Below are 51,916 nucleotides of genomic sequence, written 5' to 3'. Positions count from 1 at the left end.
TGCGGGTACGAGAGGGATTCGTCAAAGCGGCTCCTGCGAGGAACGGTTCAGGAATGGGTGGGCTGCACAGGTTGTCCAGGCCTGGCGTGTGATCAGGAGGTCAGGCCGAGGGCGCTACTGAGTTGCCGTCGGCGAAGCGGCCCTTGTGGTCAGCAACTACTGCCGGCCGACCAGCACCCCGGAGCGGGCCCACTGGGTTTCGCCGACCTGGATCCATGTAGTGGCGGCATAGGGGGCGTCGGTGGCCTTCTCGCCGCCGGCCGTGCGGACGGAGGCGGAGGGCATGGCGAAATCGTCCTTCAACGAAATGGGGACAGCGGCCTGGTGAAGGAGAGAACGTGCGCCTGAGCCTGTGTGTGGCCCGTGCGGCCTACTTGCTGGTGCGGATTTCGACGAGGGTGTGATCACGGTCCTCGGGGTCAGTGGTCTCCCCGATGCCCTGCCATTCGTTCTTGCCTACGTCGTAGGACTTGGTCTTGCCGTCGACGGTCATGTCGATGTGAGCCTTGTGGTCGGTGGTCTGCACTCCGGTGACGGCGGGGACTTCCAGGCTGAGATAGCCCGTGTCGCCGATGGTGCGGAAGCAGAAGTCGCCCAAGTCGCCCCTGTCGCGGCCGATGAACCTCATCAGCTTCGGGTCGCTGTCGCATTCGGCGAGGACGATATGCCCGTCGCCGCGCTTGAGTTTGAGGTTCTTCTCCTCGAGGATCTTCGCCGCGTCCGGGTAGTCGAAGGTCTCCACCGCCGAGGGCATCACCGCATCGGCAGTCTTGCCGGAACCATTGGGCCCGGCGTTTTCACCGGGGCCGGCCGCGACGGCTATCCCTGTGGCCAGCAGGCTGCAACTCGCCACGGCCAGAATCAGCCACCGCCACCGCATGCGCATCACGAAGAGTCCCTCTCTGGGGTTGTTGGGAATTCAGGAAAGGAACGGCGCCGGCCAGGCGGAGGTGTAGAGCGATGCTTGGCTGTGGCAGCGTCAATTTCTAGAAGTAGCACAGGTGTTGGCAGTCACCTTGTGAGCTCACTGTGATCAAGATCAATCTGTGCTGGCCTGCCCGTTACGTCGGCTGCCCCCACGGGACTATTGGCCCTGTGGTAAAGCTGCACGTCAGGACGGAACCTGGGCACTATTTTCCACTCAGGATGACCGCGGCGCGGGTCTTTGGTCCTTGATTTGCCTGAGACCTAGGTGTGATGGGGTTTCGATGTCGATCTTCAGGCTGATCCGCCTGAGGCTCCCTCCCAGTCCATCTCTCTGAGGATGGTGCACCCCATCATGAAATGGTCCAAGTGGCCCCGCCGTACGTTGTTGTCCGGTGTGCGGGCCAAGAGCGCGGCGGTGGTCGCGCTCGGTATGTCGATGTTGGTGTTCGGAACCACCGTGGCGCAGGCACTGCCCGCCACTCCAGCCGGCGAGCCGTTGCCGCCCAACAGCCGCGCGCAGGCGGTGGACGAATGGCTCGCGGGCGGGAAGGGGGTGAAGCGCGAAGCCGCCAAGGCCCTCCTGGGTGATGACGAGGATCTGCGGAAGTTCTTCACCAGCGGCCTGCACAAGGCGAGCGTGGAAGACGCTCGGGTCGCCATCCTGAAAACTCTGCCCCTGGCCGACAAGGGCGTCCTAGCCGCGGCGAACAAGGCTCTGTCCGGCACCGACCAGGACGTGCTGGACTTCGTGAAGTCCGGCTTCGAGAAGCCGCTGCAGGACGACCGCCGGGTGGCGGTGCTGCGCGCGATGAACGGCGCCGGGCGCGCGGTCAACCGCGAAGGCCAGAAAGCCCTGAACGACGGCAGCGCGAAGGCGCTGGACGACTTCCTCGACAAGGGCCTTGCCAAGGCCACGTTCGAGGACAACCGGGTCACCGTCCTCAGGTTGATGAACTCCGCCGGCCCTGCGATGAAGGAAGCCGGGAAGCGGGCCATGAACGGCAGCCCGCAGGACCTGCAGGAGTTCATCGACTCCGGCCAGTACCTGGCGCAGGCCCGCGATCAGGAGCTGATGACCGTCAGCCAGCTCGCGCAGGTCGCTATGGATGCGAGTATGCGGGCCAAGACGGAGACGGAGGCGGCAGAGGCGGCCGCTGACCGAGCCGACAAGGCCGCCGCCCTGGCCAAGCAGGCTGCCCAGAAGGCCGCCAAGGAGACCGAGGCCGCCGAGGGAGACGCCGGCAAGGCCGGTGCCGCAGCCGACCGCGCTGCTGCCGCTGCCGAGGGTGCGGCCGCCGCTGCCCGCACGGCGGTGTCCGCCTCCAACACCGCCGTGACCGCGGCCCGTACCGCGGCCACAGCCGCGTCGAACGCGGCGGCCGCTTCGGCTGCTGCGGGGCGGGCCGCCGCGGCGGCGTACCGGTCGGCGAACGCGGCGATCGCAGACCGCGGCAAGGCGGGGGACGCGCGCAAGGCCGCCCAGGCCGCACGTGATGCCGCCGCCGGCGCCAAGGACGCCGCAGAGGCCGCCTCCCACGCCGCTGACGCCAGCGACGCCGCAGGCAACTCCGCCTCCGCGGCGGCCCGCGCGGGGCAGAACGCCGCCGCGGCAGCCGACGCGGCCGCCACTGCCGGCGAGCAGTCCGGCGTCGCCGCCTCCGAGGCCAGGCGCGCTCGCGAGGCCGCGGCCACCGCCCGGGCCGCCGCCTCCCAGGCCACCCGTGCGGCCGGCCGCGCCCAGAGCCTGGCCTCTCAGGCAGCCACTGCGGCCCGTCAGGCACGGACCTTCGCCAACTCGGCGGCCGAGCACGCGGAAGCGGCCGCTCAGGCCGCCGACGATGCGGCAGAGCACGCCGGGGAGGCCGACAGGGAGGCCAAGAAGGCCACCGCCCACGCCAAGGCCGCCCTCAAGGCAGCCGAGGATGCGGCCAAGGCGACCCAGCAGGCTGAGAACGTCGACAAGACGGCCCGGGACGCTGAGCGGTACCAGCTCGAACAGGACGAGGCCACCGCCATCGAGCAGGCCAAACTCCTCAAGGACATGCCGCAGGCCGCGCTGCCTGACACCGAGGTCCGCACCCAGTACCAGCAGCTGGACGCCGATACCAAAAAGCTCCTGGCGGACGCGGCCGAAGCGGCCAAGAGCGACGGAGCCAAGGGCGCGGAGATCGCCCGCAAGGCCGCTCTCAACCTGCTGGAAGCCAAGGCGTCGTGGACACTCCACGCGGCCAAGGACGCCCTGTCCGGCGACGACACCGACGCGTTGAACTGGCTGAAGACCAAGCGCGAGGCGGCTGCCCTGGAGGACGACCGCGAAACCGCGGTCGTCCTGTCCACCGTGGGCAACGAGAAGGCCGCCCAGGCTGCCGAGCAGGCCCTGGCCTCCACCCCCGAAGCGGTCGAGAAGTTCCTCACCCACGACGCCTACGAGGCGCAGAAGGACGACTACCGCATCCAGACCCTCCGTGCGAAGGAGGGAGCGGGTAAGGGCGTCGTCGAGGCCGCCGCCAAGGCCCTCGACGACGGCTCCGCCAAGGCCCTGCAACAGTTCCTCGTCGTTACCTACCCCAAGGTGCGCGCCGACGACAACAAGGTCGAAACGCTGCGGATCATGGAAAGGGGCGGACCGAACGTGAAGTCGGCCGCCCGAGTCGCGCTGGCCGGGCCCGACTGGATGCGCGAGGCATTCGTCACCCGCGTCCAGTACAAGGCCGCCGCCGCCGACCAGGCCACCAACGCCCACGTCGAAGCGGTCCGTACCCAGATCAGCGTCGCCGCCAAGGCCACCGCCCAGGCGTACGAGGACGCCAGCACGGCCCTCGAAGCCGCCGAACGCGCCCGCGGCGCAGCCGCTGAAGCGGCCAAGGCCGCAGAGAACGCCCGCAAGTCCGCCCAGGAGGCGGCGGGACACGCACAGCGCGCCAAGAACAGCGCTGACGCGGCCGACAAGTCCGCCGCCCAGGCCGCCGAATCAGCGAAGCAGGCCAAGAACGCCGCCGCCACCGCGAACAAGGCAGCCCGGCAGGCGACCTACTCGGCCAACAAGGCCACCGCTTCCGCCCAGCAGGCCGCCAGCCACGCCGCCAGCGCCGCATCATCCGCGGCGACCGCCCGACAGGCAGCCATCGACGCCGGCAAGGACGCCACCGCCGCACGCCAGGCCGCCGACGAGGCACACAGCATCGCGGTCGAGAAGCGCCAACAGGAACAACGGGCCGCCGCCGAAGCTGCCCGCAAGCAGGCCGAGGAGGACGCCAAAAACAACTACAAACCTCAGGACGACCCCAAGAACGACAAGGTCAACGAGCCCGACAAAGGTGGTAGTTCCGGGAAGGAGACCGCCAAGGACTGGGCCGACGAACTCGACAACTTGAGCGCATGGGTCGGAGTGTTCGCAGCGGTTTCCGTTTTCGTTCCGGTACCGGGAGTTACCCTCGGCCTTTCCGCAATTTCCTGGGGACTTAGTATCGGAAGTACAGTTGCCACCGGGATCGGTCATGGCTGGCAGAGCCAGGAGTTCCGCGAATCCGTGGGGGGCCTCGCCATGGGCGTCGCCACCGGAGCCACCGGTTCCCTGGGAGCGGCCATCGTCAGGAACGGGAAGAAGGCAGTCGAAGCCGCGTGGGGCGTCATCCCGTCCCTCATCACCTGGTTCTCTGGTTAGATCGCACGCATCTGGCTGCGGGGCGGTTTGCCCCGCAGCCAGGCAGGAGGAATGTTCATGGACACATGGTTCATCCCGCTGGCCGTATGGTGGCCGCTCGCCATTATCGGCACCCTCACTTTTCTGCTGACCTTCATCCCGATCATGCCAACACGGCAGCAACAGCGGAATATCTGCTTCTCCCCGGTCCTCGGCGCTGGAGCAGCAGTGGCCTGGGGACTGTTCAACGACAAGTCCCTGGACGTCCTGCTCCCCATGTACACGGGTGCTGTGTTTGGGCTCCCCGCAGGGGTCATCGGTCATCGGGCCACGATGAAGGCCAAGCTGCTCGACCAGGAGGAGAACGGCCCCAGCCCGCAGAACGCCATCTCCTACGTCGTCACGGCGCAATGCTTCGCGGCACTCATCGTCATCGGAATACCGCTGATGATCTACATCGGCCAATTCTAGAATCCGAGACCGTCCGCGCTCTGCCGGTGACGTCGGCGTTCGCTTTCTGCACGGAGCCTAGTCGGGGGCCGGGGCCGGGTCCGCCGGGAGTTCCGCTGTCACGCGGAAGCCGCCGCGTGGGCCCGGGCCCGATTCCAGGGTGCCGCCCGCTGCGGCCACCCGCTCGCGCAGGCCCTTCAGGCCGCTGCCCGGGGTGCCTTCGGCCGGGCCGCGCCCGTCGTCCGTGACGGTCAGGCGGACCCGCTCCCCGCCGCCCGCCACGTCGATCTCGCAGCGGCGCGCCCCGCTGTGCCGGACCGCGTTGGTCACCGACTCGCGGACCACCCAGCTCAGCAGCGCCTCCGCCGTCGGCTCCAGCGGCGGGCCCGAGCGGCGCACCACCGCTTCGACCCCGGCGGCGGCGAGGACGTCCCGGGCGCGGTCCAGCTCCGCCGCCAGGGTGGTCTCCCGGTAGCCGGTGACCGCCTCGCGGATCTCGGTCAGGGCCTGCCGACCCACCGACTCGATGTCCGCGATCTGCGTCAGCGCCGCGTCCAGGTCGCGCGGCGCCAGCCGCCGGGCCGCCTCCGACTTGACCACGATCACCGACAGGGTGTGTCCCAGCAGGTCGTGCAGGTCGCGGGAGAACCGCAGCCGCTCCTTCTCGACGGCCGCGCGGGCCAGTCGCTCGCGGGTGGCGCGCAGCTCCTTCACCGTCTCGGAGAGGGTGAGCACGGCCGCCGTCACCATGGCCGAGATGAACGTCCCGTACGCCACGTTGATCGCGCCCCACCCGTCCCGGAACCCGGCCACCGTGCCCGCCACCACGCAGAGCGGGAAGACGGTCCGGGCCAGCATCCGGCCCCGGACCACCGAGCCCACGGCCAGGCCGAGCAGCGGGAAGAAGAGCAGGTAGGGCCCGCCGTAGGCGAGGGCGAGGGCCAGGGTGACCGCCGTGATCGCGCCCAGCAGCCACCAGGTCGCGGGCGCCTCCCGCTTCGCGCGGTCGAAGGCGCGGAAGACGACGGAGATGTAGAGGCTGTTGAAGGCCAGGAGGCCGAAGGCGCCGACCCAGGGGTTGGGGGTCTCGCCCTGGAGGAGGTTCGAGACCGCGCCCATGCCCATCAGCAGCCACGGCAGCATGGCGAAGCCGTTGGGCGGGCCCATGCTCTCCGGGGCCCGGTCGTCGTCGCGTCGCTTCCGCATGATCGTCCAGCCTTTCCTTGGTTCGCGTCCGCCGGTGCGGGGTCAGACCGTACGGGCCGAACGACGGTACGAGACCGCCGCGTACGCCCCGAACAGCACCGCCCACGCCAGCAGGATCGTCAGGGTCGCCGCCCCCGGGGCCGCGCCCCGGGTCAGCTCGCGGCCGAGCTCGGCGAAGCGGTTGGTCGGGGTGTACGAGGAGATCGCGCGCAGCCAGCCCGGGAACAGGTCCACCGGGAACCACAGGCCGCCGACCACCGCGAGCCCCAGGTTGCAGGCCACGTTGACCACGCCGGTGGTCTGGGCGGACAGCCGGTAGCCGTTGCCGAGGCCCAGCAGGGTGAAGGGGAGCGAGCCGGCCCACAGGGCGAGCGCGACCGCCGTCCACTGCCAGGGCTCCAGCCGTACGCCGTTGACGAGGGCGCCCGCGAGCAGCACGGCGGCGATCGCGGGCAGTACCACGACCGTGCCGGTCAGGGCGCGGCCGGTGACCACCTGGCGCGGGGTCATCGGGGTGATCCGGAGCTGCCGCAGCCAGCCCGAGGACTTGTCCTCGGCGACGCCGGTGCCCAGCGACAGGGCGGCGCCCAGCGCGCCGTACGCGGCCATGCCGACCATGGCGGCGGCCTTGACCGAGGGGTCGTTCTGGCCGCCGAGGTTGGTGAAGAGCAGGTACATGAGCACGGGCAGCGCGACCGAGGAGATCGCGAAGCCGATGTCCCGCAGGGTGCGGCGGACTTCGAGGCGGACATAGGCGGTGATCATCGGGCCGTCTCCATGGTCGTGGCGGGGGGCGTGTTCTTCGTGGTGCCGGTGGTGCCCGTGCCCGTGCCCGTGCCCGTGCCCGTGCCCGTGCCCGCACCCGCGTCCCCGCCGGTCAGGGCGAGGAAGGCGTCGTCGAGGGAGACCGGGGCGACCTGGAGGCCCCGGATCGCGTCCAGCGCGGCCAGCGCGCGGACGGTGGCGTCGGAGTCGTCGCTGCGCAGGTGCGCGCGGTCGCCGCGGATCTCGGTCGCGGTGACTCCGGGCAGCAGGTCCAGCCCCTCGGCCGGGCGGCCGGCCAGGTCGAAGGAGACGAGCGCCCCGCCGACCCGCCGCTTCAGTGCCTCCGCCGTGCCGTCGGCGACCACCCGGCCCGCGTCGACCACGACGATCCGGTCGGCGCTGCTGTCGGCCTCCTCCAGGTAGTGGGTGGAGAAGAGCACGGTGTTGCCGCGCCCGGCGTAGGCCCGCATCGCGTCCCAGAACACCTGCCGGGCCTCCACGTCCAGGGCGGCGGTCGGCTCGTCCAGGACGATCAGCTCGGGGTTGCCGGCCAGGGCGACGGCGAAGCGGACCCGCTGGGCCTGGCCGCCGGAGAGCCGGTCGACGCGCCGGTCGGCGAAGGCGGTCAGGCCCGCCAGCTCCAGGGCCTCGGCGACCGGCAGGGGGGCCGGGTAGGTGCGGGCGACGAAGGCGACCAGCTCGCGGACGGTGACCCGGGGGACCGGGCGGGCGTCCTGGAGCATCGCGCCGACCCGGCCGGCCGCGACCGCGCGGGCGGGCGGGCCGCCGAAGAGGCGGACCCGGCCGCTGTCGGGGGCGTCGAGGCCGAGCAGCAGGTTGAGGGTGGTCGACTTCCCGGCGCCGTTGCGGCCGAGCAGGGCGACCGTCTCGCCACGGCGGATGGTGAGGTCGACGCCGTCGACGGCGCGGACCGGACCGTACGTCTTGGTGGCCGCCTCGAAGGCGACGGCGGGCTCGTTCGTCATGGGAACGACGCTACGGAGGGGAGGGCGGGGCCGGGCAGGAGCAGGTGTACGGACTCGGCGGTGACAAATGTCCCGGGTGCCCCTGTCCCGGATGCCTCGCGCCCCGGCGTCAAGGTGATCTGACAAGCCGTCAGGAGGGTTCCCAACGGCACACCCCTCCGCTATACATGGGGGTCACCGAACTGGAACAGGTTCTAGCTCTGGGGGAATCCGTTCCGGACTCGGTCCCCGCACGGCCTCGGTGCGGTCGACGGTGCGGACGACCGCACCGAGGTCTTCCACCTCCAAGGTTCACCAAGGTCACCAAGGTTCACCATGGATCCCAAGGAGCAGCAAGCCGATGCCCATTGACGCCGCCAAGGCCGTCGCCGCCGAGCCCCGCAGCGCGGAGATCGCCTGGGACCACAAGGACGTCCAGCTCTACCACCTCGGCCTCGGCGCGGGCGTCCCCGCGACCGACCCGGACGAGCTGCGCTACACCCTCGAATCCCGGCTGCACGTGCTGCCCAGCTTCGCGACCGTCGCCGGAGCCGGCATGGGCGTCGTCGGCGGGCTCTCCGCCCCCGGCATCGACATCGACCTCGCCGCCGTCCTGCACGGCGGCCAGTCGGTCACCCTGCACCGCCCGCTGCCCGTCTCCGGCCGCGCCATCTCCACCTCCCGCGTCGCCGCCGTCCACGACAAGGGCAAGGCCGCCGTCCTGGTGCTCCGCTCCGAGGCCGCCGACGCGGACGGCCCGCTGTGGACCAGCGACGCCCAGATCTTCGTACGCGGCGAGGGCGGCTGGGGCGGCGACCGAGGGCCCTCCGAGCGCCTGGAGCTCCCCGGCCGCGAGCCCGACGCCACCGTCGAGCGGCCCATCCGCGAGGAGCAGGCCCTGCTCTACCGCCTCTCCGGCGACTGGAACCCGCTGCACGCCGACCCCGAGTTCGCCAAGCTCGCGGGCTTCGACCGGCCGATCCTGCACGGCCTCTGCTCGTACGGCATGACCCTCAAGGCGGCCGTCGACACCCTCCTCGGCGGCGACGTCACCCGCGTCCGCGCCTACCGCACCCGCTTCACCGGGGTCGTCTTCCCGGGCGAGACCCTGCGGATCCGGATGTGGCGCCTGGCCGAGGGGGACGGGGACGGCCGGATCCAGATCACGGTCAGCGCCGTCGAGCGGGACGACGCTCCCGTACTCGCCGACACCGTCGTGGACCACGCCTGAGCACGCCTGACCGGGCCTGAGCACGTCTGGCCACACCTGACTCCGCCTGACTCCGCCCGACCTCCTCACCTCCTGACACAGCCCGAGGGAGCCGCACCATGCGCGCAGCCGTACTGCACGAGATCGGCCAGGACAAACTCGAAGTGCTCGACGACGTCGAGGCGGTGGGCTTCGGCCCCGGCCGGGTGAAGATCCGGGTGCGGGCCACCGGCCTGTGCCACTCCGACGTCTCCGCGATGAGCGGCGTGCTCCCGCAGCCCGCCCCCTTCATCCCCGGCCACGAGGGCGCCGGCGAGATCGTCGACATCGGCGACGGGGTCACCGGGCTCAGCGAGGGGCAGCGGGTGCTGCTCTGCTGGCTGCCCGCCTGCGGCAGCTGTCCCGCGTGCAAGCGCGGCCAGACCCAGCTCTGCCTGGCCGGCTTCATGAACGCCGGGGTCCCCAACTTCAAGCGCCCCGGCGGCGACGTCTTCGGCTTCGCCGGCACCGGCACCTTCGCCGAGGAGGTCGTCGTCGACGCGGGCTGCGCCGTCCCGATCCCCGACGACGTGCCCTTCGACATCGCCGCCCTCATCGGCTGCGGCGTGACCACCGGACTCGGCGCGGCCATCAACACGGCCAAGGTGGAGGCCGGTTCCTCGGTCGCCGTGATCGGCTGCGGCGGCGTCGGCATCTCGGCGATCCAGGGCGCCAAGCTCCAGGGCGCCGCCGAGATCGTCGCCGTCGACCCCGTGGAGTCCCGGCGTGAGGCCGCCCTCCGCTTCGGCGCCACCGAGGCCGTCGCCCCCGACGGCCTCGCCGACGCCAAGCAGCGGATCACCGGCGGCGAGGGCTTCGACTACGTCTTCGAGGTCGTCGGCAAGTCCGCCACCGCCCGCACCGCCTACGAGACCACCCGGCGCGGCGGCACCCTCTGCGTCGTCGGCGCGGGCGCGCTCGACGACCACCTCCAGCTCAACATGTTCGAGCTGTTCTTCGACGAGAAGCGGATCCTGCCCTCCATGTACGGCGGCGGGGACGTGCTCCGCTCGTACGAACGGGCCATCGCGCTCTGGCGGGCCGGCCGCATCGACCTGGAGTCCCTGATCACGCACCGGGTGCCGCTGGCGGGGATCAACGAGGCGCTGGAGCAGATGCGGACGGGCGTCGCGCTGCGCACCTGCATCGAGATCTGACCGGCACCCGACGAACCGGGCCCGTAGACCCGGACCCCGGCGACCCGGACCCGTAGACCCGGACCCCGGCGATCCGGACCCGGCATCCACACCTGAGAGGACCTGATCCCATGTCACTCCCTCTTGAGGGACTGAGCGCGATCGTCACCGGCGCCGGGCGCGGGCTCGGCCGGGCCGAGGCGCTCGAACTGGCCCGGCTCGGCGCGGCCGTCGTCGTCAACGACTTCGGCCAGCCCGGCCGGGACGGCTCCGGCGAGGCCTCGGCGGCCCCCGCCGAGGAGGTCGCCGCCGAGATCCGCGCGGCGGGCGGCCGGGCCGTCGCCCACCTCGGCGACGTCGCCGACTTCGAGACCGCCCGAGGCCTGGTCGACCTGGCCGTGGGCGAGTTCGGGAAGCTGGACGTCCTCGTCAACAACGCGGGCATCCTGCGCGACCGGATGGTCTTCTCGATGAGCGAGGAGGAGTGGGACTCGGTGATCCGGGTCCACCTCAAGGGCCACTTCAACACCACCCACCACGCTGCCGTGCACTGGCGGGGCCGGGCCAAGGCGGGTGAGAGCGGCGTCTACGGACGGATCGTCAACACCTCGTCCGAGGCGTTCCTGGCCGGTTCCGCCGGGCAGCCCAACTACGCGGCGGCCAAGGGCGGCATCGTCGGCCTCACCACCTCCACCGCGCTCGCCCTCGCCAAGTACGGCGTCACGGCCAACGCGATCTGCCCCCGGGCGCGCACCCGGATGACCGAGGACGTCTTCGCGGGCTTCGCCGAGCCGACGGCGGACGACGCGCTGGACCCGCTGTCGCCGGAGCACGTGGCCCCGCTCGTCGGCTATCTGGCCTCGCCCGCCGCGGCCGGGGTCAACGGGCAGCTGCTCGTCGTGCACGGCGGGATGGTGGCGATCGTGGACCGGCCCAAGGTGGCCGCGAAGTTCGACACGGCGAAGGACGCCTTCACCTACGAGGAGCTCGACGGGCTGCTCACGCCGCACTACGCGGCCCGCCCCGCCGGGGAGACCTTCGCGGCGGCGGAGGTGCTGGGGCTGAAGAAGGGCTGACCGCGCGGAGGTGCGGCGGGGAACGCGTACGGCCCCCGGGGTTCCGAGAACCCCGGGGGCCGTACGCGTGCTCTCCGCCGTGGCGGTCCGCCGGACGCCTTACCGCGCGTCCGGCTCACGGCGGTGCCGGCCGTGCGGCGCCGCGGTCGACGACGCCGGGTCCTCGGCGCCCGCCGCGTCGCCCCGGTGCTTGCCCGAGCCGTTCGGCTCCTGCGGGTCCCTGTCGCTCATGGTGGAACTCACCCCGTTGTTCTCGCTGCTTGCCTTGCGGCCCGTGAGTCTAACGAGCGGGCCGGCGGTCCGTCAGTGGAGCCTGCTGAAGGGGCACCGGGCGGCAGACCTTGAAGGCGCCCGTCCCCGTGGCCCCCGTCCCCGTGGCCCCCGTCCCCGTGGGCCCCGCCCCCGCCGCCGCCGGATCAGGCGCGGGCGGCGGCCCCTCGGGCTCCGGCGGCTCCTCGGGCTCCGCCAGGGCCGTGAGCCCGCAGGGCGTGCCGGGAGTCGCGTACGGGAGGCGGAGCAGCCCCTGGGGCGTCCACAGGCCCGTGCCGGCCAGCCAGCCGGGGGGCGCGGCCAGGTGGGCCATCCGGCGCGCGGAGGGCCGCCACACGCCCACCCAGCTCCCCGTGGCCGTGTCGATCCGCAGCGCCACCCCGCAGCCCTCCGGCAGCAGCACCTGCCCCGGCTGTGTGGCGAACGGCGTCACGGCCGCGTCGTCGATCCGCAGGCAGTCGGGGAAGCGCACGGGCAGCAGGCTGCCCAGCACCCCCCAGCCGAGCCGGTCGTGGCCCGGGGAGGGCGCGTCGGAGCGGATCAGCAGCAGCCCGCTGTCGGGGTCCGCGAGGAGCAGCCGGTCGTGGCTGTCCTCGGTGATCTGGAGCAACGGGGTCACCTCGCCGCCGCGCTCCAGGTCCACCGCGACGGCCTTCACCGGGCCGTCGTCCAGGCGCCGGTCGAGGGCGAGCATCCGGCCCGTACGGTCCAGCCAGACACCGCCCGAGCAGCGGCCCTTCACCTCGGCGACCTGCTCGGGCCCGAAGGCGCCGCCCGCCACCAGCCACAGCGTCGTGGTGTCCTGGCCGACGCACATCGCGTACGCGCAGATGCCGTCCGGCGACGGCGGCAGCAGCACCAGACCGCAGGGGCCCGAGCCGGGGCCGAAGCCGGGACCCGGACCGGGGCCGAATCCCGGGCCGGGCGCCTCGACGGCGCCGAGCAGCAGCTCGCCCGTCCCGGGCCCGGTCGGGTACAGCAGCGAGAACGTGTGCCGCCGCCCGTCCACCCGGCGGGCGACCAGCACCCGCCCGTCGGCCAGCGGCAGCACGGGCGTGCCGCGCTCCTCGGGCTGGGCGAGCGGCAGCGGCACGGCGTACGGCTCGGGGCCGTCGAGCGTCCAGCGCTCGGCGTACAGCGCGTCCCCGGTCCCCGCGATCCGGGCCGCGTAGGCGCCGTTCGCGGTGATCGTGAAAGACCCCCGGCCCGCGGGTGCGGGCCGGGTGGCTCCGCCGTTCCCGGCCGCCGTCTCGATGGCACAGGCTGTCATCGACTCGTCACCTCCGGCCAAGAAGCTAGTTTTCGCACTTCCAGCCGAACAGCGCGTGTCGCCCCACTTCACCCCAAAGGGTGGCCCTCCGGCGGTTCCGTCCGCCGGAGGGGGCCGGTTGTGCTGAAGGGGCCGGGGGTAGGTAAGGTAAGGCGACCCTAAGTGGAAGATCACGCTCCGCTACGGGGTCGGTGGCCGTCCCCGCAAGCCATCCCGCAAGCCGTCCCCGTACGCGTACAGGAGAGCCCTCATGTCCTTCCGCCGCCGCGGCACCGCAGCCGCCGCCCTCAGCCTCGCCGCCGCGCTCACCCTCGCGGCCTGCGGAGGCGGTGACGGCTCCGCGGGCGGGGCCGCGAAGGACGAGGGCGGCAAGAAGAAGGACGTGGCCGTCGGCGGCAAGAACTTCGGCGACGCCGCCGCCAAGACCGCCGCCCTGGGCACCGACGCGAAGCCGGGCCAGTTCCCGCGCACCCTCACCCACGCCCTCGGCAAGACCGAGATCCCCGCCGCGCCCAAGCGGGTCGTCGTCCTCGACGTCGGCGAGTTCGACAACGTCGTCTCCCTGGGCGTCAAGCCCGTCGGCTACGCCCCCTCCGAGGGCGACGACGGCATCCCCGGCTACCTGAAGAAGGACGCCGGGCAGCCCAAGTCCGTCGGCACCATCAACAACCTCAACCTGGAGGCCATCGCCGAGCTCCAGCCCGACCTCATCCTGGGCAGCCAGCTCCGCGCGGCCGACAAGTACGACCAGCTGTCGAAGATCGCGCCCACCGTCTTCTCCATCCGTCCGGGCTTCACCTGGAAGGAGAACTACCTGCTCAACGCCGCCGCGCTGGACAAGAGCGCGGAGGCGAAGGAGAAGCTGGCGGCCTACGAGACCAAGGCGAGGCAGCTCGGCACGGACATCGGCCCGAACAAGCCGACCGTCTCCATGGTCCGCTACCTCCCGGGCAAGATCCGGCTGTACGCGAAGGCCTCCTTCATCGGCACCATCCTGGAGGACGTCGGCCTGCCCCGGCCCGCCGGCCAGCAGGTGAACGACCTCGCCGTCGAGGTCAGCCCCGAGAAGATCGACCAGGCCGACGGCGACTGGATCTTCACCGGCGTCTACGGCGACCCCAAGGCCACCAAGCGCGACACCGCGCAGGCGAACCCGCTCTGGAAGAACCTGAAGGCCGTCAAGGCGGGCCAGGCCAAGGACGTCCCGGACGAGACCTGGTACCTGGGCCTCGGCGTCACGGCCGCGAACAGCGTCCTGGACGACCTGCGCGCGGACCTCGTGAAGAAGTAGGGCCCGGCGGCACCGGCGCGCCGGTGCACCGGCACGGCGGACCACGGCGGCACCGGACCACGGCAGCACACCGGACCACGGCAGCACACCGGACCACGGCGGCACCGGACCACGGCGGCACCGGAGCGTCGGCGCGGCGGGGCCCGGCGGCCGGAGCGGCTTGTCCACAGGCCAGGACGGCGGGGCACGGAGGGCAGGTAGCCTTTCCTCCGTGCCCCGTCTGTCTGAAGTCATCGCCGAGCTCGACGCCCTCTGGCCCCCCGAGCGGGCCGAGCGGTGGGACGCCGTCGGCACCGTCTGCGGCGACCCCGACGCCGAGGTCTCCCGCGTGCTCTTCGCCGTCGACCCCGTCCAGGAGATCGCCGACGAGGCCATCGCCCTCGGGGCCGACCTGGTCGTCACCCACCACCCGCTCTACCTGCGCGGGACGACGACCGTCGCCGCCTCGCACTTCAAGGGCCGGGTCGTGCACACCCTGATCAAGCACGACATCGCCCTGCACGTGGCCCACACCAACGCCGACACCGCCGACCCGGGCGTCTCCGACGCGCTCGCCGGCGCCCTCGGCCTGCGGGTCACCGGCCCGCTCGTCGCCGAGAACGGCCTCGGCCGGATCTGCGAGCTGGACCACCCCGAGACCCTCGCCGAGTTCGCCGCCCGCGCGGCCCGGCGGCTGCCCGCCACCGCCCAGGGCATCCGGTACGCGGGCGACCCCGGCATGGTCCTGCGCCGGGTCGCCGTCAGCGGCGGCTCCGGCGACAGCCTCTTCGACGAGGTGCGCGCCGCGGGCGTGGACGCCTTCCTCACCGCGGACCTGCGCCACCACCCCGTCTCCGAGGCCACCCAGCACTCTCCGCTCGGACTGGTCGACGCCGCCCACTGGGCCACCGAGTGGCCCTGGTGCGAGCAGGCCGCCGCCCAGCTCGACACGATCTCCGACCGCCACGGCTGGGACCTGCGCGTGCACGTCTCCAAGACGGTCACGGACCCCTGGTCGGCCCATGTCGGCCCGGCCGACGCCTTCCCCGGGAGCGCCCCGAGCGCCCCTTCCGCACCCACCTCTCCTGGAGCCCCCAACTGAACGCCGCGCCCGCCGACCAGATCCGACTCCTCGACGTCCAGGCCCTGGACGTGCGCCTCCAGCAGCTCGCGCACAAGCGCCGCTCGCTGCCCGAGCACGCCGAGATCGAGTCGCTGAACAAGGACCTCATCCAGCTGCGCGACCTCCTCGTCGCCGCGCAGACCGAGGAGAGCGACTGCGCCCGCGAGCAGACCAAGGCGGAGCAGGACGTCGACCAGGTGCGCCAGCGCTCCGCGCGCGACCAGCAGCGGCTCGACTCCGGCGCGGTCTCCTCGCCGAAGGACCTGGAGAACCTCCAGCGCGAGATCACCTCGCTCGCCAAGCGCCAGGGCGACCTGGAGGAGATCGTCCTGGAGGTCATGGAGCGCCGCGAGTCCGCCCAGGAGCGGGTCGCCGAGCTGACCGAGCGGGTCGACGCGGTGCAGGCCAAGACCGACGACGCCCTCGCCCGCCGGGACTCCGCGCAGGCGGAGCTGGACGCGGAGAGCGCCTCGGTCGCCAAGGAGCGCGAGCTGGTGGCGGGCTCCGTCCCGGCCGACCTGATGAAGCTCTACGAGAAGCTGCGCGAGCAGCAGGGCGGCGTGGGCGCGGCCCGGCTGTACCAGCGCAAGTGCGAGGGCTGCCACATCGAGCTGAACATCACCGAGCTCAACGAGGTCCGCGCCGCCGCCACCGACACCGTGCTGCGCTGCGAGAACTGCCGCCGGATCCTGGTCCGCACCTCCGAGTCCGGCCTGTAGGGACCGCGCGCGATGACGCAGTCGAGGGAGCTGATCGTCGAGGCCGACGGGGGTTCCCGGGGCAACCCGGGACCCGCCGGCTACGGGGCGGTGGTCCTGGACCCGGTGACGGGGGAGACCCTGGCGGAGCGGGCCGAGTTCATCGGCGTCGCGACGAACAACGTCGCCGAGTACAAGGGCCTGGTAGCGGGCCTGAAGGCCGCCCGGGAGCTGTTCCCCGACTGCGTGGTCCATGTGCGCATGGACTCCAAGCTGGTGGTCGAGCAGATGTCCGGCCGCTGGAAGATCAAGCACCCCGACATGAAGCCGCTGGCGGCCGAGGCCGCCCGTGTCTTCCCGCCGGGCCGGGTCCGCTACGAGTGGATGCCCCGCGAGCGCAACAAGCACGCGGACCGGCTGGCGAACGAGGCGATGGACGCGGGCCGCCGGGGCGAGCAGTGGAGCCCCGCCGCGTCGACCGCCGCCCTGGCCCCGGCCGCCGACCCGACGGCCGACCTGGCCGCCGCCCGTGCGGCGGCGGGTGACCAGACGGCGGGCGCGGCGAAGGCCCGCGCGGCGCTGACGGGCGGACGCGGGGGCGGTGGCGCGGGCGCGTCGGCGCCCGCCGTGCCCGCCGTGCCCGACGAGGGCCTGTTCGCCGCCGTCGAGCCCGGCGCCCCCGCCATCGGGGCCGTCACCCCGGACGAGGGCCTGTTCGCGGCCGACCCGTCCGTGGCCGCGCGGGCGCGCGCCTCGCTGGCGGCGGCCGCCACGGCGGACCGGGAGTCGGGGACGGGGACGGCGACAGGTACGGGGACGGCGACGGGCGACTTCGAGGCGGAGGCGGCGCACGGCACCGGGGCGGCCCCCGCCACGCCCTCGGCTCCCGGCTGGTCGGCGCCCGACATGGGCGCGCCCGCCACCTTCGTCCTGCTGCGGCACGGCGAGACCGCCCTCACGCCCGAGAAGCGCTTCTCCGGCAGCGGCGGCGGCGACCCCGAGCTCTCCCCGGCCGGCCGCCGCCAGGCCGAGTCCGTGGCCGCGGCGCTCGCCGCGCGCGGCACGATCCAGGAGATCGTCAGCTCCCCGCTCACCCGCTGCCGCCAGACCGCCGAGGCCGTCGCCGCCCGCCTCGGCCTCGACGTGCGGATCGAGAACGGGCTGCGCGAGACCGACTTCGGCGCCTGGGAGGGCCTGACCTTCGGCGAGGTCCGCGAGCGGTACGGGGACGACCTCGACGCCTGGCTCGCCTCCCCGAAGGCGGCCCCGACCGGCGGCGGCGAGAGCTTCGCGACGGTCGCCCGCCGGGTCGCCGCCACCCGCGACCGGCTGACCGCCGCCTACGCGGGCCGCACGGTTCTGCTGGTCACCCATGTGACCCCGATCAAGACCCTGGTGCGGCTGGCGCTGGGCGCGCCGCCGGAGTCCCTGTTCCGCATGGAGCTCTCGGCGGCGTCGGTCTCGGCGGTGGCGTACTACGCGGACGGCAACGCCTCGGTCCGCCTCCTCAACGACACCTCACACCTGAGGTAGCGGGGAGACCCCTACGGGCGGGCCAGCCCCGCCGCCTCGCGCGCCAGCGTCTCGACGCGGGCCCAGTCGCGGGCGGCGAGGGCGTCGGCCGGGAGCATCCACGTACCGCCGACGCAGCCGACGTTCGGCAGGGCCAGATAGGCCGGGGCGGAGGCCAGCGAGACACCGCCCGTGGGGCAGAAGCGGGCCTGGGGGAGCGGACCCGCCAGGGACTTCAGATACGGCACGCCGCCGGCCGCCTCCGCCGGGAAGAACTTCATCTCCGTCACGCCCCGCTCCAGCAGCGCCACGACCTCCGAGGTCGTCGACACCCCCGGCAGGAACGGGACGCCCGAGCCCCGCATCGCCACCAGCAGCGCGTCCGTCCAGCCGGGGCTCACCAGGAAGCGGGCCCCGGCACCGACCGCGTCCGCGACGTGGCCGGGGGACAGGACCGTGCCCGCGCCGACCACCGCCTCCGGGACCTCGGCCGCGATCGCCCGGATCGCGTCGAGGGCGGCCGGGGTGCGCAGGGTCACCTCGATCGCGGGCAGACCGCCGGCCACCAGGGCACGGGCCAGCGGTACGGCGTCGGCTGCGTCCTCGATCACGACGACCGGGACGACGGGGGCAAGTTCAAGCACGCTCGTCATGACCCCCATCCTGCCGATGACAAGCGAGGAGTGCAACGAGCGTTGCGCATGATGCAATAGCGAGCGGTGGAGGGGTCAGTGGATCTCGTCGACCAGCACGTCGAGCACGCCCGCCTTGCCGCCCTCCTCCACCACGTACCCCAGGTCCCGCAGCGCCTCCGTCAGCTCCGCGCGGCCCGCCGGCGCGGCCCCCGCCTCCAGCAGGCTCCGCACGATCCGCCCCTTGGTCGCCTTGTTGAAGTGGCTGACCACCTTCCGCGTCGGCGCGTGCAGCACCCGCACCGTCGCCGTACGCTCCGCCACCTTGCCCTTCGGCTTCCACGCCGACGCGTACGCCGAGGAGCGCAGGTCCAGCACGAGCCCGTCCCCTGCCTCCGCCGGCAGGACCGAGGCCATCGCCCCGCGCCAGTGCGCCCCCAGCGCGCCGAGCCCCGGCAGCTTCACGCCCATGGAGCAGCGGTACGAGGGGATCCGGTCGCCGACCCGCACGGCGCCCCACAGCCCCGAGAACACCAGCAGCGAGCGCTCCGCCCGCTCCCGGGCGACCGCGTCCAGCGTCGCCAGGCCCAGCGCGTCGTACAGCACGCCGGTGTAGACCTCCCCGGCGGGGCGCGCCCCGGCGGTCCGCAGCGCGGTGTTCTTCGCGACCTCGCCTCGCAGGCCCTCGCTCAGCCCGAGCACCTCCCGCGCCTTCTCCTCGTCGGCGGCGCACAGCTCGACGAGCTCGTCGAGCACCGCCGCCCGCGCCTCCGCGAGCCCCGGCAGCGACAGCGACTCCGGCTTGAGCGGCGCCCCACGCCCCGAGGAGGCCTTGCCTTCGGAGGGCGGCAACAGGACGAGCACGGCGGTTCTCCTTCGTACGTACGGGGGTGGGGGTGCGGCCCCGGTGCCCAGCGTACGAGGTCCCGGAACGCCGAACGGCGCGCGATGCCGCCCCCGCCGCTCCGGAAGGACATGCCGCCCCCCGCCCCCCGTCCTACGCTCGGTCCATGCCCCGCCGACACCTCCACGTGACCGCCGCAGCGGACGCCCCGCTGTCGGCCGCGCTCCGCGCCCTGCGCACCGAGCTGGCGATCCCCGACGCCTTCCCGCCCGCCGTCCTCGCCGAGGCGGAGGCCGCCGCCGGGGCGCCCCGGCTCCCGGACCTGGACGCCACCGACCTCCCCCTCTTCACCATCGACCCGCCGGCCTCCCGGGACCTGGACCAGGCCGTGCACCTGGCCCGCCGCCCCGGCGGCGGCTACCGCGTCCACTACGCCATCGCCGACGTCGCCGCCTTCGTCACCCCCGGCGGAGCCCTCGACACCGAGGCGCACCGGCGGGCCACCACCCTCTACCTCCCCGACGGCAAGGTGCCGCTGCACCCCGCCGTGCTCTCCGAGGGCGCCGCCAGCCTGCTCCCCGGCACCACCGCGCCCGCCCTGCTCTGGCGGATCGACCTGGACGACGACGGGCGGCAGGCCGCCGTGGACGTGCGCCGGGCCCTCGTCCGCAGCCGGGCCAAGCTCGACTACGCGGGTGCCCAGGCGCGGATCGACGCGGGCACCGCCGAGGAACCGCTCGCCCTCCTCGCGCGCGTCGGGCCGCTCCGCGAGCGCCTGGAAGCCGAGCGGGGCGGGATCTCCCTCGACGTACCGGAGCAGGAGGTCGTCGAGACCGACGGCCGCTTCGCCCTGCACTACCGCGCCCCGCTGCCCGTGGACGGCTGGAACGCCCAGATCTCGCTCCTCACCGGCATGGCTGCCGCCAGCCTGATGATCGAGGCGGGCACCGGCGTGCTGCGCACCCTGCCGCCCGCCCCCGACGGGGCCGTCGCCCGGCTGCGGCTCTCGGCCAGGGCGCTCGGCATCGACTGGCCGCACCACGTCTCGTACGCGGAGCTCATCCGCACCCTCGACCCGGCGAAGAGCCGGCACGCCGCCTTCCTCCAGGAGGCCACCGGGCTGCTGCGCGGCTCCGGCTACACGCCGTTCACCGGCGGGCACGTGCCCACGCCCTCGGCGCACGCGGCGGTCGCCGCCCCGTACACCCACTGCACGGCCCCGCTGCGCCGGCTCGTGGACCGGTACGCGGGCGAGCTGAGCCTGGCCGCGTCCCAGGGCACCCCGCCGCCCGGGTGGGTGCTCGCGGCGCTGGACGCGCTGCCGCAGGACATGGCGAAGGGGACGCGGCTGGCCAACCGGGCCGAGCGGGAGAGCGTCGACCTCGTCGAGGCGGCGCTGATGAGCCACCGGATCGGCGAGACGTTCGACGCGATCGTCATCGACGTGCGGGAACACGCGCCCGACGTCGGCACCGTGCACCTGCCGGACCCGGCCGTGGTCGGCCGGGTCGAGGCCGCCGGTGCCCCGCTGCCGCTCGGCGACCCGCTGCGGGTCAGGCTGACGCAGGCGGATCCGGGACGGGCGAAGGTGCTGTTCGCGCCGGCGTAGCGGACCGGTCGAGGGCCTCGCGCAGCGCGCGGACGAGGGCGCGGGCGTCGTCCGCGTGGAGGCGGACCGTGCGCACCGGGCGGGGCGGGCCGAGCAGCCGGGGCGCGGGCACGGGCTCGGTGAGCTCCAGGGTGACGGAGGTCTGGGAGCCGACCGGCAGGTCGAGCACGCCGTCGGCCTTCTCGTGCGAGAACAGCGACTCGTGGCGGACGGCGGCGATCAGCTCCAGCGGGACGCGGACGTCGACGTGGGCGGCCTGCCGCACCCGCAGCGCGTCCGGGGTCAGCAGGTGCGGGCGGGTGGCGGAGGCGGCGTGCAGGCCGAGCACGAACAGCACGGTGTACACGTCGAGGACGAGGACGACGGCGTGCGCGACGGGCCAGTCGGCGAGCAGATAGGACATGCCGACGGTCTCGACGACGCAGACGAAGACGAAGCCGTACATGAGCGCGGCCTGGTCGCGCGCGTGCGGGAAGGCCGTGACCCCCGGCCGCCCGACCCCGTGGGGCCGCCGCCCCGCCCAGCGCGCCAGGCCGGCCATCAGCCGCAGCTCGTGCCCGGCCAGCCGGAGCACCGGCTCGGGGACGAGCCGGCCGACGGCGGCGCGGCGGGACAGCCCGCGGCGCCGCAGCCGCAGGTAGGCGAGGAGCTCGGCGGCGAGGAGCGCGGCGACGGCGGCCTCGGCGAGGAGGAGGACGGCGCCGGGTATCGCGACCCCGGCGGCGAGGCAGACGGCGAGCGCGAGCTCGGCGGGCAGCACGGCGTAGACGGCGTATCTCATCGCGCCCGCTCCCAGACCAGCCGCAGCGCCTCCCGTACGGTGGCGGCCTGGGCGGGGGCGAGGTCGCCGAAGAGGACGTCGGCCGGCCCGCTCTCGGGCGGGCCCGTCATCATGCCGTCCGGCAGACAGGCGGCGAGCTCGGCGGCGGTCGCGGCGACGCGCGGGTCGTCGGGCGCCGCGTCCGCGAGCTCGTCGAGGCGCGCGTACACCGGGCCGGCCTTCCCGGCGGCCTCCCGCATCAGCTCCATGAGGCGGGCCCGCTCGTCGGCCGGGACGACGGTGTCGAGGAGGGTGAGCAGCTCCCGGTCCTTGGCGGCCATGGGGGACGCGGCCAGCACCGGGTCCTCGCCCAGCTCGGCGAGGAGCGCGGCCAGCTCGGAGGAGAGCGGCCCGTCCGCCGCGAGCCGCCCCTCCCGGGCGTCGGCGAGCAGCTCGGCGAGCCGGGCCCGCCGCTCCCGGATCACGCCCTCCTGGCGGGCCAGGTCCCCGTCCAGCTCCTCCAGGACCTCCACCAGCTCCCGCCCGGCGTCGTCCGCGAGCACGTCCCGCACCTCGTCGAGCCCGACCCCCAGCTCGGTCAGCCGCCGGATCCGCGCGAGCACGACGGCGTCCCGCACCCCGTACTCCCGATAGCCGTTCGCCCGCCGCCCGGGCTCGGGCAGCAGCCCGAGGTGGTGGTAGTGCCGCACCGCCCGCGGGGTGACCCCGACGAGCGCGGCGATCTCGCCGATCCGCATCCCTCTGCCCCTGTCCATGCCCTCAGTAGAAACCTTGACGCGGCGACAAGGTCAAGGCGGCGGCGGGCGGGCGTGGCGCCCGGGAATCGCCGGGTAGCATGGTCGGCACGGCAGACGAGCCGGGCGGGCGGCCGCGTGGAGACCTCCGGGTCTTCCCGAGGAACGTCCGGGCTCCACAGGGCAAGGTGGTGGCTAACGGCCACCCGGGGTGACCCGCGGGACAGTGCCACAGAAAACAGACCGCCGGGGACCTCGGTCCTCGGTAAGGGTGAAACGGTGGTGTAAGAGACCACCAGCGCCTGAGGTGACTCAGGCGGCTAGGTAAACCCCACCAGGAGCAAGGTCAAAAGGGAACACCCCGGTGTTCCTGCGCGGACGTTCGAGGGCTGCCCGCCCGAGTCCGCGGGTAGACCGCACGAGGCCGGCGGCAACGCCGGTCCTAGATGGATGGCCGTCACCCCGACGACCGCGAGGTCCCGGGGTACAGAACCCGGCGTACAGCCCGACTCGTCTGCCCCTCATCCCCCCGCCGGACCCCTCGTCGCGGGACCCGCTCGCCCGGCCGGGCGAGCCAGTCGCGTCGCTCCCCGCCGTCGGCCCCCTTCCGGTGTACCCGTGGGGCATGACCATTGCCGTGGAGCAGCTCAGTGAGCCCACCGTGCGGGCCTTCGTCGCCGCGCTCAACGCCAACGACCGGGCCGCCTTCGCCGCCGTGCTCGCGCCCGGGGCGACCATGTCCGACGACGGGTCGGAGCGGGACGTCGCCGACTGGACCGAGCGGGAGGTCTTCTCCTCCCGGGGCCACATGGACGTCGAGGCGGAGGCGGAGGGCGGGCTCGCGCTCGTCGCCGACTACCGCAACGACACCTGGGGCGCCATGCGGACCGCCTGGCGGTTCACCGTGGACGGCGGGAAGGTCACCCGGTTCGAGACGGGGCAGGCCTGACAGGTCCCGCCCGCCCCGGGGCCGGACGGGCCGGACGGGCCTGACGGGTCCTGCCGGGCCTAACGTCCCGCCGGGCCCCCGGCGCCGGACGGTCCCGCCGGGCCCGCCGGTGCCGCCGGGTCAGCCGCGGCCGATGTACGGCATCGTCGTCGCCATCACCGTCGCGAACTGCACGTTCGCCTCCAGTGGCAGGGCCGCCATGTGGACCACCGTCGCCGCCACGTCCGCCGCGTCCATCACCGGCTCCGGGGCGAGTTCGCCGTTGGCCTGGAGGATGCCGGACTGCATACGGGCCGTCATGTCCGTGGCGGCGTTGCCGATGTCGAGCTGGCCGCACGCGATCCGGTACGGGCGGCCGTCGAGGGAGAGGGACTTGGTCAGACCCGTCATCGCGTGCTTCGTCGCCGTGTACGCGATCGAGTGCGGACGCGGCACATGCGCCGAAATCGAGCCGTTGTTGATGATCCGGCCGCCTTGTGGCGACTGGTCCTTCATCGCCCGGAACGCGGCCTGTGCGCACAGGAACGCGCCCGTCAGATTGACGTCCACCACCGCGCGCCAGGTCTCCGGGTCCAGGTCCTCCACCGGAACCCCGCCGCCCGCGAACGTGCCCGCGTTGTTGAACAGCAGGTCGACCCGGCCGAAGTGGTCCCGTACGGCCGTGAAAAGGGCCGCCACCTGGGCGGGTGAGGTCACGTCCGTGGGGACGCAGAGGGTGTCCGACGGGGGGAGCGGCGCCGCCGTCTCCTGGAGGGGCTCCAGGCGGCGGCCCGCCAGGGCCACCCGCCAGCCGGCCGCCGACAGCGCCCGCGCGACACTTCGGCCGATTCCCGATCCCGCTCCCGTGACCACTGCGATGCTCATGGCCGCGCAGCGTACGGCAGACCCGCGTGCCACGAACTCATCCGTCCGACACGTGGACGTTCGGTAACCGACAACGTGAGGTCGTCCCGCCCCCCTGCAATACCTGCGGACACCATTTGTCAGGGGAGGGTTACATGACCGCCGACCAGACCCACACCGATGAAATCCGAGCCGTCGCGCGCCACTTGGCGCGCCGGCGCTTCCTCACCGCCACCGGCGCCGCCACCGCGCTCGCCTTCGCCGTGAACCTGCCCGCCACGGGCACGGCCGCCGCCGCCGAGCTCGCCCCCCGCCTCGTCTCCGAGAACCCCTTCACCCTGGGGGTGGCCTCCGGCGACCCCCAGCCCGGCTCCGTCCTGCTGTGGACCCGGCTCGCCCCCCGCCCGTACGAGCCCGGCGGCGGGCTGCCCGCCCGCAGCCGGATCGACGTCCAGTGGGAGCTCGCCCAGGACGCCCGCTTCACGCGCGACGTCCGCCGAGGCAGCGCCCCCGCGCACCCCGAGTTCGACCACTCCGTGCACATCGAGGTGCTCGGACTCGCCCCCGGCCGCGTCTACTACTACCGCTTCCGCCTCGGCAGCTGGCTCAGCCCCGTCGGCCGCACCCGCACCGCGCCCGCGCCCGGCGCCGCCGTCTCCCGGCTCCGGCTCGCCGCCGTCTCCTGCCAGGCGTACCCCGACGGCTACTTCACCGCCCACCGGCACCTCTCCCGCGAGGACGTCGACGTCGTCTTCCACCTCGGCGACTACATCTACGAGTACCCCATCGACTCCACCGCGGCCGACCGCCACTACAAGCCCGGCACCATCCCCGCCGTCTACGACCACGAGACCGTCACCCTCGACGACTACCGGCTGCGCTACGCCCTCTACAAGTCGGACCCCGACCTGATCGCCGCGCACGCCGCCCACCCCTTCGTCGTCACCTGGGACGACCACGAGACCGAGGACAACTACGCCGGCGCCGTCTCCCAGGACCAGGTGCCGCCGGAGGAGTTCCTCATCCGCCGCGCCGCCGCCTACCGCGCCTACTGGGAGAACCAGCCGCTGCGCCCGCCCCAGCGGCCGGCCGGGCCCGACGCCCGCCTCTACCGGCGCCTGAGCTACGGCCGGCTCGCCCAGTTCGACATCCTGGACACCCGCCAGTACCGCTCCGACCAGGCCTACGGCGACGGCTGGCAGAACCCCGGACCGGTCATCGACGACCCGGCCCGCACCCTCACCGGCGCCACCCAGGAACGCTGGCTCACCGACGGCTGGCGGGCCTCCAAGGCCCTGTGGAACGTCGTCCCGCAGCAGGTCATGTTCTCCGAGCGGCGCAACGTCCCGACCGCCGCGTACAAGCTCTCCATGGACGCCTGGGACGGCTACCGGGCCTCCCGGCAGCGGGTCCTCGCCGGCGCCGCCGCCGCCGGCGTCGGCAACCTGCTGGTGCTCACCGGCGACGTCCACGTCGCCTTCGCCTGCGACATCAAGGCCGACTTCCGCGACCCGGCGTCCCGGACCGTCGGCACCGAGATCGTCACCACCTCCATCGCCAGCGGACGCGACGGCGCCGACAAGCCCGGCAACCACGCCGCCCTGCTCCAGGCCAACCCGCACATGAAGTTCTACAACGGGCGCCGCGGCTACGCGCTCGTCACCCTCGACCAGAAGAGCGCCCGCGCCGACTTCCGCACCGTGTCGGCCGTGACGAGCCCCGGCGCGCCCGTGACCACGGCCGCGTCCTTCGTCACCGAGGCGGGCCGGCCCGGCCTCACACCCGCCTAACATAGGAGGGATTCAACGAAACGGAGCAGCGATGCCGGAGAGCGGCCGGACCACCACCAAAACCCATATAGCCGGCATACCGGCCGCCACCGCCGCCCGCAGGGCCGGGCTGCTCGTGACGCTGGTGCTCGGCGGTCTGACCGCCCTCCCCCCGCTCTCCATGGACATGTACCTCCCGGCCCTGCCGGAGGTCACCCAGGCGCTCCGCGCACCCGCCGCCACCGTCCAGCTCACCCTCACCGCCTGCCTCGTCGGCATGGCCCTCGGCCAGCTCGTCGTCGGCCCCATGAGCGACCGATGGGGCCGCCGGCGCCCGCTCCTCATCGGCATGGCCGTATACGTCTTCGCCACCGCCGTCTGCGCCCTCGCCCCCTCCGCCGGGCTCCTCATCGGCTTCCGGCTGCTCCAGGGACTCGCGGGCGCGGCCGGCATCGTGATCGCCCGCGCGGCCGTCCGCGACCTGTACGACGGCGTCGAGATGGCCCGGTTCTTCTCCACCCTGATGCTGATCTCCGGCGTCGCCCCGGTCGTCGCCCCGCTGATCGGCGGCCAGATCCTGCGGATCACCGACTGGCGGGGCGTCTTCTACGTCCTCACCTGTGTCGGACTCCTCCTCACCCTGGTCGTCTGGCGCTTCCTGCCCGAGAGCCTGCCGCCCGAGCGGCGGCACGCGGGCGGCGTCGGCGAGGCGCTGGGCACCATGCGCGGACTCCTCGCCGACCGGGTCTTCACCGGCTACACGCTGACCGGCGGCCTCGCCTTCGCCGTCCTCTTCGCGTACATCTCCGCCTCCCCGTTCGTCATCCAGGAGATCTACGGGGCCTCCCCGCAGACCTTCAGCCTGCTCTTCGGGCTGAACTCCATCGGCCTCGTCATCGTGGGCCAGATCAACGGGCGGCTGCTCGTCGGCCGGGTCAGCCTCGACAAGGTCCTCGGCTGGGGCCTCGGCGTCATCCTGCTCGCCGCCGTCGCCCTGCTCCTGATGACCACCGGCGTCTTCGGCGAGCCCGGCCTGCCGGCCGTCGCCGCCGGGCTGTTCGTCCTGATGTCCGCGATGGGCCTGGCCATGCCCAACACCCAGGCCCAGGCCCTGATGCGGACCCCGCACGCGGCCGGCTCCGCCTCCGCCCTGCTCGGCACCTCCTCCTTCCTCATCGGCGCGATCGCCTCCCCGCTGGTCGGCATCGCGGGCGAGGGCACCGCCGTCCCCATGGCGGTCGTCCAGACCGGCTGCGCGGTCGCCGCCATCGCCTGCTTCCTGCTGCTGTGCCGCCCCTGGCGGCGGGCCGCCGGGACGCCCGCCGCGCCCGCCTAAAATGGGCCGGTGAACGCCTCCCACCCCTCCGCCGACTCCCTGCGCGCCGCGCTCGCCGCCGTCCTCGACGGGCTGCCGCCGCGCCAGGCCGCCCAGGCCGTCGAGCGGCTGATCGCCAACTACCGGGGGGACACCCCGACCGACGCGCCCGTGCTGCGTGACCGGTCCGACGTCGCCGCCTACGCCGCCTACCGGATGCCCGCCACCTTCGAGGCGGTGCGCGCCGCCCTGTACGGGCTCGTGGACGCCGCCCCCGACTGGACGCCCGCCACCCACACCGACGTCGGCGGCGGCACCGGCGCGGCGGGCTGGGCCGTCGCCGAGGCGTGGGAGGGCGCCGCCCGCACCACCGTCCTGGACTGGGCCGAGCCCGCCCTCACGCTGGGCCGGGAGCTCGCCGACGGCGCCTTCGAGGCCGACTGGCGCCGGGAGCGGATCGGCGGGGCGCTGCGGCTCGCCGACACGGACCTGGTGACCGTCTCGTACGTCCTGAACGAGCTCACCGAGGCGGACCGCACCGCGCTCGTCACCGAGGCCGCGCGCGCCGCGCGGGCCGTCGTCATCGTCGAGCCGGGCACCCCCGACGGCTACGGGCGGATCATCGCCGCCCGCACCCTGCTCGTCGAGGCGGGCTTCACCGTCGCCGCGCCCTGCCCGCACAGCGGCGCCTGCCCGATCGCGCCGGGCACCGACTGGTGCCACTTCTCGGCCCGGGTCAGCCGCTCCTCGCTGCACCGCAAGGTGAAGGGCGGTTCGCTGCCCTACGAGGACGAGAAGTACGCCTACGTCGCCGCCACGCGCTTTCCGGTGACCCCGGCCGCCGCCCGGGTGGTGCGCCGCCCGCAGATCCGCAAGGGGCTGGTGCAGCTGGAGCTGTGCGGGCCGGACGGGCTCGGCCGCGACACGGTCACCAAGCGCCACGGGCCCCTGTACAAGCAGGCCCGGGACGCCGAGTGGGGCGACGCCTGGCCGCCGGAGGAGACCGCCTAGGGCCGGTCGGGGCTCCTAGGGCCGCAGCTCCTGGGTGCAGCACTTCACGCTGCCGCCGCCCTTGAGCAGCTCGCCCAGGTCCATGCCGAGGGGCTCGAAGCCGCGCTCCCGCAGCGGGGCGAAGAGGCCCACCGCCGCCTGCGGGAGCAGCACGTGCCGGCCGTCGCTCACCGCGTTCAGGCCGAGCGCGGCGGCGTCCTCGGCGCTCGCGATCAGGGCGTCGGGGAAGAGCCGCTCCAGGACCGAGCGGCTGCCGGGGGAGAAGGCGCCCGGGTAGTACATGACCTCGTCGCGCGTGTCGTCCAGCACGCACAGCGCCGTGTCCAGGTGGTAGTAGCGCGGGTCCACCAGCTCCAGGCCGATCACCGGGCGCCCGAAGAACTCCTGGGCCTCGTCGTGGGAGAGCGGGCTGGAGCGGAAGCCCCGGCCGGCCAGGATCCAGGAGGCGGTGACGGCGAAGTCGCCCTCGCCCTCGTTCACGTGCTCCGGGACGCGCACGTCCGCGTCCGCGTAACCGTTCCCCCGGAACCAGTCGAGGTGCGCGGCGGCCTCGTCGGAGCGCTCCGGGTAGGCGAACCTCGCCCCCAGGACGCGCCCGTCCACCACGGTGGCGCCGTTCGCGGCGAAGACCATGTCCGGCAGGCCCGGACGCGGGTCGAGCAGCTCCACGGTGTGGCCGAGCGCGCGGTAGCGGTCGCGCAGGTCCTCCCACTGCGCGAGGGCCAGCGGCAGGTCGACCGGCTTGGTGGGGTCCATCCAGGGGTTGATGGAGTACGTCACCTTGAAGTGCGCGGGTGGGCACATCAGATAACGGCGGGGCGAGGCCTCGCGCGGTGTGGGGCGCAAAGAGGGCTCCTCTACGGTCGCTGTGCGTTGAGCCCATGGTCCGCTTTCCGGGGGCCGCGCGCTGTGGACCGTTCGGGTGGTTCGGACGCCCTCCCGCGACGTCCGCCGACGCCCCCGGGCCGGCCCTCCCGCGACGTCCGCCGACGCCCCCGGGCAAGCGAGACGGGGCGTCTCGCTGCTGCTAGGTTTGCGTCATGACGGACACCAAGGCACCCGACTCCTCCCGCCGCAGCGAACGCTCCCGCCGCGCCATCTACGCCGCCGCCCTCGACCTGGTCTCCGAGGTGGGCTACGCGAAGACCACCGTCGAGGGGATCGCCTCCCGCGCGGGCGTCGGAAAGCAGACCATCTACCGCTGGTGGCCGGAGAACTCCAAGCCCGCCGTCCTCATGGAGGCCTTCCTGGACCTCGCCGAGCGGGCGGGCGAGGCGGCCGGGGCCGAGGGCGGGAGTGAGATCCCCGACACCGGCGACCTCGCCGCCGACCTCCGGCAGGTCCTGCGCGCCACCGTCGACGAGCTCAACGACCCCGTCTACGACCGCCCCACCCGCGCGCTCGCCGCCGAGGGCATCGTCGACCCCGAGCTCGGCGCCCGGTTCACCGCGAAGCTCCTCGAACCCTCGCTCCAGCTGTACGTACGCCGCATCGAGGCCGCCCAGGCGGCCGGTGACGTCGATCCCGCGATCGACCCCCGGATCGCCCTCGAACTCCTCGTCGGCCCCCTCCACCACCGCTGGCTGCACCGCACCCTGCCGCTCACCCACGCCTACGCCGACACCCTCGTCGACTACGCCCTGCGCGGCCTCGGCGCCCGTCGGTGAGAACCGGCCCACCCCCCGGTTCCCGACTCCGGTCACCCGAGGCGCAGGATGGTGGGACGATGGAGAGCCCGTGGGACCGAACGGGCGAGCATGAGGTGTGAGGGGATAGATGGGCGACGGCATCGGCCGCTACCGCGGCACGGAGAGCAAACTCGCACAGTGGCTGCGCAGGCGCCCCAAGCGGAGCGCGGCCGACGTCGAGAACGACCGTGAGAACGCGCTCCTGGCCGTCGCCGCCGCCGGGATGCCGCTGGCCCCCGCCGCGTACCCCCTCGGCTACCGCTGTTCCTGTGAGCGGATCGGCTGTCCCACCCCCGCCCGGCACCCCGTCTCCTTCGCCTGGCAGACCCAGTCGACCACCGACCGGGCCCAGATCGAGCGCTGGGCGCGCAACCAGCCCGAGGCGAACTTCGTCACCGCCACCGGCATGGTCCACGACGTCCTGGACGTCCCCTACGCCGCCGGCCGGGCCGCCCTGGACCGGCTGCTCGCCGAGGGTGTCGACGTCGGCCCCGTGGCCGTCTCCGACGCCGCCGAGGACCGTGCCGACGACGGGCGCATGTTCTTCTTCACCGCCACCCGCGGCACCCCCGAGGACGAGGACGAGTGGTGGCCCTGCGAGCTGGACTGCCATCCCGAGACCATGGACGAGCACCCGGGGCTGCGCTGGCACTGCCGCGGCAGCTACGTGCTCGTACCGCCGTCCCGGCTCCCCGGTGACGAGGGCAGCCAGCCCGCCCTGTCCTGGGTCCGCGGCCCCGAGCACCCGCTGCCCGACCCGCTGAACCTCCTGGAGACCCTCACCGACGCCTGCGCCCGGCACGCCGCCGCACAGGCCGAGCAGGGGGAGAGCGCCGAGCACGAGATCGCCTGGCCGATCGGGCGCTGACCGGAGCCCGGAGCGGGGCCCGGAGCGGGGCCCGGACCGGCGGTGGAGCTCCTACGAGCCCTCCGCCGCCGTCACGCCCTGGAGCCGGCCCACGACCGCGACCGCGTCGCGCTCCGCGCCCGCCGGCTTCACCAGCGCCGTCTGGCTCGACACCCACCGCTTGGTGACCGTGTTCCGCACCTCGCCGGTCAGCAGCGCCTTCACGTCCTTGCCGACCTTCGGCCGGTAGCCCTTCGCCGCCGTCTCGCGCTCGAAGTAGCGGGTGGCGAAGAAGACCAGCGCCCCGCCGTCCTCGGTGACGAGCCCCAGCGGCGCGAAGTCCCCGCCGCTCTCCGCCCGGTCCACGTACTGCGTCACCAGCCCCGGCCGCCTGGCCTCCTTCTCCCGCGCGGCCCGCCACGCGGTGGTGTGCGGGCCCGGTGCGAACGGCCCGGCCGCCCCGCTCCTGAGGAACGCCACGTACCGCTCGCCCAGCTCCCCGGGCGGGACCGCCGGCCCCCCGGGACCGGCGCCGGCCGGCACCGCGTAGCCCGCCTCGGTCCTGAACGCGGGGACGTCGCCGGGGCTCAGGATCGACAGATAGGCGACCTCCCAGAGCTGCTGGGCGCCGCCGCGCACGAAGACCAGGAGCCAGCGGTTGTCGCCGGGCCCCTGGTCGGTGTCCCGGTTGGAGTCGGTGTCCGCGACGAAGAAGCGCGGCCAGCCGGCCTTCCGGGGGATGAGGAACTTCGCGTCCGTCAGCTCCAGCGGCCGGTGGTCCGGATTGCCGCCGGGCGAGGACTTCTGGCGGGAGCGGAGGCCCGCCTGGTTGATCTCGCCCATCGGACCGGTGACCCGGCCCGCGTCGAGGGCCGGGTCGTACGCCTTGTCGGCCTTGTTGTAGGCCTCGGTGAAGTCCTTCAGGGCCTGCGCGGCCTCGTCCTTCGTGGCGGCCGGGACGAGCTCCCGCTCGCCGTGCACGGTCACGCAGCCGCTCGCGGTCAGCGCCAGGACGGACGCCGCCGCCGCCGCGAGGAGCGTGTCAGCCGGCCGCCTCCACGCCGGTCGCCCCAGCCTTCTCATCGCTCTCGGCCGCCTTCTGCTCCGCCACCCGCTTGGACGGACCCGACCCTACCGGGGCCAGGAACACCGCGAGCGTCGGGATCAGATATGCGGCCCACACCGTGACCTGAAGGACCGTCGGGTCGGGCTGGAAGTTGAACACGCCCTTGAGCAGCGTGCCGTACCAGCTGTCCGGCGGGATCGTCGCCGAGATGTCGAACGCCTTGTCCGCCAGGCCGCCGAGGAAGGCCGCCTCCTGCAGGTCGTGCACGCCGTACGCCAGCACACCGGCGGCGACCACGACCAGCATCCCGCCGGTCCAGGTGAAGAACTTCGCCAGGTTGATCCTCAGCGCGCCCCGGTAGAACAGCCAGCCCAGGAACACGGCCGTCAGCAGGCCCAGGATCACGCCGACCAGCGGCGCGTGGGTGCCGTCGGACGAGGCCCGCACCGACGCCCACACGAACAGCGCCGTCTCCAGGCCCTCCCGGCCGACCGCCAGGAACGCGGTCGCCACCAGCGCGCCCGTGCCCATCTGGAGCGCCGCGTCCAGCTTTCCGTGCAGCTCCGTCTTCAGGTGCCGCGCGGTGCGCCGCATCCAGAAGACCATCCACGTCACCAGCACCACGGCGAGGATCGACAGCGAGCCGCCGAGCAGTTCCTGCGCCTCGAAGGTCAGCTCCTGCGAGCCGAAGGTCAGGCCGGCGCCGAAGGCCAGCGCGACGGCGACGGCGACGCCGATGCCGATCCAGATCGGCCGCAGGGCGTCCCGGCGGCCGGTCTTCACCAGATAGGCGATGAGGATGCAGACGACCAGGCTGGCTTCAAGACCCTCGCGCAGGCCGATCAGATAGTTGCCGAACACGGCGGTCCCTCCTTGGACGTCGTTCGGTGACGGGGGTGGCGGCGGCTCAGGCGAACAGCGCCCGGCCCCACCAGTCGTCCTTGTCGCGGACACCGGGCGGGATCGCGAACAGCGCCGAACCCACGTGCTGGATGTACTCGTTGAGCGCGTCCGAGCGGGACAGCGAGGTCTGCACCGGGACGAAGCCGGTCCGCACGTCCTTCTGGTACGCGAGGAAGAACAGGCCCGCGTCCAGCCGGCCCAGCCCGTCCGTGCCGTCCGTGAAGGAGTAGCCGCGCCGCAGGATCGTCGCGCCCGCGTTGGAGTCGGGGTGCGCCAGGCGCACGTGCGAGTCCGGCTTCATCGCCTTCAGGAACGGCTCGTCGTGCTCCTTGGGCTTCCCGGCGGGCGCGCCCTCCTTCTTGTCGCGGCCGAAGACGTCCTCCTGCTCGGCGAGCGAGGTGCGGTCCCAGGTCTCGACGTTCATCCGGATCCGGCGGGCGACCAGGTAGGAGCCGCCGTCCAGCCAGGCGGCCGGGCCCTCGGCGCCCTTGCCCGACACCCACACGTGCCGCGCGAGGCGGTCGGTCTCGGTGCCCGCGATGTTCCGGGTGCCGTCCTTGAAGCCGAAGAGGTTGCGCGGGGTCTGGGCGTCCGGGGTCGTCGAGGACGTCTTGCCGAAGCCGAGCTGCGACCAGCGGACCGCGACCTTGCCGAAGCCGATGCGGGCCAGGTTGCGGATGGCGTGCACGGCGACCTGCGGGTCGTCCGCGCAGGCCTGGACGCACAGGTCGCCGCCGCTGCGGGCCGGGTCCAGGTTGTCGCCGGGGAACTTGGGCAGGTCGACCAGGGCCGCGGGGCGCTTGCCGGCCAGCCCGAAGCGCCCGTCGAAGAGCGAGGGGCCGAAGCCGATGGTGAGGGTGAGCCGGGAGGGCCTGAGGCCCAGCGCCTCGCCGGTGTCGTCCGGCGGGGCCTCCGGCAGGCCGCCGTAGGCGCCCTCGCCGACCTCGTGGCCGGCCGTCATGCGCTCGGCGGCCCGGGTCCAGTCCTTGAGGAGCTGGACCAGCTCGGCGCGGTCGGTCGTCTTCACGTCGAAGGACGCGAAGTGCAGCCGGTCCTGGACGGCGGTGGCGATGCCGGCCTGGTGCGGACCGTGGAAGGGGACGGCTCCGCCGCTGTCGGCGACGGTCTCGGTGGCCCCGTCGCCGCCCCGGGTGAGGGCGACGGTGGTGCCGGCGGCGACGGCGCCGAGCGCGAGCCCGGCCCCGCCCCAGCCGATGACGCTGCGGCGGGAGGGGGCGGGGCCGCCCCGCTCCTCGGGGTCCGGGAGGTTCTCGGTCATCGTGGGTCCCCCTCCGTTACTTGACGACGGCGGCGGCGAGCTTGGAGAGCGGCTCGGCGAGCGCGTTCACGCCGTCCGAGAGCTCCTTGCGCTGCTCCTTGCCGACCTTCTCGTACGAGGTGAAGGCGTAGCCCGTCTTGTCCGCGCGGTACTTGTCGAGGAGCGTGTTCAGGGCGGCGAACTGCCTGTCGAGCTCGGCGACCAGCTTGGGGTCGTTCTTGGACGCGACCGGCTTCAGCAGCTCGAAGGACTTCTGGGCGCCCTCGACGTTGGCCTTGAAGTCGACCAGGTCGGTGTGCGAGTAGCGCTCCTCCTCGCCGGTGACCTTGCCGGTGGCGACCTCGTCGAGGAGCTCCTTGGCGCCGTTGGCCATGGAGGTGGGCGTGATGTCGGCCTTGCCGACCCGCTTCACCCAGTCGGCGAGGTCCTTGTCGAGGAGGTCGGCGAGCTGCTTCTCGCGGTCGCCGATCTTCTTGTCCTGCCACAGCGCCTTCTCCAGGCGGTGCCAGCCGGTCCAGTCCTTCGCCGGGTCCTGGCCGGCCTCCAGGCCGTCCTCGCGGACGTCGACCTTGGGGTCGATGTCGCCGAAGGACTCGGCGACCGGCTCGGTGCGCTCCCAGCCGATGCGGGACTCGGCGTACGCCTTCTTGGCGGCCTCGACGTCACCGGCGCGGACGGCGTCGGTGAAGACCTTGACCTTCGGCAGGGTCGCCTCGGCCTGCGCCTGCACGTACTGGCGGTAGGCGGCGACGGCGGCGTCCATCTCGGGCGAGCGCTTCACGGCGCCGGTGCCGGCGCCGGTCGCGGTGACCTTCTGGCGGATGCCGTCGCCCTTCATGCCGGGCTTGCAGGCGATCTCGTAGTCGCCGGCCTTGATCTCGGCGGTGACGGACGCCTTGGTGCCGGGGCCGATGTTCTCGCGCTCGGCGACGATCCGGTCGTCCGGGTAGAGGACGTAGACCTCGGTGACCTTGCTGCCGCGGTTCTCCACGTTCAGCTTGAGGTGGCCGGCCGGGAAGTCCTTCTTGGAGACCTCGCAGGAGTCGTCCTTCGCGATCACCTGGACCGCGCCGTCCTCCGACTTGGCGTCGCTCTTCTGCGTGCAGCCCGTGGCGGCGGCCAGGACCGCCGCCGTGGCGGCGGCGGTGAGGACGGTGAGACGGACGGCTCGCATGAGGGCTCCACTCGGGGACACGGCGCTGGGACAGGGTGCGGGGGACGGGGTGAGGCGGACCTAACTTAACCGAGGCTTACCTGAGCGATACCCACCCGTCCAGTGATTCAGCTCTCAGGTCCGGGGCCCCGGACACAGCCCGGTCACGGCTGTCCCACGGAGCCTTCAGGGCTTGGTCAAGGGCTGGTCAAGCAGGGCGGATTGTCCTGATTCGGGCTACGTGCGGGTAGCACCACGGGCGCGCCCGTCCGGGGGTGCGGGAACACCTCCACCGGCTGCCGGTAGACCCGGCTCAGCAGCTCCCCGCCGAGCACCTCCGCGGGCGGCCCGGCCGCCTCGATCCGGCCCCCGTGCAGCACCGCCACCCGGTCCGCGTACGCGGCGGCGAGCCCCAGGTCGTGCAGGACCGCGACCACCGCGACCCCCGCCGCCGCCCGCGCCCGGCACACCCCGAGCACCAGCTCCTGGTGGCGCAGGTCGAGCGCGGCGGTCGGCTCGTCGAGCAGCAGCAGTCCGGTCCGCTGGGCGAGCACCCGGGCCAGCGCGACCCGGGCCCGCTCGCCGCCGGACAGCGCGGGGAAGGGGCGCGCGGCGAACCCCTCGGTCTCCGTCAGCGCCAGCGCCTCGGCGACCGCCGCCCCGTCCTCCGCCTCCCGGGCGGTCCCGGCCCAGGGCGCCCGGCCCATCCGGACCACCTCGGCGACCGGGAAGGGGAAGGAGAGCGCCGCGTCCTGCGGCAGCACCGCCCGGCGCAGGGCCAGTTCGGCGGCGCTCCAGGCGGCCGCGGGGCGGCCCGCGATCCGCACCGCCCCGGCGTCCGGCGCCAGGTCCCCGGCGAGCGCCGCGAGCAGCGTGGACTTCCCGGCCCCGTTGGGCCCCACCAGGGCCAGCACCTCTCCGGCCCGTACGGTCACGTCGACGCCGTCCAGGACCGGGCGCCGCCCCAGCGCGAGCCGGAGCCCGGCCGCCTCGGCGACGGTCCCGCCGGGCGGGACGGGGGAGGGGAGGGCGCGGGTGCGGCGCCGGGGGAACGCCCGGACGCCAGGAATGCCGCGATGGCCCTGGAAGCTCGGCTTCATGCTCGGCTTCATGCTCGGTCTCATGCCCAACCACCTTGCCTGCGACGGGTCCTGCGCAGCAGCCAGAAGAAGAACGGGCTGCCGATGAGGGCGGTGAGGACGCCCAGGGGGAGTTCGGCCGGGGCCGCGAGGGTACGGGCCGCGAGGTCGCCGGCCATCAGGACGACCGCCCCGCCGAGCGCGCTGCCCGGGACGAGGAAGCGGTGCCCGGGGCCGTGCGCCATGCGCAGCAGGTGCGGCACGAGCAGGCCCACGAAGGTGATGATCCCGGCCACCGCGACCGCCGCCGCCGTGAGCAGCGCCACCACCAGGACCAGCGCGACCCGCAGCCGTTCGACGTCCACGCCCAGGTGCCGGGCGGGCCGCTCGCCGAGCGCGAGCAGGTCGAGCCGGCGGGCGTACAGCGGGGCCACGGCGAGGCCGAGCAGCGCGCACGGCAGGACGGCGAGCACCTTCGGCCAGGTCGCCTGCGCCAGCGAACCGAGCTGCCAGAAGGTGATCTGGGTGAGCTGGGCGTTGTCGGCGAAGAAGACGAAGAGGCCGATGAGGGCGCCCGCGAAGGCGTTGACCGCGATGCCGGTGAGGATCAGGGTCACCACCTCCGTACGCCCGCCGGACCGCGACAGCGCGTACACCAGGCCCACCGTCAGGAGTCCCGCCCCGAAGGCGCAGGCGGTGACGGTCCAGCCGCCGAGGAACGACAGCCCGAGCGCGATGGCGCCGACCGCGCCGACGGCCGCGCCCGCCGAGATGCCGATCACGCCGGGTTCGGCGAGCGGATTGCCGAACACGCCCTGGGTCAGGGCGCCCGCGCAGCCCAGCGAGGCGCCGACCAGGAGGGCGAGGACGACCCGGGGGAGGCGGATGTTCCACAGCACGCTCTCCGCCGACCGGTCCAGGGCGTGGCCGCCGAGGCCGGTCCGGTGCAGGACGGAGGCGAGGACGTCGCCGAGCGGGATCTCGTACGCCCCGATCCCGGCCGACAGCAGCGCGAGCAGCAGCAGGGCGCCGAGCAGGGCGCCGGTCAGCACGGTGGTCCGGCCCGCGCGGGGGCGGGCGGCCCCGGACGCGGCGGCGGTCTCCGCGGCGGCGGACTCCGGGGCCGTCTCCGTGGTGGCGGCGGTCACTTGGGCTCCCCGTACAGCTGGTCGACCAGCGTCTTCAGGACCCGGTCGGTGCGCGGGCCGTAGGTGAGGAGCACGCCGTCGTCGACGGAGACGATCCGGCGGTCCTGCCCGGCCGGGGTCTCGGCGACGCCGGGCAGCCGGACCAGTCCGTCGACGCCGCCGACCGAGTCGAGTCCCTTGCGCATCACGAGGATCGCGTCCGGCGCGGCGGCGGCCAGCGCCTCGCTGGTGAGCGGGGTGAAGTCCTTGGTGAGCCCGGACTCCTTGCCCGCGTCGACGGCGCCGGCCGCCTCCAGGAGCGAGCTCGCCCCGGAGTCGGCGCCGCCGAGGAGGTAGACGGCGGCCGAACCGCGCACGTACAGGAAGGCGACCCGGGGCTTCCCGGAGCGGGCGGGGACCGTCCGGCGCACCGCGTCGAGCCGGGCCTCGGTGCGCCGGGCGAGCGCGTCGCCCGGGCCGGGCACGCCGAGCGCGGCGGAGACGGCGCCGATCCGCGCGGGCACGTCGGCGAGGCCCTTGGCGGGCGCGACGACCAGCAGCGGGACACCCGCCTCGCGGATGCGGGCGACGGCCTCGGCGGGCCCGGTGGTGCTCTCGGCGAGGACGAGGGTGGGCCGCAGCGACAGCACGCTCTCGGCGGAGACGTCGTGGGCCCGGGTCACCACCGGGAGCCGCGCGGCCTGTTCGAAGGTGGCGGTGACGTCGCGGGCGACCACCTGCCCGCCGAGCCCGAGGCTGAAGACGAGCTCGGAGAGGGAGCCGCTGAGCGGGACGATCCGCTCGGTGGAGGTCACGGTCACCCGGCGCCCGTCGGCCGAGGCGACGGTGACGGGGAGTCGGGGCCGGGCCTGCTCGCGGGCGGCGAGGGGCTCGATCCGGTCGGGCCCGGTGGTGGCCCCGGCGGGCGCGGGCGCGGCCTCGGGGGCCGCCGGGCCGCAGCCGCCCGTGGTGAGGGCGAGGGCGAGCGCGAGCGGGGCGAGGAGCGCGATCGCCTTGCTGCGGGGGCGAGTCGGGGGTGTGCGATGGGGTGTGCGATGGGGTGTGCGGGGGGCGGTGCGCACCGGCGGGCTTCCTGTCTCTCGGTGGCGGCGGACGTCTTGACCGGGTCGTATCTTAGGTTAGCCTTACCTAAGCTTCCTCGAACCGGAGGGTTCCATGCCGCCGTTCCCCAGACCCGGGCGCGCATCCGCCGTGACACTCGTCGCGGCCCTGCTCGCCGTCCTCCTCCCGGCCGCCGCCGCCCGCGCGGACAGCCGGACCGTGCAGGGCGGACGGCTCGACTGGGGGATCAAGACCTCCTTCCAGAGCTACGTCACCGGGCCCGTCGCCCAGGGAAGTTGGGGGCTCACCGGCGGCGCCGCCACGGTCGGCAGCGGGCAGTTCCGCTTCCACTCCGCGCGCGGCTCGTACGACCCCGCCACCGGCGCCTTCGACGCCGCCTTCAGCGGCGGAGTGCGCTTCCTCGGGCACCGCGAGGCCGACGGCGGCCACGCGCTCGACCTCACCGTCAGCCGCCCCCGGATCCGCGTCCAGGACGGCCGGGGCACGCTGTACGCCGACATGGCGAGCAAGGCCAAGGGCAGCGGCACGCTCACCCGCCGCGCCGGGGTCCCGCTCGCCGCGCTCGACCTCTCCGGGATCGACATGCGCGGCGGCACCGGCCCGCTCGTCCTCACCGGCGTGCCCGCGACCCTCACCGCGCAGGGCGCGGCCGCCTTCGCCGGCTACTACACGGCCGGCACCCCGCTGGACCCGGTCGCCCTCTCCGTCGACCTCGTCGGCGCGGCGGGCACGAAGCCGCCGGCCTCGCCGACGCCGGACGCGTCCGCCCCGGCGAACGGGAAGGCCACCACCGGATTCCGGGACGCCGCCGTCGACTGGGGCGTGCGCCGCACCTTCCGCGAGTACGTCACCGGGGCCGTCGCCCAGGGCCGCTGGACGCTGAGCGGCGGCGCCCAGGACGGCGGCGCGCTCTTCCGCTTCCCGGCGGGCAAGGGCGCGTACGACCCCGAACGCGGCACCCTCGACGCCGCCTTCACGGGAGCCGTCCGCTTCACCGGCGCCCACCTCGACCTCACCCTCGGCGCCGTCACCGTGAAGGTCGCCGACGGGCGCGGCACGCTCAGCGCCGACGTCACCGCCGCCGGGAGCCCGCCCGGGAAGGCGGTCCCGCTCGTCACCTTCGCCGCCGGGAAGCTGCGCGCCGAGGACGGTCTGGTCAGCGTCGCCGAGGCCCCGGCCACCCTCACCGAGGGCGGCGCCAGGGCGTTCGGCGGGATGTACCGGGCCGGCACCGCGATGGACCCGGTCTCCCTCGCCGTCGCCGTCGGCGCCACGGCGCAACTGCCGCCGCTGCCGGACCTGGGGACGGACGCGAGCACGCCGGAACCGGCGCCCTCCTCGGCCCCCGCGCCCGGGCCGGCCCCGGCGAAGGCCGCCGACAGCGCCCCGGCGCCCACGGTCTGGATCGCCCTCGGCGCGGGAGCGGCGCTGGCCGGGGCCGTGGCCCTCGGAGCGGTCCTGCGCAAGCGCCGCACCCGCGCGGCCGGCTGACCGGACGTCATACCGCCGCGACGACACGTCCCCCCGGCGGCACGTCCCCCGCCCGTTCGGGCATCACCCCCGAACCCTCGCCCCCTCCTCTCCCGACCTCCTCGCTCCATCGCACCGGCCGCCGGCACACAGGCGCGCCGTCACCCCGTCCTGCCCGCACCCTCACCAGGAGAGCACCCACCCATGGCCACCCCCCTGAGCCACCGCGCCCTCGTCCGGGCCGCCGCCCTCGCCACCGTCGTGGCGCTCGGCACCGGCGCCCTCGCCCTGCCCGCCGTCGCCGCCGACGCCGCGCCCCCGATCCCGCTGCGGAACGGCACCCTCGACTGGGGCATCAAGGAGTCCTTCCGCTCCTACCTCGCCAAGCCCTTCGCCAAGGGCCGGACCACCCTCGAAGGCGGTGCCCGCCAGGCCGCCGGCCACGGCGTCTTCACGTTCGTCGACGGCACCGGCAGCTACGACCGGGGCACCCACGCCACCGCCAACTCCTTCAAGGGCGGCGTCCGCTTCGAGGCCCACGACGGGGCCCTGGACATCCGGATCTCCGACGTCCGCCTGTCGACGAAGGGCACCGCCGCGCCGACCGGCGAGATCACCGCCGACGTGGTCACCAAGGAGAAGGACGGCAGCTACACCACCCGCGACGACATCCCCTTCGCGGCGCTCGACATGAGTGCGGTCCGGCCCGGCTCGGGCGCGGGCGGCGCGATGGTCTTCGCGGGCATACCCGCCACGCTCACCCCTCAGGGCGCCGACGCCTTCGCGGGCTTCTACAAGGCGGGCGAGGCCCTCGACCCGGCCACTCTCACCGTGACCCCGGGCGGCGCCGAGCCCACCGCCCCGACCACGCCGCCGACCCAGCCGCCGACCACGCCGCCGACGGTGCGGCCCACGCCCACGCCGACCTCGACCACGACCCCGCCGAAGCCGACGCCCACCCCCACCGCGACGGCGAAGCCCACCGCCACCGGCACCCCCACCACCGCCCCGGACTCCGGCGCGGTCAAGAGCGGACGCCTGAGCTGGGGCGTGAAGCAGTCCTGGCGGTCGTACGTCACCGGCACCTGCGGCGGTACGGTCACCCCGGCCGGCGGCGCCCGGACCAACGGCTCCGGCTACGACCTCGCCCTCACCCGGGCGAGCCTCGACAGCACGGCCCGGACCGCCGACGCGGGCTTCGGCGGCAGCCTCCGCTTCGCCTGCGCGGCGCACGGCATCGACTGGACCATCGGTGACGTCACGGTGAAGGCCGACGGCACCAGGGGCACCCTCGTCGCCGACGTGACCACCGCCAAGGGCACCAAGCGCGACGTCGCCTTCGCCGACCTCGACCTCACCAAGGCGGACTGGAAGCCCAAGAACGGCGTCGTCACCCTCGCCGCGCTCCCCGCCAAGCTGACGAAGGACGGCGCCGCCACCTTCGCCGGCCCGAGCGGCGAGGCCTTCTACGCCGCGGGCACCGCCATCGACCCGGTCACCGTCAGCCTCGCCACCACCGGGGACGCCACCCTCCCGAGCGGGCCGGGCGCGGCGGGCGGCTCCGCGGGCGGCTCCGCGGGCGGCGGCACGGGCGGCAGCGTGGGCGGCTCCGCCGCGCTCGCCGCGACCGGCTCCGACACCGCCACCGGCCCCCTGCTGGCCGCCGCCGGAGTCGCCGCCGCGGCCGGAGCGGGGATCGTCATCGCCGTCCGCCGCCGGGCGGCCGGCGTCTGATCCCCGGCCCGGGACCGAGGCCGCGCCCCTCCGGGGGCGCGGCCTCTTCGCGGTGCCCCGGCACGACCGGACGTCCGGATGCTTCAATGCCGCCATGAACACGACGGTCACTGACATCGACGTCCTGCGGGTCTTCTGCGCGGGGGACGGGCGGTACGGCAACGCGCTCGGCGTCGTACGGGACGGGCACGGTCACCCCGACGAGGCCTCCCGGCAGGCGCTCGCCAAGGAACTCGGCTTCAGCGAGACCGTGTTCGTCGACGACCCGGAGCGCGGCGTCGTCGACATCTACACCCCGGGGCTGCGGCTGCCCTTCGCCGGGCACCCGCTCGTCGGCGCGGCCTGGCTGCTCGACCTGGAGGTCGTCCACCCGCCGGCCGGGGAGGTCTGGGTGCGCGGCGACGGCGAGTTCACCTGGATCGAGGCCCGCGCCGAGTGGGCCCCGCCGCGCACCCTGCGGCGCTACGCGACGGCCGCCGAGGTCGACGCCCTGGAGGTGCCGGAGCCGGGGGAGTGGATCTACGCCTGGGCCTGGGAGGACGAGGCCGCCGGGCGGATCCGCGCGCGGGCCTTCCCCGGGCGCGGGGACGGCATCGACGAGGACGAGGCGACGGGCGCGGCGGCGCTGCTGCTGACGGCGGAGCTCGGCCGGGCGCTGAACATCACGCAGGGCCGGGGCTCGCAGCTGCTCACCGCGCCGGGCCCGGACGGCATCGTGGAGCTGGGCGGACGCGTCCGTCTGGAGCGGACCCTCACCGTCTGAGGCCCCGGGGAACGCGCGGACCCCGGGGCCTCGGAGGGCCCCGGGGTCTCCGCCGGGCGAGTGCGCGCGCACGGGCCGCGCCGGGCATGACGCGGACGGCGCGACGCGGACGGCGCGACGCGGACGGCGCGACGCGGACGGCGCGGGTCAGGCGGCGCGGGTCAGGCGGCGCTGAGCGGGAACTCGGTCGCGAGCTCCCGGAAGACCGCCCCGTTGAAGTCGAAGGCGCGCTTGCACTCGTCGACGATCCGCTGCTTCTCCAGGTCGTCCGCGTTCACCCCGTCGAGCAGCTCCCGGTAGGCCCGCTTGAAGGCGGCCGGGTTGCCGATGGCGTCGAACACGTAGAACCGCACGCCGTCGCCCTTGCGGGCGAAGCCCCAGGTCCGCTCGGCCTTGTCGCGGATGATCTGGCCGCCCGAGAGGTCGCCCAGGTAGCGGGTGTAGTGGTGCGCCACATAGCCGGCCGGCCAGTCGCGGGCGCACTCGGCGACCCGCGCCGCGTACGCCTCGGTGGCGGGCAGGGCGGTGAGCCCGGCGCGCCAGTCGGGGCCCCGCAGATGGGCGAGGTCCTGCTCCAGGGCGGCCGTGCGGAACAGCTCGGGCTGTATGAAGGGCCCGGCGACCGGGTCGGCCCGCAGGGCCTCCGCGCCGTCCTCCAGGGCCCGGTACACGAACCACAGCTGCTCCGTGTAGCGCGCGTACGCGTCCACGGCCAGGTGTCCGCCGAGGAGGTCGCTCATGAACGTCGACGACTCGGCCTCCGTGTGCTGCTCGTGCGACGCGGTGCGGATGAGTGTCGAGAAGGGCGTGTCCAAGGCGTGCCTCCGGGACCGTCGGGGGTCGGGAACCATCATGACCAGGATGATCCTGCCAAGTTAGGCTTGCCTAAGTCAACTGGTTCCCGACGTCCTGTCGGTAAAAAGCTACCCCTCTACCGGGTCAGGGCAACGTAAGAATCTCGGCCCCGGTCTCCGTGACCACCAGCGTGTGCTCGAACTGCGCCGTCCGCTTGCGGTCCTTGGTCACCACGGTCCAGCCGTCGTCCCACATGTCGTAGTCGTGGGTGCCCAGCGTCAGCATCGGCTCGATCGTGAAGGTCATGCCCGGCTGGATGAGGGTCGTGTGGTGCGGCGAGTCGTAGTGCGGAATGATCAGCCCGGAATGGAACGACGAGTTGATGCCGTGCCCCGTGAAGTCGCGCACCACGCCGTAGCCGAAGCGCTTGGCGTACGACTCGATGACCCGGCCGATGATGTTGACCTGGCGGCCGGGCCTGACCGCCTTGATGGCCCGGTTCAGGGACTCGCGGGTCCGCTCGACGAGCAGCCGCGACTCCTCGTCGACGTCGCCGCACAGGTAGGTGGCGTTGTTGTCGCCGTGGACGCCGTTGATGTAGGCCGTCACGTCCAGGTTCACGATGTCGCCGTCCTTGAGGACGGTCGAGTCGGGGATGCCGTGGCAGATGACCTCGTTGACCGACGAGCACAGCGACTTGGGGAAGCCGCGGTAGCCCAGCGTCGACGGGTAGGCGCCGTGGTCGCACATGTACTCGTGCGCGACCCGGTCCAGCTCGTCCGTGGTCACCCCCGGCGCGATGTGCCGGGCGGCCTCCTCCATCGCCCGCGCGGCGATGCGGCCGGCGATCCGCATCCGCTCGATCGTGTCGGAGTCCTGCACCTCGGGCCCGGAATACGGGGTCGGGGCGGGCTTTCCGACGTACTCGGGGCGGCGGATGGACCCCGGGACGGAACGGTGGGGGGAGAGCTCCCCCGGTACGAGAAGCGACTGGCCAGACATGTCAGCGAGTCTAACGACCGCGTCTGGGGCAGCATGGCGACAGAGGAAGGAGCCGACGATGGCCCTGTTCAAGAAGCGCACGGTGGGCAAGCCGGGCGAGTGGTACTACTGCCTGGAGCACAAGAAGGTCGAGGAGGGCCCCGAGTGCCCGGCCAAGAACCGCTTCGGCCCGTACGGCACCCCCGAGGAGGCCGCCCACGCCATGGAGACGGCGAAGGAGCGCGACCTGGAGTGGGAGACCGACCCGCGCTGGCACGACAAGCCCTCCGGCGAGGACCCCTCGGGCTCGGGGCAGGACCGGGACGGCTGAGCCCCCGGGGCCGGGTCGGCGGGGCCGCGGGGGCCACCGGGCTCGCCCGCGGGCTCAGGCCGTGGACGTGACCGTCGGCGCCGGGAGGGCCGCCGTCGCGAGGACCGTGCCGTCCGGGGCGAGCAGGCGGACCCCGGACGGCCTCCCCGCGCCCGCCGGGGCCGGGACCGGGGCCGCCCAGTACCCGTAGCCGTCCTTCAGGGCGAACGAGCCGAGCGCCGCCGTACCGCCGTCGGCCGTGTCCACCACGCACCGCACCGGCCCCGCCGCGCCGGCCGCGCCCTCCAGGTCCACCGCCATCGACAGCCACCCCGGCCGCCCCGGCCCCGCCGCGTGCGCGAAGACCCGGCCCACCTCCCGCCCGCCCGGCGACAGCAGCGCCGCCTCGGAAAGCCCCGCGCGCACCGGCGCCGTGGACACCGCCGGAGCGCCCGCCACCACCGCCGTGCCGACCGCCCAGCCGCCGAACCCGCAGGCCAGCGCCGCCGCCCCGGCCACCGCCGCACGCCGCAGCCGGTGCCGCCGCGCCCACCGGCCCCGCCGCGCCGCCGGGACCGCCGGGGCCGGGGCGGGGGCCAGCGCCGCCACCACCCGGCTCTCGAAGCCGACCGGCGGCTCCACCTCCGGCAGCAGCCCCAGCAGCCCGTCACCGGCCGCCGTCAGCCGCTCCACGTACTCCCGGCAGTCCGGGCAGCCGTCCAGGTGTGCCACCGCCTCCGCCCGCTCCCGGGCCGGCAGCACCCCCAGCGCGAGCTCCGCACCGAGCTCCCGCAGCCGCTCGCACGCCACGCCGTTCACGGCCGGTCCTCCTCCCGCCGCTCCCGTTCCTCGCGTTCCAGGGCCGCCCGCAGCTTCGCTGTGCCCGCCCTGATCCGGGTCTTCGCCGTGCCCAGCGGCACGGACTCGGCCGCCGCGACCTCCCGCGCGGTCATCCCGTAGATCCCCGCCATCACCAGCGCCCGCGCCTGCTCGCGCGGCAGCGCCCCCACCGCCCGCCGCACCCGCGCCGAGCCCTCCTCCGCCACCGCGTGCCGCTCCGGCGTGTCCGTCACCGCGCCCAGCAGCGCGTCCAGCTCCTCCGGGGCCACCGGGCTGGCCCGCCGGGCCCGTACCGCGTCGACCGCCAGGTTGTGCGCGATCGTCGTCAGCCAGGTCCGCACCGAGCCCCGCCGGGGGTCGTACACCTGCGCGTGCCGCCAGGCCCGCTCGAAGGTCTGCTGCGCGATGTCCTCCGCGAGCTGCGGATCACCGACGACGGTGACCGCCACCCCGAACACGGCCCCCTGGAAACGGCGCACGAAAGCCACCGCGATCTCCTGGTCGCCCGTGGTCAGACCGGAGAGCAGTGCCTCGTCGGGTACGCGCCCGAAGGAAGCGCCCATGTGCCGCACACCGTGGATACGTCCGGCGGCCCCGAAGGGATTGCCTGCCGTCCATTGTCCGCGCAATCCCTCCGCGCGGCCCGCCCGTATTCCCTCCGGAGGACCGAATCATGAACGGAACCACGCACCAGCACCGAACCCGCACCGGCGGCCGGATCGCCCTCGGCCTGACCAGCGCCGCCATGGTGGGCCTCCTGGCCGCCTGCGGAGGCGGCGGGAGCGGCAGCGGCAGCGGTACGCCGACCCCGGCACCGTCCGCGCCGTCCACCACGGCACCGGCGCCCGCCGGGACCACCCAGGTGAGGACGGACCTGACCGACTTCCACATCGCGCTCTCCCCGCAACCCACCCAGCCGGGGCGCTACACCTTCGTCGAGAAGAACGACGGACAGCACGACCACGCCCTGGAGATCCAGGGCAACGGCACGGAGAACCGCAGCGACACGGTCGCCCCGGGCCAGTCGACCACCCTCACCGTCGACCTCAAGCCCGGCACCTACCAGGTCTACTGCCCCATCGACGGACACAAGGACCTCGGCATGAAGACCCAGCTCACCATCGGCGGCGCGACGAACCCCGCCACGACCACTCCCGGGAACGGAAACGGCGATGGCAACGGCACCGGCTACTAGAAGCCCCGGACACCTCGGCGCGAGCTCCGCCGTCACGCCCGCGCTGCGCCTCACCGGCGCCGCCCTGACCGTCGCGATGGCCGTGATCCACCTCTCCCTCTGGGGAGACGGCTACCGGGACCTCGCCACCATCGGCGTCCTGTTCCTCCTCAACGGCGTCATCGGCCTCGCCCTCGCCGCCGCCCTGCTCGGCGCGCCCCGCCGCTTCCTCGCCGGGGCCGCCGCCGTCACCGGGCTCTTCACCGCGGGCACCCTCGGCGCGCTCGTCCTCAGCCTCACCACGGGCCTCTTCGGCTTCCGGGAGACCCTCGACGCGCGCCTCGTCGTCCCTGCCCTCGTCGTCGAGTCGGCGGGCGTCCTCGTGCTCGCCGCCCTCACCCAGCGGGCCCGGCCCCGTCCCCGGCGAGGGCCCTGCGACAGGTCCTAGACGACCGCCGCCGCCTTGCGGGCCAGCGCGTCCTCGTCCGTCTCCGCGTCGTACGAGAGCAGCTTCGGCAGCGCCAGGCACAGCAGGCCCACCGACGCCACGCACGCCACCCCGCCCGACCAGACCGCCGCCCGGGTGCCCGTCCAGCCGGCCATCGCGCCCGACCGGACCTGCCCGAGCTGCGGTCCCACGCTGTACGAGAGGACCTCGATGCCCGCCAGCCGGCCGCGCAGCTCCTCCGGGATCGTCTGGTTCCAGATCGTGGACCGGCCGAGCCCGCTCAGCATGTCGCCCGCGCCCGCGAACGCCAGGCACAGCAGCACCAGCCAGATGTTCCCGAACCAGCCCGCCGCCGCGATCGCCAGGCCCCAGCCCGCCGCCCCCGCCACCACCAGCAGCCCGTGCCGCCGCACCCGCGACGTCCAGCCGCTGGTCAGCCCCAGCACCAGCGAGCCCACCGAACCCGCCGCGTACATCAGGCCCAGCGCCCACGGGGCGCCCAGGTCGTCCGCGAGGAACGGGAAGATCGTGTTCGGGAAGGCGAAGAACATCGCCGCCAGATCGATCGCGTACGTGCCCAGCAGCACCGGCCGCGACCACGCGTACCGCGCGCCCTCCGCGATCCCGCGCAGCGAGGGCTTGTCCGCGTCCCGCGCCGGGGGCGCCGGCGCCAGCCCCCGGCACAGCAGCACCGACACCGCGCACCCCACCGCCGTCATCCCGTACGCCGCCGCGTGCCCGGCGTACGCCACCACAAGACCCGCCAGAGAGGGGCCCGCGATCGAACCGAGCTGCCAGCGCAGCGAGTTCAGCGCCGCCGCGGCGGTCTGCTGCTCGTGCGGCACCACCCGGGCCAGCGTCGAGTCGATCGCCGGGCGCTGGAGCCCCGCCAGCGCCGAGACCCCGGCCGCCACCACGTACAGCGGCCACAGCAGCGGCTCCGGCAGCAGCGCGTTCAGCAGCAGGACCACCGCCAGCAGCCCGAACGCCGCCTCCGTCGCCACGATCACCTTGCGCCGGTCCACCGCGTCGGCCAGCGCCCCGCCGTACAGCCCGAACACCACCAGCGGGACCAGCTCCACCGCGCCCATCGCGCCGACCGCCAGCGGCGAGTCCGTCAGCTCCTTGATCTGCAGCGGCAGCGCGACCAGCGCCATGAAGCTGACGAAGACGGCGACCAGCCCCTGCCACCACAGGCGCCGGAAATCACGGGACGCGCGCCAGGGCGCCAGATCGGGAAGCAGTCGTTTCACGAGGGGACATGGTCGGCGGGGCGTCCGGCGGGGGCAAACGAATTACCCCCGCGCCCCCGCGCCCCCCCCGCGCCGCGCCTCCGCGCGCCACGGCGCCTCGGTGCCGGACGCCGCCGCACGGCCGCCGCTCGCTACCACCGCGCCGGCGGCGGTGCCGTCAGCTGGTCCGCCAGCCGCGACAGCCGGTCCTTGAAGCGCAGCCGCCCGCGCGGCGCCGGCGGCAGGTTCTCCCCCGTCGCCGCGCTCACCAGGTGCTGGACCGTGTCCAGATCCACCTCCGCGTCCGCCCCCACCAGCAGCGTCTCGTGCGCCAGGCCGCTCAGCTCCGGGTCGCCCGCGTCCAGCGACAGCACCGTCGCCCCCGCCCGCCGCGCGTCGTGCACCCGCTCCAGGAGCGCGTCCGCCGGGCGCGTCGGCGCGACCATCAGCAGCGTCGCCCCGCGCCGCGCCGACTCGATCCGGCCGAGCCCCACCGCCAGGTGCGCCGGGTCCCCGGGGCGCACCCGGTGCCGCACCAGCGTCGGCGCCAGCTCCGGACAGCCCGACCACGCCGCCTCGTCCACCAGATGCGCGGCCAGGTGCCACGGCTCGTACTCCTCGGTGCCCACCAGCAACAGCCCGCCGCCGTGCGAGACGACGGACGAGCGCAGCGAACCCGCGAAGCGGCGGGCGGCCGCCGGCCACTCCGTACCGGCGAGCACCTCGCGCAGCAGCGCGACACGTACGGCGTCCATGGCCCCGCATCCTGCGCCCGCCGCACGGGCCGCCGCGGCCGTTCGCGGAACTCTCACCCGTACGGGGTCCCCCGGTGCGACCGGTCGGTAATGTCGGGGGCATGACTTCCACGCCCCCTTCCAGCAGCCCCGCCCCCAAGGACCCCTGGGACCTCCCCGACGTCTCCGGGCTCGTCGTCGGCGTCCTCGGCGGCACCGGCGACCAGGGCCGCGGCCTCGCGTACCGGCTCGCCAAGGCCGGTCAGAAGGTCGTCATCGGCTCCCGCGCCGCCGACCGCGCGACCGCCGCCGCCGCCGAGCTCGGCCTGGGCGTCGAGGGCGCCGACAACGCCGAGTGCGCCCGGCGCAGCGACATCGTGATCGTCGCCGTGCCGTGGGACGGGCACGCCAAGACCCTGGAGGCGCTGCGCCAGGAGCTCGTCGGCAAGCTCGTCGTCGACTGCGTCAACCCGCTCGGCTTCGACAAGAAGGGCGCCTACGCCCTCAAGCCCGAGGAGGGCTCCGCCGCCGAGCAGGCCGCCGCGCTGCTGCCGGACTCGCGGGTCACCGCCGCCTTCCACCACCTGTCCGCCGTGCTGCTCCAGGACGAGTCCGTCGACGAGATCGACACCGACGTCATGGTCCTCGGCGAGGTCCGCGCGGACGTCGAGACCGTCCAGGCGCTCGCCGGGCGCATCCCCGGCATGCGCGGCGTCTTCGCCGGGCGGCTGCGCAACGCGCACCAGGTCGAGTCGCTCGTCGCCAACCTCATCTCCGTCAACCGGCGCTACAAGGCGCACGCCGGGCTGCGGGTCACCGACGTCTGACACCTTCCGGGCATGGGGGACACTGGGACGGCACCACCGTCGTACCGGACAGGAGCCGTACCCCCATGCCCCGCCTCGCTCTCTACGCCCTGGTCGTCTGCGCGCTCGCCGTCGCCGCGGCCGTCGTCTCCTTCGTCCAGGGCAACCTGATCGGCATCGTGTGGGTGCTGCTCGCCGGGCTGTCCTCCAACATGGCCTGGTACTACATCCGACGCGCCAAGGCCGCCGGTACCGGTACCGGCGCCTCCGCCACGGAGGGCTAGACCGGGCAGACCTCCGGCGTCCCCTCCCAGAAGCGGTACAGCCGCGAACCGCAGGCGCGGGTCAGCTCGGGCACGTCCAGCGCCCGCATCAGCGCGTCCACTCCGTCGAAGAACGCCCCGTTGACCGCCGGCACGAAGAGCAGCGCGATCACCACGAAGAAGCCGTACGGCGCGTACGGCTCGATCCGGCGCTTGAAGCGGTACGAGAGCCAGGGCTCGACCACCCCGTAGCCGTCCAGGCCCGGCACCGGCAGGAAGTTCAACAGTGCCGCCGTGACCTGGAGGAACGCCAGGAACGCGAGCGCGTAGCGGAAGGCGGGCGGGACGCCGTCGAGGGCGTCCAGCCAGAACGGCGCCGTGCACACGACCGCGAACGCCACGTTCGCCAGCGGGCCCGCCGCGGAGATCAGGCTGTGCTTCCAGCGGCCCCGGACCCGGTCCCGCTCGATGAAGACGGCGCCGCCCGGGAGGCCGATGCCGCCCATGATCACGAACAGCACCGGCAGGACGATGCTCAGCACCGCGTGCGTGTACGCGAGCGGGTTCAGCGTCAGGTAGCCCTTGGCGCCGACCGTGATGTCCCCGCCGGCCAGCGCCGTGCGGGCGTGCGCGTACTCGTGGAGGCAGAGCGAGACGATCCACGCCGAGGTCACGAAGAGGAAGACCGCCAGGCCCGGCAGGGCCGCGAATTCCGTCCACACCGCCCAGCCGGTGACGCCCATCACGGCCAGGATCGCCAGGAAGACCGGGCTGATCCGCCGCTCGTGGTGACGGTGGGTCGTCGTGCTCATGCGGGGCTCCCCTGGGCGGACGCGGCCTTGTGCCGTGTCGGGAAACGTACCGCGCGCGGGCCTCACCCGTGGGGGTGCGGGGGACCGGGCCGTCGGCCACGGAGAATGGGCGGGTGCGTTACTTCGTCATCGGCCCGGCGCGGGCCCAGCTGTCAGACGGTTCCGACGTCGCCGCGGGCGGGCCCCGGGTGCGGGCCCTGCTGGCCGGCCTCGCGCTGCGCGCGGGGCGTCCCGTGCCCGTGGGCGTGCTCGTCGACGAGGTCTGGGGCGCCGACCCGCCCGCCGACGCCGTCGCCGCCCTCCAGGCGCTGGTGGGGCGGCTGCGGCGGGCGCTGGGGCGGGAGCGGGTGCTGTCCGCCGAGGGCGGGTACCGGCTGGACGCCCGGCGGGACGACGTCGATCTCCTTCGTTTCGAGCGGCTCGTCGGTGAGGGCGTGCGGGCGGGGGAGGGGGGCTCGGGCGCCGTCGCCGCCCGCCTGCTGGACGAGGCTCTGGGGCTGTGGCGGGGGGACGCCGTGCCCCTCGCCGATCTGGCCGGGGTGGAGGGGGAGCGGGCGCGGTGGGCCGCTCGGCGGCTCGACGCCCTGCGGGTGCGGTTCGCCCTCGCCCTCGACGAAGGGGAGAGTGCCTCCGTACTGCCCGAGCTGACCGCCCTGTGTGCCGAGCATCCGCTGGACGAGCCCCTTCAGGCCCTGCGGCTGCGGGCGCTGCGCGACGCCGGGCGTTCGGCCGAGGCGCTGGCCGCCTACGAGGGGGTCAGGCGGGAGCTCGTCGAGCGGCTCGGGGCCGATCCCTCCGCCGAGCTGCGGGGGCTGCACGGGGAGCTGCTCGCCGAGGAGGGGACGGGCGGGTCCGCCGGGAATCTCGTCGCGCGGCTCACCAGCTTCCTCGGGCGGGACCGGGAGCTGGCGGAGGTCGCCGGGGAGCTGGGCGCCTTCCGGCTGGTGACGCTGTTCGGGACCGGCGGGGTCGGCAAGACGCGGCTCTCGCAGGAGGTCGGCGACCGGGTCGGGCGTTCCTGGAGCGACGGGGTGTGGTTCGTGGAGCTCGCCCCCGTCACCGATGCCGCCGCCGTCGCCGAGGCCGTCCTCGGTGCCGTGGGCGCCCGCGAGACCGTGCTGCGCGGCGCCGGAGCCGAGGAGCTGAGGCTCGGCGAGGACCCCGTGCACCCGGTCGGGCGGCTCGTCGAGCACTGTGCGCGGCGGCGGATGCTGCTGGTGCTGGACAACTGTGAGCATGTGGTGGGTGCGGTGGCGGAGTTGGTGGAGGTGTTGCTGGCGCG

Annotated in this window: 52 protein-coding genes and 1 other RNA gene; 26 read left to right on the top strand and 27 right to left on the bottom strand. The window is 74.2% G+C overall.

The window, feature by feature from the left end; all coding sequences use genetic code 11:
- Positions 1-156: 156 nt before the first annotated feature.
- Positions 157-285 (bottom strand): hypothetical protein, encoded by a 129-nt coding sequence (locus ACZ6J5_RS35650; protein WP_469398103.1) that lies wholly within the window; start codon positions 283-285, stop codon positions 157-159.
- Positions 286-370: 85 nt separating this feature from the next.
- The gene (locus ACZ6J5_RS35645; protein ID WP_469398108.1) at positions 371-886 is read right to left on the bottom strand and encodes a hypothetical protein; all 516 of its coding nucleotides are present in this window, start codon (positions 884-886) and stop codon (positions 371-373) included.
- Between the two features lie 393 nt (positions 887-1,279).
- Between ACZ6J5_RS35645 and ACZ6J5_RS35640 the strand changes: the two genes are divergently transcribed.
- Both ACZ6J5_RS35640 and ACZ6J5_RS35635 read left to right on the top strand, forming a co-directional pair.
- The gene (locus ACZ6J5_RS35640) at positions 1,280-4,591 is read left to right on the top strand and encodes an ALF repeat-containing protein (protein ID WP_469398102.1); all 3,312 of its coding nucleotides are present in this window, start codon (positions 1,280-1,282) and stop codon (positions 4,589-4,591) included.
- Positions 4,592-4,648: 57 nt separating this feature from the next.
- Positions 4,649-5,041, top strand: coding sequence for a hypothetical protein (locus ACZ6J5_RS35635; protein WP_469398101.1), 393 nt, complete (start codon positions 4,649-4,651; stop codon positions 5,039-5,041).
- Between the two features lie 57 nt (positions 5,042-5,098).
- Here ACZ6J5_RS35635 and ACZ6J5_RS35630 read toward each other — a convergent pair whose 3' ends face one another.
- The 3 genes from ACZ6J5_RS35630 to ACZ6J5_RS35620 are packed head-to-tail and all read right to left on the bottom strand — an operon-like array spanning position 5,099 to position 7,977.
- Positions 5,099-6,226 carry a sensor histidine kinase gene (locus tag ACZ6J5_RS35630; RefSeq protein WP_469398100.1) on the bottom strand — a complete coding sequence of 376 codons (1,128 nt, stop codon included), beginning with the start codon at positions 6,224-6,226 and terminating at the stop codon, positions 5,099-5,101.
- 42 nt (positions 6,227-6,268) lie between these two features.
- Positions 6,269-6,991, bottom strand: a complete 723-nt coding sequence (locus ACZ6J5_RS35625; protein ID WP_469398099.1) for an ABC transporter permease — start codon at positions 6,989-6,991, stop codon at positions 6,269-6,271.
- Positions 6,988-7,977: an ABC transporter ATP-binding protein gene (locus ACZ6J5_RS35620; RefSeq protein ID WP_469398098.1), complete on the bottom strand. Its 990-nt coding sequence runs from the start codon at positions 7,975-7,977 to the stop codon at positions 6,988-6,990. The genes ACZ6J5_RS35625 and ACZ6J5_RS35620 overlap by 4 nt, the downstream gene beginning before the upstream one ends.
- Positions 7,978-8,317: 340 nt before the next feature.
- On the opposite strand from ACZ6J5_RS35620, the gene ACZ6J5_RS35615 reads away from it, so the two are divergent.
- From ACZ6J5_RS35615 to ACZ6J5_RS35605, 3 genes are all read left to right on the top strand, one after another.
- Positions 8,318-9,187 carry a MaoC/PaaZ C-terminal domain-containing protein gene (locus tag ACZ6J5_RS35615; RefSeq protein WP_469398097.1) on the top strand — a complete coding sequence of 290 codons (870 nt, stop codon included), beginning with the start codon at positions 8,318-8,320 and terminating at the stop codon, positions 9,185-9,187.
- 98 nt (positions 9,188-9,285) lie between these two features.
- On the top strand, positions 9,286-10,362 hold the full coding sequence (locus ACZ6J5_RS35610) for a Zn-dependent alcohol dehydrogenase (RefSeq protein ID WP_469398096.1): 1,077 nt from the start codon (positions 9,286-9,288) through the stop codon (positions 10,360-10,362).
- 110 nt (positions 10,363-10,472) lie between these two features.
- Positions 10,473-11,417, top strand: coding sequence for a 3-oxoacyl-ACP reductase (locus tag ACZ6J5_RS35605; RefSeq protein ID WP_469398095.1), 945 nt, complete (start codon positions 10,473-10,475; stop codon positions 11,415-11,417).
- Positions 11,418-11,516: 99 nt separating this feature from the next.
- Here the strand turns inward: ACZ6J5_RS35605 and ACZ6J5_RS35600 are convergent, their stop codons facing one another.
- Together ACZ6J5_RS35600 and ACZ6J5_RS35595 are read right to left on the bottom strand one after the other, a co-directional pair.
- A complete protein-coding gene (locus ACZ6J5_RS35600; protein ID WP_469398094.1) occupies positions 11,517-11,648 on the bottom strand; it encodes a hypothetical protein in 132 nt (43 codons plus the stop codon).
- A gap of 49 nt (positions 11,649-11,697) precedes the next feature.
- Positions 11,698-12,957: a hypothetical protein gene (locus ACZ6J5_RS35595; protein ID WP_469398093.1), complete on the bottom strand. Its 1,260-nt coding sequence runs from the start codon at positions 12,955-12,957 to the stop codon at positions 11,698-11,700.
- A gap of 250 nt (positions 12,958-13,207) precedes the next feature.
- Here ACZ6J5_RS35595 and ACZ6J5_RS35590 point away from each other — a divergent pair, with 250 nt between their 5' ends.
- From ACZ6J5_RS35590 to ACZ6J5_RS35575, 4 genes are all read left to right on the top strand, one after another.
- Positions 13,208-14,248, top strand: a complete 1,041-nt coding sequence (locus ACZ6J5_RS35590) for an ABC transporter substrate-binding protein (RefSeq protein ID WP_469398092.1) — start codon at positions 13,208-13,210, stop codon at positions 14,246-14,248.
- Positions 14,249-14,459: 211 nt separating this feature from the next.
- Positions 14,460-15,329: a Nif3-like dinuclear metal center hexameric protein gene (locus ACZ6J5_RS35585; RefSeq protein WP_469398091.1), complete on the top strand. Its 870-nt coding sequence runs from the start codon at positions 14,460-14,462 to the stop codon at positions 15,327-15,329.
- Positions 15,326-16,069, top strand: a complete 744-nt coding sequence (locus ACZ6J5_RS35580) for a zinc ribbon domain-containing protein (RefSeq protein ID WP_469398107.1) — start codon at positions 15,326-15,328, stop codon at positions 16,067-16,069. Before ACZ6J5_RS35585 ends, ACZ6J5_RS35580 begins: the two co-directional genes overlap by 4 nt.
- Before the next feature lie 12 nt (positions 16,070-16,081).
- Complete coding sequence (locus ACZ6J5_RS35575; protein ID WP_469398090.1) at positions 16,082-17,581, top strand: bifunctional RNase H/acid phosphatase; 1,500 nt, start codon at positions 16,082-16,084, stop codon at positions 17,579-17,581.
- An 11-nt stretch (positions 17,582-17,592) separates the two neighbouring features.
- On the opposite strand, the gene ACZ6J5_RS35570 is transcribed toward ACZ6J5_RS35575, so the two are convergent.
- Positions 17,593-18,213 carry a bifunctional 4-hydroxy-2-oxoglutarate aldolase/2-dehydro-3-deoxy-phosphogluconate aldolase gene (locus ACZ6J5_RS35570; RefSeq protein ID WP_469398089.1) on the bottom strand — a complete coding sequence of 207 codons (621 nt, stop codon included), beginning with the start codon at positions 18,211-18,213 and terminating at the stop codon, positions 17,593-17,595.
- 75 nt (positions 18,214-18,288) lie between these two features.
- Positions 18,289-19,056 (bottom strand): peroxide stress protein YaaA, encoded by a 768-nt coding sequence (yaaA, locus tag ACZ6J5_RS35565; protein ID WP_469398088.1) that lies wholly within the window; start codon positions 19,054-19,056, stop codon positions 18,289-18,291.
- 146 nt (positions 19,057-19,202) lie between these two features.
- Between yaaA and ACZ6J5_RS35560 the strand changes: the two genes are divergently transcribed.
- On the top strand, positions 19,203-20,645 hold the full coding sequence (locus tag ACZ6J5_RS35560; protein ID WP_469398087.1) for an RNB domain-containing ribonuclease: 1,443 nt from the start codon (positions 19,203-19,205) through the stop codon (positions 20,643-20,645).
- Here ACZ6J5_RS35560 and ACZ6J5_RS35555 read toward each other — a convergent pair.
- Together ACZ6J5_RS35555 and ACZ6J5_RS35550 are read right to left on the bottom strand one after the other, a co-directional pair.
- Positions 20,590-21,426, bottom strand: coding sequence for a hypothetical protein (locus ACZ6J5_RS35555; RefSeq protein WP_469398086.1), 837 nt, complete (start codon positions 21,424-21,426; stop codon positions 20,590-20,592). The two genes, ACZ6J5_RS35560 and ACZ6J5_RS35555, sit on opposite strands and share 56 nt — an antisense overlap.
- The gene (locus tag ACZ6J5_RS35550; protein ID WP_469398106.1) at positions 21,423-22,163 is read right to left on the bottom strand and encodes a MerR family transcriptional regulator; all 741 of its coding nucleotides are present in this window, start codon (positions 22,161-22,163) and stop codon (positions 21,423-21,425) included. Before ACZ6J5_RS35550 ends, ACZ6J5_RS35555 begins: the two co-directional genes overlap by 4 nt.
- 115 nt (positions 22,164-22,278) lie before the next feature.
- Here ACZ6J5_RS35550 and rnpB point away from each other — a divergent pair.
- An RNA gene (rnpB, locus tag ACZ6J5_RS35545) (RNase P RNA component class A) lies at positions 22,279-22,677 on the top strand.
- A 108-nt stretch (positions 22,678-22,785) separates the two neighbouring features.
- The gene (locus ACZ6J5_RS35540; RefSeq protein WP_469398085.1) at positions 22,786-23,109 is read left to right on the top strand and encodes a nuclear transport factor 2-like protein; all 324 of its coding nucleotides are present in this window, start codon (positions 22,786-22,788) and stop codon (positions 23,107-23,109) included.
- Positions 23,110-23,229: 120 nt separating this feature from the next.
- Here ACZ6J5_RS35540 and ACZ6J5_RS35535 read toward each other — a convergent pair whose 3' ends face one another.
- Positions 23,230-23,973, bottom strand: coding sequence for an SDR family oxidoreductase (locus ACZ6J5_RS35535; RefSeq protein ID WP_469398084.1), 744 nt, complete (start codon positions 23,971-23,973; stop codon positions 23,230-23,232).
- Positions 23,974-24,107: 134 nt separating this feature from the next.
- Here ACZ6J5_RS35535 and ACZ6J5_RS35530 point away from each other — a divergent pair, with 134 nt between their 5' ends.
- The 3 genes from ACZ6J5_RS35530 to ACZ6J5_RS35520 are packed head-to-tail and all read left to right on the top strand — an operon-like array spanning position 24,108 to position 28,047.
- A complete protein-coding gene (locus ACZ6J5_RS35530) occupies positions 24,108-25,742 on the top strand; it encodes an alkaline phosphatase D family protein (protein WP_469398083.1) in 1,635 nt (544 codons plus the stop codon).
- A gap of 31 nt (positions 25,743-25,773) precedes the next feature.
- Positions 25,774-27,057 (top strand): multidrug effflux MFS transporter, encoded by a 1,284-nt coding sequence (locus tag ACZ6J5_RS35525; RefSeq protein ID WP_469398082.1) that lies wholly within the window; start codon positions 25,774-25,776, stop codon positions 27,055-27,057.
- Positions 27,058-27,066: 9 nt separating this feature from the next.
- Positions 27,067-28,047 carry a small ribosomal subunit Rsm22 family protein gene (locus tag ACZ6J5_RS35520; RefSeq protein ID WP_469398081.1) on the top strand — a complete coding sequence of 327 codons (981 nt, stop codon included), beginning with the start codon at positions 27,067-27,069 and terminating at the stop codon, positions 28,045-28,047.
- Between the two features lie 15 nt (positions 28,048-28,062).
- On the opposite strand, the gene ddaH is transcribed toward ACZ6J5_RS35520, so the two are convergent.
- A complete protein-coding gene (ddaH, locus tag ACZ6J5_RS35515; protein ID WP_469398080.1) occupies positions 28,063-28,893 on the bottom strand; it encodes a dimethylargininase in 831 nt (276 codons plus the stop codon).
- Between the two features lie 194 nt (positions 28,894-29,087).
- Here ddaH and ACZ6J5_RS35510 point away from each other — a divergent pair, with 194 nt between their 5' ends.
- Both ACZ6J5_RS35510 and ACZ6J5_RS35505 read left to right on the top strand, forming a co-directional pair.
- A complete protein-coding gene (locus tag ACZ6J5_RS35510; RefSeq protein ID WP_469398079.1) occupies positions 29,088-29,714 on the top strand; it encodes a TetR/AcrR family transcriptional regulator in 627 nt (208 codons plus the stop codon).
- A 109-nt stretch (positions 29,715-29,823) separates the two neighbouring features.
- Entirely contained in the window at positions 29,824-30,603 is a 780-nt protein-coding gene (locus ACZ6J5_RS35505; protein WP_469398078.1) for a bifunctional DNA primase/polymerase, read from the top strand.
- A 51-nt stretch (positions 30,604-30,654) separates the two neighbouring features.
- Here the strand turns inward: ACZ6J5_RS35505 and ACZ6J5_RS35500 are convergent, their stop codons facing one another.
- The 7 genes from ACZ6J5_RS35500 to ACZ6J5_RS35470 form a co-directional block, all read right to left on the bottom strand.
- Positions 30,655-31,665: an SCO2278 family lipoprotein gene (locus tag ACZ6J5_RS35500; protein WP_469398077.1), complete on the bottom strand. Its 1,011-nt coding sequence runs from the start codon at positions 31,663-31,665 to the stop codon at positions 30,655-30,657.
- Positions 31,625-32,509 carry an iron uptake transporter permease EfeU gene (efeU, locus tag ACZ6J5_RS35495; protein ID WP_469398076.1) on the bottom strand — a complete coding sequence of 295 codons (885 nt, stop codon included), beginning with the start codon at positions 32,507-32,509 and terminating at the stop codon, positions 31,625-31,627. The genes ACZ6J5_RS35500 and efeU overlap by 41 nt, the downstream gene beginning before the upstream one ends.
- Positions 32,510-32,555: 46 nt before the next feature.
- Positions 32,556-33,830: an iron uptake transporter deferrochelatase/peroxidase subunit gene (gene efeB, locus ACZ6J5_RS35490; RefSeq protein ID WP_469398075.1), complete on the bottom strand. Its 1,275-nt coding sequence runs from the start codon at positions 33,828-33,830 to the stop codon at positions 32,556-32,558.
- 16 nt (positions 33,831-33,846) lie between these two features.
- On the bottom strand, positions 33,847-35,004 hold the full coding sequence (gene efeO, locus ACZ6J5_RS35485; RefSeq protein WP_469398074.1) for an iron uptake system protein EfeO: 1,158 nt from the start codon (positions 35,002-35,004) through the stop codon (positions 33,847-33,849).
- Between the two features lie 176 nt (positions 35,005-35,180).
- Complete coding sequence (locus tag ACZ6J5_RS35480) at positions 35,181-36,083, bottom strand: heme ABC transporter ATP-binding protein (protein WP_469398105.1); 903 nt, start codon at positions 36,081-36,083, stop codon at positions 35,181-35,183.
- Between the two features lie 20 nt (positions 36,084-36,103).
- Entirely contained in the window at positions 36,104-37,114 is a 1,011-nt protein-coding gene (locus ACZ6J5_RS35475; protein ID WP_469398104.1) for a FecCD family ABC transporter permease, read from the bottom strand.
- Between the two features lie 92 nt (positions 37,115-37,206).
- The gene (locus tag ACZ6J5_RS35470; RefSeq protein WP_469398073.1) at positions 37,207-38,271 is read right to left on the bottom strand and encodes a heme/hemin ABC transporter substrate-binding protein; all 1,065 of its coding nucleotides are present in this window, start codon (positions 38,269-38,271) and stop codon (positions 37,207-37,209) included.
- Between the two features lie 94 nt (positions 38,272-38,365).
- Between ACZ6J5_RS35470 and ACZ6J5_RS35465 the strand changes: the two genes are divergently transcribed.
- From ACZ6J5_RS35465 to ACZ6J5_RS35455, 3 genes are all read left to right on the top strand, one after another.
- The gene (locus tag ACZ6J5_RS35465; RefSeq protein ID WP_469398072.1) at positions 38,366-39,763 is read left to right on the top strand and encodes an HtaA domain-containing protein; all 1,398 of its coding nucleotides are present in this window, start codon (positions 38,366-38,368) and stop codon (positions 39,761-39,763) included.
- A 183-nt stretch (positions 39,764-39,946) separates the two neighbouring features.
- On the top strand, positions 39,947-41,476 hold the full coding sequence (locus tag ACZ6J5_RS35460; protein WP_469398071.1) for an HtaA domain-containing protein: 1,530 nt from the start codon (positions 39,947-39,949) through the stop codon (positions 41,474-41,476).
- 94 nt (positions 41,477-41,570) lie between these two features.
- Positions 41,571-42,239, top strand: coding sequence for a PhzF family phenazine biosynthesis protein (locus tag ACZ6J5_RS35455; RefSeq protein ID WP_469398070.1), 669 nt, complete (start codon positions 41,571-41,573; stop codon positions 42,237-42,239).
- 161 nt (positions 42,240-42,400) lie between these two features.
- Here ACZ6J5_RS35455 and ACZ6J5_RS35450 read toward each other — a convergent pair whose 3' ends face one another.
- Entirely contained in the window at positions 42,401-43,090 is a 690-nt protein-coding gene (locus ACZ6J5_RS35450) for a biliverdin-producing heme oxygenase (RefSeq protein WP_362480431.1), read from the bottom strand.
- 88 nt (positions 43,091-43,178) lie between these two features.
- The gene (gene map / locus ACZ6J5_RS35445; protein WP_469398069.1) at positions 43,179-44,036 is read right to left on the bottom strand and encodes a type I methionyl aminopeptidase; all 858 of its coding nucleotides are present in this window, start codon (positions 44,034-44,036) and stop codon (positions 43,179-43,181) included.
- A gap of 58 nt (positions 44,037-44,094) precedes the next feature.
- Between map and ACZ6J5_RS35440 the strand changes: the two genes are divergently transcribed.
- Complete coding sequence (locus tag ACZ6J5_RS35440) at positions 44,095-44,346, top strand: hypothetical protein (protein ID WP_469398068.1); 252 nt, start codon at positions 44,095-44,097, stop codon at positions 44,344-44,346.
- Between the two features lie 54 nt (positions 44,347-44,400).
- Here the strand turns inward: ACZ6J5_RS35440 and ACZ6J5_RS35435 are convergent, their stop codons facing one another.
- Together ACZ6J5_RS35435 and ACZ6J5_RS35430 are read right to left on the bottom strand one after the other, a co-directional pair.
- Positions 44,401-45,144 (bottom strand): zf-HC2 domain-containing protein, encoded by a 744-nt coding sequence (locus ACZ6J5_RS35435; RefSeq protein ID WP_469398067.1) that lies wholly within the window; start codon positions 45,142-45,144, stop codon positions 44,401-44,403.
- Positions 45,141-45,728 carry an RNA polymerase sigma factor gene (locus ACZ6J5_RS35430; RefSeq protein WP_469398066.1) on the bottom strand — a complete coding sequence of 196 codons (588 nt, stop codon included), beginning with the start codon at positions 45,726-45,728 and terminating at the stop codon, positions 45,141-45,143. Before ACZ6J5_RS35430 ends, ACZ6J5_RS35435 begins: the two co-directional genes overlap by 4 nt.
- 110 nt (positions 45,729-45,838) lie before the next feature.
- Between ACZ6J5_RS35430 and ACZ6J5_RS35425 the strand changes: the two genes are divergently transcribed.
- Both ACZ6J5_RS35425 and ACZ6J5_RS35420 read left to right on the top strand, forming a co-directional pair.
- Positions 45,839-46,360, top strand: a complete 522-nt coding sequence (locus ACZ6J5_RS35425; RefSeq protein WP_469398065.1) for a plastocyanin/azurin family copper-binding protein — start codon at positions 45,839-45,841, stop codon at positions 46,358-46,360.
- Positions 46,338-46,787, top strand: coding sequence for a hypothetical protein (locus ACZ6J5_RS35420; RefSeq protein WP_469398064.1), 450 nt, complete (start codon positions 46,338-46,340; stop codon positions 46,785-46,787). The genes ACZ6J5_RS35425 and ACZ6J5_RS35420 overlap by 23 nt, the downstream gene beginning before the upstream one ends.
- Here the strand turns inward: ACZ6J5_RS35420 and ACZ6J5_RS35415 are convergent.
- Both ACZ6J5_RS35415 and ACZ6J5_RS35410 read right to left on the bottom strand, forming a co-directional pair.
- Positions 46,784-48,040: an MFS transporter gene (locus ACZ6J5_RS35415; protein ID WP_469398063.1), complete on the bottom strand. Its 1,257-nt coding sequence runs from the start codon at positions 48,038-48,040 to the stop codon at positions 46,784-46,786. The two genes, ACZ6J5_RS35420 and ACZ6J5_RS35415, sit on opposite strands and share 4 nt — an antisense overlap.
- Before the next feature lie 131 nt (positions 48,041-48,171).
- Positions 48,172-48,774 (bottom strand): hypothetical protein, encoded by a 603-nt coding sequence (locus ACZ6J5_RS35410; protein WP_469398062.1) that lies wholly within the window; start codon positions 48,772-48,774, stop codon positions 48,172-48,174.
- 101 nt (positions 48,775-48,875) lie between these two features.
- Between ACZ6J5_RS35410 and npdG the strand changes: the two genes are divergently transcribed.
- Together npdG and ACZ6J5_RS35400 are read left to right on the top strand one after the other, a co-directional pair.
- Positions 48,876-49,580 (top strand): NADPH-dependent F420 reductase, encoded by a 705-nt coding sequence (gene npdG / locus ACZ6J5_RS35405; RefSeq protein WP_469398061.1) that lies wholly within the window; start codon positions 48,876-48,878, stop codon positions 49,578-49,580.
- Positions 49,581-49,645: 65 nt separating this feature from the next.
- Positions 49,646-49,843: a hypothetical protein gene (locus ACZ6J5_RS35400; RefSeq protein WP_469398060.1), complete on the top strand. Its 198-nt coding sequence runs from the start codon at positions 49,646-49,648 to the stop codon at positions 49,841-49,843.
- Here the strand turns inward: ACZ6J5_RS35400 and ACZ6J5_RS35395 are convergent.
- Entirely contained in the window at positions 49,840-50,634 is a 795-nt protein-coding gene (locus ACZ6J5_RS35395) for a site-2 protease family protein (RefSeq protein WP_469398059.1), read from the bottom strand. The two genes, ACZ6J5_RS35400 and ACZ6J5_RS35395, sit on opposite strands and share 4 nt — an antisense overlap.
- Before the next feature lie 113 nt (positions 50,635-50,747).
- Between ACZ6J5_RS35395 and ACZ6J5_RS35390 the strand changes: the two genes are divergently transcribed.
- Positions 50,748-51,916 (top strand): AfsR/SARP family transcriptional regulator (locus tag ACZ6J5_RS35390; protein ID WP_469398058.1); only part of this gene is annotated, 1,169 nt, incomplete at its 3' end.

This window comes from Streptomyces sp. NPDC042100, assembly GCF_055582325.1.
Note: the sequence above shows the minus strand (reverse complement) of the source record. Positions and strands in the feature narration are given on the sequence as shown.

What these genes read in the sequence shown, in the direction of transcription:
- ACZ6J5_RS35610 (WP_469398096.1), top strand. Translation starts at nt 9,286, where the DNA reads ATGCGCGCAGCCGTACTGCACGAGATCGGCCAGGACAAACTCGAAGTG.
- ACZ6J5_RS35525 (WP_469398082.1), top strand. Translation starts at nt 25,774, where the DNA reads ATGCCGGAGAGCGGCCGGACCACCACCAAAACCCATATAGCCGGCATA.
- ACZ6J5_RS35450 (WP_362480431.1), bottom strand. Translation starts at nt 43,090, where the DNA reads ATGGTTCCCGACCCCCGACGGTCCCGGAGGCACGCCTTGGACACGCCC.
- ACZ6J5_RS35605 (WP_469398095.1), top strand. Translation starts at nt 10,473, where the DNA reads ATGTCACTCCCTCTTGAGGGACTGAGCGCGATCGTCACCGGCGCCGGG.
- ACZ6J5_RS35505 (WP_469398078.1), top strand. Translation starts at nt 29,824, where the DNA reads ATGGGCGACGGCATCGGCCGCTACCGCGGCACGGAGAGCAAACTCGCA.
- ACZ6J5_RS35410 (WP_469398062.1), bottom strand. Translation starts at nt 48,774, where the DNA reads ATGGACGCCGTACGTGTCGCGCTGCTGCGCGAGGTGCTCGCCGGTACG.
- ACZ6J5_RS35460 (WP_469398071.1), top strand. Translation starts at nt 39,947, where the DNA reads ATGGCCACCCCCCTGAGCCACCGCGCCCTCGTCCGGGCCGCCGCCCTC.
- npdG (WP_469398061.1), top strand. Translation starts at nt 48,876, where the DNA reads ATGACTTCCACGCCCCCTTCCAGCAGCCCCGCCCCCAAGGACCCCTGG.
- ACZ6J5_RS35530 (WP_469398083.1), top strand. Translation starts at nt 24,108, where the DNA reads ATGACCGCCGACCAGACCCACACCGATGAAATCCGAGCCGTCGCGCGC.
- ACZ6J5_RS35430 (WP_469398066.1), bottom strand. Translation starts at nt 45,728, where the DNA reads ATGGGCGCTTCCTTCGGGCGCGTACCCGACGAGGCACTGCTCTCCGGT.
- map (WP_469398069.1), bottom strand. Translation starts at nt 44,036, where the DNA reads ATGTCTGGCCAGTCGCTTCTCGTACCGGGGGAGCTCTCCCCCCACCGT.
- ACZ6J5_RS35620 (WP_469398098.1), bottom strand. Translation starts at nt 7,977, where the DNA reads ATGACGAACGAGCCCGCCGTCGCCTTCGAGGCGGCCACCAAGACGTAC.
- ACZ6J5_RS35535 (WP_469398084.1), bottom strand. Translation starts at nt 23,973, where the DNA reads ATGAGCATCGCAGTGGTCACGGGAGCGGGATCGGGAATCGGCCGAAGT.
- ACZ6J5_RS35455 (WP_469398070.1), top strand. Translation starts at nt 41,571, where the DNA reads ATGAACACGACGGTCACTGACATCGACGTCCTGCGGGTCTTCTGCGCG.
- efeO (WP_469398074.1), bottom strand. Translation starts at nt 35,004, where the DNA reads ATGCGAGCCGTCCGTCTCACCGTCCTCACCGCCGCCGCCACGGCGGCG.
- ACZ6J5_RS35600 (WP_469398094.1), bottom strand. Translation starts at nt 11,648, where the DNA reads ATGAGCGACAGGGACCCGCAGGAGCCGAACGGCTCGGGCAAGCACCGG.
- ACZ6J5_RS35550 (WP_469398106.1), bottom strand. Translation starts at nt 22,163, where the DNA reads ATGCGGATCGGCGAGATCGCCGCGCTCGTCGGGGTCACCCCGCGGGCG.
- efeB (WP_469398075.1), bottom strand. Translation starts at nt 33,830, where the DNA reads ATGACCGAGAACCTCCCGGACCCCGAGGAGCGGGGCGGCCCCGCCCCC.
- ACZ6J5_RS35630 (WP_469398100.1), bottom strand. Translation starts at nt 6,226, where the DNA reads ATGCGGAAGCGACGCGACGACGACCGGGCCCCGGAGAGCATGGGCCCG.
- ACZ6J5_RS35590 (WP_469398092.1), top strand. Translation starts at nt 13,208, where the DNA reads ATGTCCTTCCGCCGCCGCGGCACCGCAGCCGCCGCCCTCAGCCTCGCC.
- ACZ6J5_RS35395 (WP_469398059.1), bottom strand. Translation starts at nt 50,634, where the DNA reads ATGAGCACGACGACCCACCGTCACCACGAGCGGCGGATCAGCCCGGTC.
- ACZ6J5_RS35425 (WP_469398065.1), top strand. Translation starts at nt 45,839, where the DNA reads ATGAACGGAACCACGCACCAGCACCGAACCCGCACCGGCGGCCGGATC.
- ACZ6J5_RS35645 (WP_469398108.1), bottom strand. Translation starts at nt 886, where the DNA reads ATGCGCATGCGGTGGCGGTGGCTGATTCTGGCCGTGGCGAGTTGCAGC.
- ACZ6J5_RS35650 (WP_469398103.1), bottom strand. Translation starts at nt 285, where the DNA reads ATGCCCTCCGCCTCCGTCCGCACGGCCGGCGGCGAGAAGGCCACCGAC.
- ACZ6J5_RS35575 (WP_469398090.1), top strand. Translation starts at nt 16,082, where the DNA reads ATGACGCAGTCGAGGGAGCTGATCGTCGAGGCCGACGGGGGTTCCCGG.
- ACZ6J5_RS35635 (WP_469398101.1), top strand. Translation starts at nt 4,649, where the DNA reads ATGGACACATGGTTCATCCCGCTGGCCGTATGGTGGCCGCTCGCCATT.
- ACZ6J5_RS35560 (WP_469398087.1), top strand. Translation starts at nt 19,203, where the DNA reads ATGCCCCGCCGACACCTCCACGTGACCGCCGCAGCGGACGCCCCGCTG.
- ACZ6J5_RS35510 (WP_469398079.1), top strand. Translation starts at nt 29,088, where the DNA reads ATGACGGACACCAAGGCACCCGACTCCTCCCGCCGCAGCGAACGCTCC.
- ACZ6J5_RS35440 (WP_469398068.1), top strand. Translation starts at nt 44,095, where the DNA reads ATGGCCCTGTTCAAGAAGCGCACGGTGGGCAAGCCGGGCGAGTGGTAC.
- ACZ6J5_RS35615 (WP_469398097.1), top strand. Translation starts at nt 8,318, where the DNA reads ATGCCCATTGACGCCGCCAAGGCCGTCGCCGCCGAGCCCCGCAGCGCG.
- ACZ6J5_RS35480 (WP_469398105.1), bottom strand. Translation starts at nt 36,083, where the DNA reads ATGAAGCCGAGCTTCCAGGGCCATCGCGGCATTCCTGGCGTCCGGGCG.
- ACZ6J5_RS35465 (WP_469398072.1), top strand. Translation starts at nt 38,366, where the DNA reads ATGCCGCCGTTCCCCAGACCCGGGCGCGCATCCGCCGTGACACTCGTC.
- ACZ6J5_RS35640 (WP_469398102.1), top strand. Translation starts at nt 1,280, where the DNA reads ATGAAATGGTCCAAGTGGCCCCGCCGTACGTTGTTGTCCGGTGTGCGG.
- ACZ6J5_RS35420 (WP_469398064.1), top strand. Translation starts at nt 46,338, where the DNA reads ATGGCAACGGCACCGGCTACTAGAAGCCCCGGACACCTCGGCGCGAGC.
- ACZ6J5_RS35540 (WP_469398085.1), top strand. Translation starts at nt 22,786, where the DNA reads ATGACCATTGCCGTGGAGCAGCTCAGTGAGCCCACCGTGCGGGCCTTC.
- ACZ6J5_RS35595 (WP_469398093.1), bottom strand. Translation starts at nt 12,957, where the DNA reads ATGACAGCCTGTGCCATCGAGACGGCGGCCGGGAACGGCGGAGCCACC.
- ACZ6J5_RS35625 (WP_469398099.1), bottom strand. Translation starts at nt 6,991, where the DNA reads ATGATCACCGCCTATGTCCGCCTCGAAGTCCGCCGCACCCTGCGGGAC.
- ACZ6J5_RS35400 (WP_469398060.1), top strand. Translation starts at nt 49,646, where the DNA reads ATGCCCCGCCTCGCTCTCTACGCCCTGGTCGTCTGCGCGCTCGCCGTC.
- ACZ6J5_RS35555 (WP_469398086.1), bottom strand. Translation starts at nt 21,426, where the DNA reads ATGAGATACGCCGTCTACGCCGTGCTGCCCGCCGAGCTCGCGCTCGCC.
- ACZ6J5_RS35570 (WP_469398089.1), bottom strand. Translation starts at nt 18,213, where the DNA reads ATGACGAGCGTGCTTGAACTTGCCCCCGTCGTCCCGGTCGTCGTGATC.
- ACZ6J5_RS35500 (WP_469398077.1), bottom strand. Translation starts at nt 31,665, where the DNA reads ATGAGAAGGCTGGGGCGACCGGCGTGGAGGCGGCCGGCTGACACGCTC.